This is a genomic window from Neobacillus niacini (assembly GCF_019749295.1).
Lineage (GTDB): Bacteria > Bacillota > Bacilli > Bacillales > Cytobacillaceae > Neobacillus > Neobacillus niacini_D.
In genome coordinates, this window is record NZ_JACWFG010000014.1 from 1 (window position 1) to 57,671 (window position 57,671).

The 57,671-nt window shown below is 38.1% G+C and carries 51 protein-coding genes and 4 tRNA genes (1 of these 55 running past the window's edge); 40 read left to right on the forward strand and 15 right to left on the reverse strand.

Annotated features, from left to right (window positions below):
* Positions 1-246: 246 nt before the first annotated feature.
* The 7 genes from gyrA to dnaA all read right to left on the reverse strand — a co-directional run bounded on the left by gyrA (position 247) and on the right by dnaA (position 9,388).
* On the reverse strand, positions 247-2,847 hold the full coding sequence (gene gyrA, locus H0184_RS19520) for a DNA gyrase subunit A (protein ID WP_260631686.1): 2,601 nt from the start codon (positions 2,845-2,847) through the stop codon (positions 247-249).
* A 139-nt stretch (positions 2,848-2,986) separates the two neighbouring features.
* Positions 2,987-4,912, reverse strand: a complete 1,926-nt coding sequence (gyrB, locus tag H0184_RS19525) for a DNA topoisomerase (ATP-hydrolyzing) subunit B (protein ID WP_221827787.1) — start codon at positions 4,910-4,912, stop codon at positions 2,987-2,989.
* 69 nt (positions 4,913-4,981) lie between these two features.
* Positions 4,982-5,230 carry an extracellular matrix regulator RemB gene (gene remB, locus H0184_RS19530; RefSeq protein WP_221827715.1) on the reverse strand — a complete coding sequence of 83 codons (249 nt, stop codon included), beginning with the start codon at positions 5,228-5,230 and terminating at the stop codon, positions 4,982-4,984.
* A 9-nt stretch (positions 5,231-5,239) separates the two neighbouring features.
* Positions 5,240-6,358, reverse strand: coding sequence for a DNA replication/repair protein RecF (recF, locus tag H0184_RS19535; protein WP_221827716.1), 1,119 nt, complete (start codon positions 6,356-6,358; stop codon positions 5,240-5,242).
* A 20-nt stretch (positions 6,359-6,378) separates the two neighbouring features.
* Positions 6,379-6,594: a S4 domain-containing protein YaaA gene (yaaA, locus tag H0184_RS19540; protein ID WP_221827717.1), complete on the reverse strand. Its 216-nt coding sequence runs from the start codon at positions 6,592-6,594 to the stop codon at positions 6,379-6,381.
* A gap of 102 nt (positions 6,595-6,696) precedes the next feature.
* Complete coding sequence (dnaN, locus tag H0184_RS19545; protein WP_221827718.1) at positions 6,697-7,833, reverse strand: DNA polymerase III subunit beta; 1,137 nt, start codon at positions 7,831-7,833, stop codon at positions 6,697-6,699.
* A gap of 208 nt (positions 7,834-8,041) precedes the next feature.
* The gene (gene dnaA / locus H0184_RS19550; RefSeq protein WP_221827719.1) at positions 8,042-9,388 is read right to left on the reverse strand and encodes a chromosomal replication initiator protein DnaA; all 1,347 of its coding nucleotides are present in this window, start codon (positions 9,386-9,388) and stop codon (positions 8,042-8,044) included.
* Positions 9,389-10,085: 697 nt separating this feature from the next.
* Between dnaA and rpmH the strand changes: the two genes are divergently transcribed.
* The 11 genes from rpmH to H0184_RS19605 all read left to right on the forward strand — a co-directional run bounded on the left by rpmH (position 10,086) and on the right by H0184_RS19605 (position 20,449).
* Positions 10,086-10,220 (forward strand): 50S ribosomal protein L34, encoded by a 135-nt coding sequence (rpmH, locus tag H0184_RS19555; RefSeq protein ID WP_063255153.1) that lies wholly within the window; start codon positions 10,086-10,088, stop codon positions 10,218-10,220.
* 134 nt (positions 10,221-10,354) lie between these two features.
* The gene (rnpA, locus tag H0184_RS19560; protein WP_221827720.1) at positions 10,355-10,699 is read left to right on the forward strand and encodes a ribonuclease P protein component; all 345 of its coding nucleotides are present in this window, start codon (positions 10,355-10,357) and stop codon (positions 10,697-10,699) included.
* A 152-nt stretch (positions 10,700-10,851) separates the two neighbouring features.
* Positions 10,852-11,628 (forward strand): YidC family membrane integrase SpoIIIJ, encoded by a 777-nt coding sequence (spoIIIJ, locus tag H0184_RS19565; protein WP_221827721.1) that lies wholly within the window; start codon positions 10,852-10,854, stop codon positions 11,626-11,628.
* Positions 11,625-12,245 carry an RNA-binding cell elongation regulator Jag/EloR gene (jag, locus tag H0184_RS19570; RefSeq protein WP_221827722.1) on the forward strand — a complete coding sequence of 207 codons (621 nt, stop codon included), beginning with the start codon at positions 11,625-11,627 and terminating at the stop codon, positions 12,243-12,245. The genes spoIIIJ and jag overlap by 4 nt, the downstream gene beginning before the upstream one ends.
* Positions 12,246-12,524: 279 nt before the next feature.
* Positions 12,525-13,910, forward strand: coding sequence for a tRNA uridine-5-carboxymethylaminomethyl(34) synthesis GTPase MnmE (mnmE, locus tag H0184_RS19575; protein ID WP_221827723.1), 1,386 nt, complete (start codon positions 12,525-12,527; stop codon positions 13,908-13,910).
* A gap of 31 nt (positions 13,911-13,941) precedes the next feature.
* Positions 13,942-15,831, forward strand: coding sequence for a tRNA uridine-5-carboxymethylaminomethyl(34) synthesis enzyme MnmG (gene mnmG / locus H0184_RS19580; protein ID WP_221827724.1), 1,890 nt, complete (start codon positions 13,942-13,944; stop codon positions 15,829-15,831).
* 24 nt (positions 15,832-15,855) lie between these two features.
* A complete protein-coding gene (rsmG, locus tag H0184_RS19585; RefSeq protein ID WP_221827725.1) occupies positions 15,856-16,572 on the forward strand; it encodes a 16S rRNA (guanine(527)-N(7))-methyltransferase RsmG in 717 nt (238 codons plus the stop codon).
* 279 nt (positions 16,573-16,851) lie between these two features.
* The gene (gene noc, locus H0184_RS19590; protein WP_396953608.1) at positions 16,852-17,592 is read left to right on the forward strand and encodes a nucleoid occlusion protein; all 741 of its coding nucleotides are present in this window, start codon (positions 16,852-16,854) and stop codon (positions 17,590-17,592) included.
* A gap of 268 nt (positions 17,593-17,860) precedes the next feature.
* On the forward strand, positions 17,861-18,622 hold the full coding sequence (locus H0184_RS19595; protein WP_221827727.1) for a ParA family protein: 762 nt from the start codon (positions 17,861-17,863) through the stop codon (positions 18,620-18,622).
* Positions 18,615-19,472, forward strand: a complete 858-nt coding sequence (locus H0184_RS19600) for a ParB/RepB/Spo0J family partition protein (protein WP_221827728.1) — start codon at positions 18,615-18,617, stop codon at positions 19,470-19,472. Before H0184_RS19595 ends, H0184_RS19600 begins: the two co-directional genes overlap by 8 nt.
* Before the next feature lie 251 nt (positions 19,473-19,723).
* Positions 19,724-20,449 carry a DUF554 domain-containing protein gene (locus H0184_RS19605; protein ID WP_221827729.1) on the forward strand — a complete coding sequence of 242 codons (726 nt, stop codon included), beginning with the start codon at positions 19,724-19,726 and terminating at the stop codon, positions 20,447-20,449.
* Positions 20,450-20,506: 57 nt separating this feature from the next.
* Here the strand turns inward: H0184_RS19605 and yyaC are convergent, their stop codons facing one another.
* A complete protein-coding gene (gene yyaC / locus H0184_RS19610) occupies positions 20,507-21,124 on the reverse strand; it encodes a spore protease YyaC (RefSeq protein WP_221827730.1) in 618 nt (205 codons plus the stop codon).
* 220 nt (positions 21,125-21,344) lie between these two features.
* Between yyaC and H0184_RS19615 the strand changes: the two genes are divergently transcribed.
* The 11 genes from H0184_RS19615 (at position 21,345) to dnaB (ending at position 32,550) form a co-directional block, all read left to right on the forward strand.
* Positions 21,345-22,229: a mechanosensitive ion channel family protein gene (locus H0184_RS19615; protein WP_221827731.1), complete on the forward strand. Its 885-nt coding sequence runs from the start codon at positions 21,345-21,347 to the stop codon at positions 22,227-22,229.
* Positions 22,230-22,244: 15 nt separating this feature from the next.
* Complete coding sequence (locus tag H0184_RS19620) at positions 22,245-22,442, forward strand: DUF951 domain-containing protein (protein WP_095247385.1); 198 nt, start codon at positions 22,245-22,247, stop codon at positions 22,440-22,442.
* 74 nt (positions 22,443-22,516) lie between these two features.
* A complete protein-coding gene (locus tag H0184_RS19625; protein ID WP_221827732.1) occupies positions 22,517-24,514 on the forward strand; it encodes a molybdopterin-dependent oxidoreductase in 1,998 nt (665 codons plus the stop codon).
* Positions 24,515-24,679: 165 nt separating this feature from the next.
* A complete protein-coding gene (gene ychF, locus H0184_RS19630; RefSeq protein WP_221827733.1) occupies positions 24,680-25,780 on the forward strand; it encodes a redox-regulated ATPase YchF in 1,101 nt (366 codons plus the stop codon).
* A gap of 486 nt (positions 25,781-26,266) precedes the next feature.
* A complete protein-coding gene (gene rpsF, locus H0184_RS19635; RefSeq protein ID WP_045519104.1) occupies positions 26,267-26,554 on the forward strand; it encodes a 30S ribosomal protein S6 in 288 nt (95 codons plus the stop codon).
* A gap of 66 nt (positions 26,555-26,620) precedes the next feature.
* Positions 26,621-27,160, forward strand: coding sequence for a single-stranded DNA-binding protein (ssb, locus tag H0184_RS19640; RefSeq protein ID WP_221827734.1), 540 nt, complete (start codon positions 26,621-26,623; stop codon positions 27,158-27,160).
* Positions 27,161-27,214: 54 nt separating this feature from the next.
* Positions 27,215-27,457 (forward strand): 30S ribosomal protein S18, encoded by a 243-nt coding sequence (gene rpsR, locus H0184_RS19645; RefSeq protein ID WP_221827735.1) that lies wholly within the window; start codon positions 27,215-27,217, stop codon positions 27,455-27,457.
* A 165-nt stretch (positions 27,458-27,622) separates the two neighbouring features.
* On the forward strand, positions 27,623-28,570 hold the full coding sequence (locus H0184_RS19650; protein ID WP_221827736.1) for a YybS family protein: 948 nt from the start codon (positions 27,623-27,625) through the stop codon (positions 28,568-28,570).
* A gap of 23 nt (positions 28,571-28,593) precedes the next feature.
* Positions 28,594-30,567: a DHH family phosphoesterase gene (locus H0184_RS19655; protein ID WP_221827737.1), complete on the forward strand. Its 1,974-nt coding sequence runs from the start codon at positions 28,594-28,596 to the stop codon at positions 30,565-30,567.
* The gene (rplI, locus tag H0184_RS19660) at positions 30,564-31,013 is read left to right on the forward strand and encodes a 50S ribosomal protein L9 (RefSeq protein ID WP_221827738.1); all 450 of its coding nucleotides are present in this window, start codon (positions 30,564-30,566) and stop codon (positions 31,011-31,013) included. Before H0184_RS19655 ends, rplI begins: the two co-directional genes overlap by 4 nt.
* Before the next feature lie 187 nt (positions 31,014-31,200).
* Positions 31,201-32,550, forward strand: a complete 1,350-nt coding sequence (dnaB, locus tag H0184_RS19665; RefSeq protein ID WP_221827739.1) for a replicative DNA helicase — start codon at positions 31,201-31,203, stop codon at positions 32,548-32,550.
* A gap of 277 nt (positions 32,551-32,827) precedes the next feature.
* On the opposite strand, the gene H0184_RS19670 is transcribed toward dnaB, so the two are convergent.
* The gene (locus tag H0184_RS19670; protein WP_221827740.1) at positions 32,828-33,730 is read right to left on the reverse strand and encodes a nuclease-related domain-containing protein; all 903 of its coding nucleotides are present in this window, start codon (positions 33,728-33,730) and stop codon (positions 32,828-32,830) included.
* Between the two features lie 195 nt (positions 33,731-33,925).
* On the opposite strand from H0184_RS19670, the gene H0184_RS19675 reads away from it, so the two are divergent.
* The 13 genes from H0184_RS19675 to rlmH all read left to right on the forward strand — a co-directional run bounded on the left by H0184_RS19675 (position 33,926) and on the right by rlmH (position 45,351).
* Positions 33,926-35,218: an adenylosuccinate synthase gene (locus H0184_RS19675; RefSeq protein WP_221827741.1), complete on the forward strand. Its 1,293-nt coding sequence runs from the start codon at positions 33,926-33,928 to the stop codon at positions 35,216-35,218.
* 130 nt (positions 35,219-35,348) lie between these two features.
* Positions 35,349-35,424: transfer RNA gene (locus H0184_RS19680), tRNA-Lys, on the forward strand.
* 33 nt (positions 35,425-35,457) lie between these two features.
* Positions 35,458-35,529, forward strand: a tRNA-Glu gene (locus tag H0184_RS19685).
* A gap of 71 nt (positions 35,530-35,600) precedes the next feature.
* Positions 35,601-35,677 (forward strand) — tRNA-Asp (locus H0184_RS19690).
* Positions 35,678-35,684: 7 nt separating this feature from the next.
* Positions 35,685-35,757, forward strand: a tRNA-Phe gene (locus H0184_RS19695).
* Between the two features lie 391 nt (positions 35,758-36,148).
* Positions 36,149-37,609: a M23 family metallopeptidase gene (locus tag H0184_RS19700; protein ID WP_221827742.1), complete on the forward strand. Its 1,461-nt coding sequence runs from the start codon at positions 36,149-36,151 to the stop codon at positions 37,607-37,609.
* A 164-nt stretch (positions 37,610-37,773) separates the two neighbouring features.
* Complete coding sequence (gene yycF / locus H0184_RS19705; protein ID WP_221827743.1) at positions 37,774-38,484, forward strand: response regulator YycF; 711 nt, start codon at positions 37,774-37,776, stop codon at positions 38,482-38,484.
* 8 nt (positions 38,485-38,492) lie between these two features.
* Positions 38,493-40,316, forward strand: coding sequence for a cell wall metabolism sensor histidine kinase WalK (walK, locus tag H0184_RS19710; RefSeq protein WP_221827744.1), 1,824 nt, complete (start codon positions 38,493-38,495; stop codon positions 40,314-40,316).
* Positions 40,313-41,635 (forward strand): YycH family regulatory protein, encoded by a 1,323-nt coding sequence (locus H0184_RS19715; protein WP_221827745.1) that lies wholly within the window; start codon positions 40,313-40,315, stop codon positions 41,633-41,635. Before walK ends, H0184_RS19715 begins: the two co-directional genes overlap by 4 nt.
* Positions 41,622-42,419, forward strand: coding sequence for a two-component system regulatory protein YycI (locus H0184_RS19720; RefSeq protein ID WP_221827746.1), 798 nt, complete (start codon positions 41,622-41,624; stop codon positions 42,417-42,419). The genes H0184_RS19715 and H0184_RS19720 overlap by 14 nt, the downstream gene beginning before the upstream one ends.
* Positions 42,420-42,425: 6 nt before the next feature.
* A complete protein-coding gene (locus tag H0184_RS19725) occupies positions 42,426-43,220 on the forward strand; it encodes an MBL fold metallo-hydrolase (protein WP_221827747.1) in 795 nt (264 codons plus the stop codon).
* A 125-nt stretch (positions 43,221-43,345) separates the two neighbouring features.
* The gene (locus H0184_RS19730) at positions 43,346-44,578 is read left to right on the forward strand and encodes a S1C family serine protease (protein WP_221827748.1); all 1,233 of its coding nucleotides are present in this window, start codon (positions 43,346-43,348) and stop codon (positions 44,576-44,578) included.
* Positions 44,579-44,871: 293 nt separating this feature from the next.
* A complete protein-coding gene (gene rlmH / locus H0184_RS19735; protein ID WP_221827749.1) occupies positions 44,872-45,351 on the forward strand; it encodes a 23S rRNA (pseudouridine(1915)-N(3))-methyltransferase RlmH in 480 nt (159 codons plus the stop codon).
* 300 nt (positions 45,352-45,651) lie between these two features.
* Here the strand turns inward: rlmH and H0184_RS19740 are convergent, their stop codons facing one another.
* The 4 genes from H0184_RS19740 to H0184_RS19750 form a co-directional block, all read right to left on the reverse strand.
* Positions 45,652-46,305 carry a nuclease-related domain-containing protein gene (locus tag H0184_RS19740; protein WP_260631689.1) on the reverse strand — a complete coding sequence of 218 codons (654 nt, stop codon included), beginning with the start codon at positions 46,303-46,305 and terminating at the stop codon, positions 45,652-45,654.
* Positions 46,306-46,320: 15 nt separating this feature from the next.
* Complete coding sequence (locus tag H0184_RS27770) at positions 46,321-46,560, reverse strand: hypothetical protein (protein WP_260631690.1); 240 nt, start codon at positions 46,558-46,560, stop codon at positions 46,321-46,323.
* Positions 46,561-46,807: 247 nt separating this feature from the next.
* Positions 46,808-47,671: an RNA polymerase sigma-70 factor gene (locus H0184_RS19745; protein WP_221827750.1), complete on the reverse strand. Its 864-nt coding sequence runs from the start codon at positions 47,669-47,671 to the stop codon at positions 46,808-46,810.
* Complete coding sequence (locus H0184_RS19750) at positions 47,637-48,956, reverse strand: phytoene desaturase family protein (protein ID WP_221827751.1); 1,320 nt, start codon at positions 48,954-48,956, stop codon at positions 47,637-47,639. Before H0184_RS19750 ends, H0184_RS19745 begins: the two co-directional genes overlap by 35 nt.
* A 285-nt stretch (positions 48,957-49,241) precedes the next feature.
* Here H0184_RS19750 and H0184_RS19755 point away from each other — a divergent pair, with 285 nt between their 5' ends.
* Positions 49,242-50,237 carry a phosphatidylglycerol lysyltransferase domain-containing protein gene (locus H0184_RS19755; RefSeq protein ID WP_221827752.1) on the forward strand — a complete coding sequence of 332 codons (996 nt, stop codon included), beginning with the start codon at positions 49,242-49,244 and terminating at the stop codon, positions 50,235-50,237.
* 183 nt (positions 50,238-50,420) lie between these two features.
* On the forward strand, positions 50,421-50,930 hold the full coding sequence (locus H0184_RS19760) for a DoxX family membrane protein (RefSeq protein WP_221827753.1): 510 nt from the start codon (positions 50,421-50,423) through the stop codon (positions 50,928-50,930).
* Between the two features lie 132 nt (positions 50,931-51,062).
* On the opposite strand, the gene H0184_RS19765 is transcribed toward H0184_RS19760, so the two are convergent.
* Entirely contained in the window at positions 51,063-52,514 is a 1,452-nt protein-coding gene (locus tag H0184_RS19765; protein WP_396953609.1) for a L,D-transpeptidase family protein, read from the reverse strand.
* Positions 52,515-52,786: 272 nt separating this feature from the next.
* On the opposite strand from H0184_RS19765, the gene H0184_RS19770 reads away from it, so the two are divergent.
* From H0184_RS19770 to H0184_RS19780, 3 genes are read left to right on the forward strand one after another with little or no spacing between them, the layout of a single operon-like run.
* Positions 52,787-53,251, forward strand: coding sequence for a PadR family transcriptional regulator (locus H0184_RS19770; RefSeq protein ID WP_221827754.1), 465 nt, complete (start codon positions 52,787-52,789; stop codon positions 53,249-53,251).
* Positions 53,252-53,261: 10 nt separating this feature from the next.
* Positions 53,262-55,001 (forward strand): ABC transporter ATP-binding protein, encoded by a 1,740-nt coding sequence (locus H0184_RS19775; RefSeq protein ID WP_221827755.1) that lies wholly within the window; start codon positions 53,262-53,264, stop codon positions 54,999-55,001.
* Positions 54,998-56,815: an ABC transporter ATP-binding protein gene (locus H0184_RS19780; RefSeq protein ID WP_221827756.1), complete on the forward strand. Its 1,818-nt coding sequence runs from the start codon at positions 54,998-55,000 to the stop codon at positions 56,813-56,815. Before H0184_RS19775 ends, H0184_RS19780 begins: the two co-directional genes overlap by 4 nt.
* A gap of 342 nt (positions 56,816-57,157) precedes the next feature.
* On the opposite strand, the gene H0184_RS19785 is transcribed toward H0184_RS19780, so the two are convergent.
* Positions 57,158-57,671, reverse strand: the final stretch of a protein-coding gene (locus H0184_RS19785; RefSeq protein ID WP_221827757.1) for a peptide ABC transporter substrate-binding protein. The gene runs 1,151 nt beyond the window's last position; only the last 514 of its 1,665 coding nucleotides appear in the window; its start codon lies beyond the right edge, outside the window; it ends in the stop codon at positions 57,158-57,160.

The window sequence follows — 57,671 nt, forward strand, 5'->3', positions numbered from 1 at the left end:
GTTGACGTTACTGTTTGTTTAGTTTTCAAAGATCAATTTTTCTATATCGCTCAGAAGCGACTTTATTAATATATCATCTGTTAATCTTAATGTCAACAATTAAATGTTTTAATCTTACTTAACAAGTTATTATCTTGCCGACTCAAATGAGTATACCAGCATTAATACTATCGTGCAAGAGAAAATATCAAATAATGATAATAAATTTTAAAAGGAGTACCAGCAGGCACTCCTTTTAATTAAAACTTACTCTTCTGTATTTGAATCAGAGCTATTGTCTTCAGAATCTAACTCGTTTCCTTCAATATCTTCTTCTGCTTCAATTGCTGCCTCTGCAACTTCTATTCCTTCTACGCCCTCTATGCTTACTGTGCCTTCAGTATCCTCAGAAGTTATTTCATCTTCTGAATCTTCTTCTTTTTCTACCTTAGCAACAGTTGCAACATAGTCATGTTCATCGCCTTTGATACTAATAAGCTTAACACCTTGAGTGTTACGTCCCATAGTCGAAATGCCAGCTACGTCGATACGAATAAGGACTCCGCCAGTAGTGATTAACATTAAGTCCTCTTCACCTGTTACAGCTCTAACCGAAACGAGAGGACCGTTCTTGTCGGTAATATGACATGTTTTAATCCCTTTACCGCCTCTTCCCTGGATACGGTATTCTTCTGCTGGTGTACGTTTTCCATAGCCATTCTTTGTTACAATAAGAATGCTGCTATTTTCCTCAAGTACTTCCATTCCTACTACTTCATCATCAGAATCTAAAGTAATACCCTTAACTCCAGTAGCTGTTCTGCCCATTGATCGTACATCTGTTTCAGGGAAACGGATTAACATTCCCTTTTTCGTACCAATAATCATATGCTTTGTTCCATCCGTTAACCGCACTGAAATCAATTCATCGCCTTCACGGAGATTCAGCGCAATTAGACCATTATTACGAATATGTGCAAAGGATGTTAATGGTGAACGCTTAGAAATACCCTCTTTTGTTGTAAAGAATAGGAACCAGTCATCAACAAATTCCTCAATTGGAATAATGGCATTGACCCATTCTCCCTTTTCAACTCCTAGAAGATTAATGATTGGCAATCCCTTCGCCGTACGGCTGTACTCAGGAATTTCATAACCCTTAGAACGGTAAACCTTACCTTTATTTGTAAAGAAGAGAATTGTATCATGGGTTGATGTCGTGACCAAATGCTCGACAAAATCATCCTCATTGGTACCCATCCCTTGTATACCTCGACCGCCTCTTTTTTGCGCGCGGTATGTTGAAACAGGAAGACGTTTAATATAGCCATTATGAGTTAACGTAATAACCACATTTTCCCGCGGGATAAGATCTTCATCTTCGATATTTTCAATTCCGCCAGTTACGATTTCTGTACGGCGTTTATCATTAAATCGCTCTTTAATCTCAGTTAATTCTTCACGAATGATTTCAAGAACCTTTTCTTCATCTGCTAAAATTGCCTTTAATTCAGCAATCAGCTTTACAAGGCTTTGATATTCTTCCTCAATTTTCTCTCTTTCTAAACCGGTTAGACGCTGCAAACGCATATCAAGAATCGCTTGTGCTTGTTTTTCAGAAAGGTTAAATTGCGTCATTAAACCCTCGCGTGCGATATCAGTTGTCTGCGAGCTTCGAATTAAGCTAATAACAGCATCTAAATTATCCAGCGCAATCCTTAAACCATCCAATATGTGTGCACGCGCTTCTGCTTTACGCAGCTCAAATTCTGTTCTTCTGCGAATAACAACGATTTGGTGGTCTAAATAATGGACTAAACATTGTTTTAGGTTTAATACCTTTGGATGTCCATTGACTAGGGCTAATGTATTAATCCCAAAGCTAGTTTGTAATGATGTTTGCTTATATAAGTTATTTAAAAGGACATTCGCATTTGCATCTTTGCGAACCTCAATAACGATTCGCATTCCATTACGGTCAGATTCATCCCGTAAGTCGGTAATGCCCTCTATTTTTTTATCACGATGTAATTCTGCAATTCTTTCAACCAATTTCGCTTTGTTTACTTGGTATGGTAATTCATTAACAATAATAACTTCTTTACCATTTGATTTTTGTTCAATTTCAACTTTACCGCGTATAGTTATTGATCCTCTGCCTGTTTCGTATGCCTTACGGATTCCGCTTCGGCCAATAATGATTCCTCCGGTTGGAAAGTCCGGACCAGGAATAGTTTCCATTAGCTCTTGAATGGTGATTTCTGGGTCACGGGTAATAGCTAATACGCCATCAATTACTTCTCCAAGCTGGTGTGGTGGAATATTAGTAGCCATACCAACAGCAATACCCATTGAACCATTGACTAAGAGATTAGGGAATCTTGCTGGCAGTACAGAAGGCTCCCGTTCTTCACCATCGTAGTTATCCTGGAAATCAATTGTGTCTTTGTTAATATCTCTTAATAACTCCATAGATATTTTAGACATTCTTGATTCTGTATAACGCATTGCTGCTGCTGAATCGCCATCGACTGATCCAAAGTTTCCATGACCGTCAACCAGCATATAACGATAGTTAAAATCCTGCGCCATCCGTACCATGGTTTCATAAACAGCAGAATCACCATGCGGGTGATATTTACCGATTACATCCCCAACAATACGAGCCGATTTTTTATAAGGTTTATCAGCATGTATTCCAAGATCATGCATAGCGTATAAAATACGGCGATGAACTGGTTTTAATCCATCCCGAACATCAGGAAGGGCACGAGAAACAATAACGCTCATTGCATAGTCAAGAAATGATGTTCTCATTTCATGACTGATATTAATATCTTTCACTTGAGAATTTGGTGTTTCGGCCATTTTAGTACCTCCTATTTTGGTGACAACCTGCCTCTAATCATCTTCTATTGAGATAGATAAACGAAAAAAGGAGGATAGTGGTCACCCTCTATCCCTTGTCGAAAAGCGCAAAGCGCCTCGGCGCTGCAGCTAGACAATTTTATATATCTAAATTCTTTACATATTGCGCATTTGCCTCAATAAAGTTACGACGCGGCTCTACTTTATCACCCATTAACATTTCAAATGTTTCATCCGCCTCAATCGCATCTTCTAGACTTACTTGCAGCATGGTTCTATTAGAAGGATCCATTGTCGTTTCCCATAATTGTTCTGGATTCATTTCTCCTAAACCTTTGTACCGTTGGATATTAGGTTTCGGCTGGCTTGGAAGCTCGGCGAATATTTTATCCAGCTCTTTGTCATCATAAGCATACCGTACCTTTTTTCCTTGCTGAACTTTATATAGCGGCGGCTGTGCAATATATACATAACCAGCTTCTAATATTTTTCGAATATATCGGTAAAAGAAAGTTAACAGAAGCGTTCGAATATGAGCACCATCGACATCAGCATCTGTCATAATAACGATTTTATGGTATCTTGCTTTTGCAATATCAAAATCTTCTCCTATCCCAGTACCGATAGCAGTGATCATAGAGCGAACTTCATTATTGGAGAGGATTCGATCTAATCGTGCCTTTTCAACGTTAAGTATTTTTCCTCTCAATGGCAAAATTGCTTGGAAATGCCGGTCACGGCCTTGTTTTGCAGAACCACCTGCCGAGTCACCCTCAACGATGTACAGTTCGCTGATAGAAGGATCCTTTGAAGAACAGTCTGCTAATTTCCCAGGCAAACTTGATACCTCTAAAGCACTCTTTCGACGCGTTAGTTCCCTGGCTTTCTTTGCAGCAAGTCTTGCTCTGGCAGCCATTAGCCCTTTTTCGACAATTTTTTTAGCAACTTGAGGATTTTCTAATAAAAACTTATCAAAATGACTTGAAAATAGTGAATCGGTTATGGTTCTTACTTCAGAGTTTCCAAGCTTCGTCTTTGTTTGCCCTTCAAATTGAGGGTCTGGATGTTTAATTGAGACGATGGCTGTTAACCCTTCACGAACATCTTCTCCAGATAAATTTGTATCGTTTTCCTTAATTAGACCGTTTTTTCGTGCATAGTCATTAATAATACGTGTTAACCCTGTTTTAAATCCGGATTCGTGTGTTCCGCCTTCATAGGTGTGGATGTTATTAGCAAAAGAGTAAATGCTATCTGTATATCCCTCATTGTATTGAAGAGCGACTTCAACGCTAATGCCATCTCGTTCTCCCTCAATAAAAATTGGTTCATCATGAATAACTTCCTTCGTGCGGTTTAAATGCTCTACATAGGATTTAATTCCACCCTCGTAGTAATATTCATTCTGTTTATTTTCCACACGATTATCTTTAATCGTTATTTTTATTCCACGATTTAAGAATGCGAGCTCACGAAGACGGGTTGCCAAGATATCATACTCGTATTCAAGTGTTTCAGTAAAAATTTCTCCATCTGGTTTGAAGTGAGTAATCGTACCAGTCTTATCTGTAGTTCCAATTACCTCTAATTCTTTAACGACAGCTCCACGTTCGAATTTAATTTCATAAATATTGCCGTCACGGTGGACTTGAACTTCGAGGTTAGTAGAAAGTGCATTAACAACGGATGCACCAACACCATGCAGTCCGCCAGAAACCTTATATCCCCCGCCGCCAAATTTACCGCCAGCATGGAGAACAGTCATAATAACTTCAACGGCCGGTCTGCCCATCTTTTCCTGAATACCGACTGGAATTCCTCGTCCATTATCTTTAACGGATATACTGTTATCTTCTTCAATGACAACATTGATTTCGTCACAATAACCCGCCAAAGCCTCATCTATACTGTTATCTACAATTTCCCAAACAAGATGATGAAGCCCTTTTCCACTTGTTGAACCAATGTACATACCAGGTCTCTTTCTAACTGCTTCTAGACCTTCTAGAACTTGTATCTGATCCGCACCATATTCTTGTTCTTCTTGGACTACTTTTTGTTCCATCGTCATATAGTTCACCCCGTACTTTCATTCAAAAAATACTCAATTAACCTAAAATGAATAAATATAATTTCAAAATTCCTGTATATCCTTTTGATTTGAACGTTTTTTTAATGTTCCGGAAGAAATAGGGGATAAATAAACCTTGTCGTATGTAATGACGACTGATTTAAAGGGGTTTTTTGAAAGGTTAACTAGCTTTTCCTTATGCTGTTCCAAGAACTCTTCGACTAAATTTGAAGAATTCACGCACCCTTTATCAAGAATGGCGATGATATCCTTCGCCCTGATATTTAAATCTTCCCCAACATGAATATACACACTTCCACCTCAATTAATTTTATTGATAACACCAGATTCTACTTCAAAAGTTGAAGCTTCTTTTAATGTTTGATGATGGATTCCATCGACGCTTGTTGTTGTAACAAATGTCTGGACTTTTCCTTGGATGGTATTTAGTAAGTGTGACTGACGATAATCATCTAATTCCGATAATACATCGTCAAGGAGTAAGATCGGATATTCACGAATCTCCGAATGAATTAATTCGATTTCGGCAAGCTTAACAGAAAGTGCAGTTGTTCTTTGCTGGCCCTGTGAGCCAAATGTCGAAACATCTCGTCCATTTACAAAAAACAACAAATCATCGCGGTGTGGTCCGAATAAAGTTGAACCGCGTTCTATTTCCCTATTTCTGACTTTACTAAATTTTTCCTCATAGCATGCTTTCATTTTCGACAAATTTTGGTCTTCTAATACATCAACAGATGGTTTATAGACGATTTCCAATGACTCCAGCCCTCTTGAAATCCCTTTATGGATAGGCTGAGCCCAATTTTCAAGCAAGTGGAGAAATTCAAATCTCTTCGATACAATTTTCACGGCCATATCAATAAATTGTTCCGTTAGAATTTCAAGCATGGTTTGGTCGTTTTGTTTTTTTATTTGCATCATTTTCAAAAAATGATTCCGCTGTTGAAGTATTTTTTGATATTGACTCATATCATGTAAATAAATGGGCGAAACCTGCCCAATTTCCATATCAATAAACCGCCGTCTAATTTGAGGGCTGCCTTTTACTAAATTTAAGTCTTCCGGTGCAAACATGACTACATTCATATTCCCAACATACTGACTTAATTTTTTCTGTTCAATATGATTGCACCTTGCTTTTTTACCCTTTTTAGAAATAAGTAATTGCAAAGGTAATGAACTGTATTGTTTTTGAACCCTTCCCTCTATTTTAGCATACTCCTGGTCCCAGCGAATAAGATCTTTATCATTTGAAGTCCGATGAGACTTTGCCATAGCTAAAACATAGATTGATTCCATTACATTTGTTTTCCCTTGGGCATTTTCCCCCAGAATAACATTCACTTTATTTTCAAATTCAACACTTAGGTTCTCATAATTTCGATAATCTGTTAGTAACAACTGTTCAATATGCATGAAAACGACACAACCTTTAGTTACTCGGTTATAAAAAATTCTCCGTGGCCAGGAATTTCTACCTTATCTCCCACTCGAAGCTTTCTTCCTCTTCTTTGATCTTGCTCGCCATTAATAAAAATATCGTTTTCACTCAAAAACCATTTTGCCATTCCGCCAGATTGGATAACGTCAGCTAATTTAAGGAACTGTCCTAACGTAATAAACTCTGTATTTAACTTAATTTCTTCAGGCAATGTTTATCACTCATTTCTAAAATGGTCTCAATACTTTATTTTACTAAAAAAAGATAAATAAAGAAAGCCACCAAAATTATGGTGACTTTTATGAGGTTATTACTAGTAAGTTCTGACTGGTAAAATCAATTGCAGTGTTGTTTCGTCATGCAGCGGTTTAATTACAAATGGCCGCATTGCACCAGTAAAGCTTACTCTTACATCCGTTCCCTCAAGTGCTTTCAGGGCATCCATCATATATTTAGCACTAAAAGAAATCTTTAACTCCTCACCGTCAATCGATTGTCCTTGAATTTCCTCGACAACTTTACCGATTTCAGGTGTATTAGAAGAAATTTCAATAACGCCGCCATCAATAGTTGACAGCTTGACCACATTATTTCTGCCTTCACGGGCTAACAAGGAAGCTCGATCAATGGCATGGAGGAATTCCTTTGTATTAACTACGATATCCGTTTTGCTTTCATTCGGGATAAGTCTTGAAGTATCAGGATAATTTCCTTCTAATAATCTTGAGAAGAATAGTAAATGCTTCGCCTTAAATAAAATTTGATTTTCGGTAATAACGATATCAATTAATTCATTCGAATCATCAATAATTTTACTCAATTCATTTAAGCTCTTACCTGGAATTACCACATTATAACTCTCATTATTTTCTGTTTCGATTTTTGCTTTTCTTAAAGCAAGTCGGTGGCTGTCTGTTGCAATACAGTTTAATTCACCATTTTCAATCTTCCAGTTTACACCTGTCAAGATGGGGCGTGTTTCTGAGCTGGACACTGCGAAAAAGGTTTGGCGAATCATTGTCTTTAATAGATCCGTTGCAATATGAAATTTATTATTCTCCTCAATTTGCGGCAAATGAGGATATTCCTCTGCATCTAGTCCATTCAAATTAAATTCAGATTTACCAGAACGAATAACGGTCTGTAATGAACCGAGAACTTCAATTTCAACACTATCAGTTGGCAATTTTTTAACAATCTCGCTAAAGAACTTTGCCTGAAGGACTATTGAACCGCTTTGTTTAATCTCAACGATTTCATTTCCGTCATCCTCGTGTGGAATGAAAGATTCAATTGAAATATCTGAATCACTTCCTGTTAAGGTAACTCCTTCGCTGCCAGCTGTAATTTTAATTCCTGTCAAAATTGGAATTGTCGTTCTTGATGTTACAGCCTTCATTACATCTTGGACACTTTGAACAAGGCGGTCCCGTTGGATGATAAATCTCATATCGTAATCCTCCCCAGCAATTTTTTCTAAATACGTGCATAAATGAAATTTTTTAAGCATATAATAATAAGTTTTTTAAATAAAAAAACAGTAGAAGTACTAGTAGGCCCTGTTGATATGTGGATAACCTAGTTTTTACAATGGAAACACAGTCTATCCACATGTGGACAGACTGTGTGTAAACTAGGACAAGTTATTCACAATTTAGTTAAACTTTCAACAGTTCATTTAATTCTTTCATTTGCTTTTGCAATTGTAAATCTGACTGCAAGAGCTTAGAAATCTTCTCGTGAGCATGGATAACGGTGGTATGATCCCGTCCTCCAAATTCCTCGCCAATCTTCGGTAAAGAATAATCGGTCAATTCACGCGATAAATACATGGCAATCTGTCTTGGAAATGCCACAGATTTTGTTCTCTTTTTAGCTTTAAAATCTTCTAGTTTTACACTGAAGTGTTCGCCGACAGTCCTTTGAATTTCATGGATTGTGATAACCTTCGGCTTTGAGCTTGGAATGATATCTTTTAATGCCTCAGATGCGAGATCGGCATTAATATCTTTATTGATTAAAGAAGAATAAGCAACTACACGAATTAATGCTCCCTCAAGCTCACGGATGTTAGTATCGATTTGGTTTGCGATATAAAGCATAACTTCATTTGGTATATCCAAACCTTCAGCCTTAGCCTTTTTCCTAAGAATTGCTATTCTCGTTTCTAAATCTGGCGGAGTAATATCCGTGATTAGTCCCCATTCAAAACGTGAACGCAGACGATCCTCAAGTGTAGGTATTTCCCTTGGCGGTCGGTCACTTGAGATGACAATTTGCTTGCTTTCTTCATGAAGAGTATTAAAAGTATGGAAAAATTCCTCTTGTGTTGATTCTTTTCCTGCTAAGAACTGAATATCATCAATTAGCAGCACGTCAACGTTACGATATTTATTACGGAATTCAACAGCTTTATTGTCACGAATAGAGTTAATAAATTCGTTCGTGAACTTCTCTGAAGACAGATAAACTACTTTTGCATTTGGTTTATGCTCCAGGACATAATGACCAATTGCATGCATTAAGTGTGTTTTTCCTAAACCAACACCCCCATAAATAAATAAGGGGTTATAGGCTTTTGCTGGTGCCTCGGCTACTGCAAGGGAAGCAGCATGAGCGAACCGGTTACCAGAACCGATAACAAACGTATCAAATAGGTACTTTGGATTTAAGATGTTTTGTGGAAAATCATGTTGATCTTCCTCTTTTTTGGCCTTTTTTGCCGGCAATAGCAAGTCTGGGTCTTCCTCTTTTTGATTTTGCGGAATAATGAACTTAACAGATAGCTCTTCACCAGTAATTTCATACAGAATACCGGCAATTAGCTGGGAATAGCGCTCCTCGAGCCAATCACGTGCAAATTCATTCGGAGCAGTGATTACAAGCAAATTGCCTTGAAGGGAATGGGCCTTTGTGGACTTCAGCCAGGTGTCAAAACTAGGCTTGCTAATCTTCTTCTCGATATTGGCTAGAGCAGCATTCCAAAGATCCGCAATATTCTCCAACGGTTGTCCCTCCTTATTTCTTTTTTATCTATCTACTATGAATGCATTTGCAGTTTTTTTTCGTCTAGACTCCATATATAGTGATATTTTTTCACAAAGAGGTATGAAGTATCCCCATTCATAATGAACAAAAGTTCCGTGAAAAAACAACGTTATACAAGCTGTACAACCTACTAATTTATAAATATACGAAACAATGGTTGTGGAGAAACATATTATAGGAAATAAAGTGGAGTTTCGACAATATCCACCGCTTGTGGACAAGTTTCTGCAGCATGCTAGAATAACTTGTCCACACCTTGTCCACAATTTGTGGATAACATATTTTAGAGACGAAGTTATTCAGAGTGAAAACACAAATATAATATCAAATAAAAGGTGCGTGTGCAATGCCTTTTAAAGGTTTATCCACAACTGTAACAATCTGTGGTTAAAACTTGTCCACAAGTAGTGTGTCCTGTGCAAAAACTGTCAATATCTTGTGAAACGACATAAAAAAAGTCGAAAAAAATATCCACAGGTAAATTTTTAAAAGGTAAGTGAAAGGATAAAATCTCTAGATGCTGAAAATGGATCTTGCCGTAAGAAAATCTTGAAGGTGGGGACAATAATAAAGGGATAGTTGACAATATTGGGGTCACTCCTTATAATAAGTTAGACTGTCTTTAACAGCTATTCCTCAGGGAGGTGTCTTATAATGAAAAGAACATATCAACCAAATAAACGTAAACATAGTAAAGTTCACGGTTTCCGCAGTCGTATGAGCTCAGCTAACGGACGTAAAGTTCTAGCACGCCGTCGTCAAAAAGGAAGAAAAGTATTATCAGCTTAGGCCACTGAAACATCAGTGGTCTTTTTTCTAATAAAGCTATTTTAGCGGCAATTGCTGCTAAAATAGCAATTGCTGCTTTATAATAGTATCTTTCTCAATGGAAAAAGTTTTTGTGCAGATGGAAGGTGTTTTCTATGAAGAAAGAATTTCGGGTAAAAAAGAATAAGGAATTTCAAGAGGCGTTTCAAAAGGGTCAATCATTTGCTAATCGACAATTTGTGGTATACAGCCTTACCAAAGAAGATCAAGACTATTTTCGAATTGGTCTGTCTGTGAGTAAGAAGATAGGAAATGCTGTAACTAGAAATCAAATAAAAAGATACATAAGACAAGCTGTTTTTGAATTAGGTGATTTAATTACTCCAGGGAATGATTACGTGATTATCGCCAGAAAACCTACAGCTGAAATGGACTTCTTTGAAGTAAAAAAGAGTTTAACTCACGTATTTAAAGTGGGAAAGGTTTTAAAGAAAAAATAGTAAGCCAAAATAATGTTGTATTCGTCATAAAATTATGAGACAAATTATTCTAAAAAGTGGTAAAATACCTATGAAATATTCCTAGCGGAAGTTATTTTATAAGGGTATTCATACTTAACTAGTATATATATTGTTCAAGGAGGAAAATTCGGTTGAAAAAACGAATATTACTTTTGATTGGGATTATTTCTATCTTTCTGTTCCTGTCAGGATGTACAGAAATTAACAAGCCAATTGATGCTGAAAGTACAGGCTTTTGGAACCAATACATTGTCTATCCGCTTTCCTGGATTATTGTAAAGGGTGCAGAAATACTAGGTGGAAGCTTTGGATTTTCTTTAATCGTTGTTACAATCTTAATTCGGTTAGCTATACTGCCACTGATGATAAAGCAGACAAGAAGTTCAAAAGCTATGCAGGCATTGCAGCCAGAGATGAAGGCGCTTCGTGAGAAGTATAGTTCAAAGGATCAAAAAACACAGCAAAAATTGCAGCAGGAAACAATGGCTCTTTTCCAAAAACATGGAGTAAATCCTATGGCGGGATGTTTTCCATTAATCGTTCAAATGCCTATCTTAATTGGCTTTTACCATGCGATTTCTAGAACAAGAGAAATTGCAGATCATAGTTTCCTATGGTTTGACTTGGGAGATAAGGATCCATTTTATATCTTACCTATTATTGCGGGTATCACCACATTTATTCAGCAAAAATTGATGATGGCCGGACAAGAGCATAATCCTCAAATGGCGATGATGCTTTGGATGATGCCAATTATGATTGTCGTTTTTGCTTTTAGTTTCCCAGCAGCCCTTTCCTTATATTGGGTAGTCGGAAATATCTTTATGATTGTTCAAACCTATTTCATTAAAGGACCGGATCTGAAAAAGGCTTCAGCAACCGGTAAAGCGGGAGGAGCAAAAAAGTGAAACAAGTAACTGCTACCGGACAAACAGTCGAAGAAGCAGTGGAATCAGCTTTAGCTCAGTTAAATACAACAAAAGACCGCACAGATGTAGCTATTATCGATGAAGGTAAAAAGGGTATTTTTGGGATTTTTGGTGCGCGCCCTGCAGTCGTTAAGGTTACGGTAATTATTGACCCAATTGAAGAGGCAAAAAAGTTTCTGCTTCAGGTTAGTGAACAAATGGGAGCTCCTATCGATATTGAAATTAAACGAGATGGAAAACAGGTTCTATTTGTTATGACTGGAGAAAAAATCGCACTTTTAATTGGAAAAAGAGGACAAACGTTAAATTCGCTGCAATATTTAACACAGCTAATTATTAATCGTTTTTCAAATCAATACTTAACTGTAATCTTGGATGCAGAGGATTATCGAAATCGAAGAAATGATACACTGATTCAGTTGGCGCATCGCCTTGCCATAAAGGCTTTGAAAACTGGCAGAGATGTAGCATTGGAACCAATGCCTTCATACGAGCGTAAAGTTATTCACACAGCTTTATCAGGTAATAAACGAGTGAAAACTTTTTCAGATGGTTCAGATCCACATCGACATATTGTAATTTCACCAGTTAAATAATTGTAGAGACATCCTTTTTCGAGGGTGTCTTTTTTTTATCTTGTCGAAATTTAGCGTACAAAAGTACTCGTTTATAACAATTATATGAAATATCTTGTTTTATTGTTATTCACATGTGGATAAGTTAAAATAATACGTGGACATTAATTTAGATTGTGGATAAGTCATACAAAGGTTTTCTAGTTTTTCAGATGAGAATTATGTGGTATTCTAATAATTTGGAGTAAAAAAACTTCGTTTCTATAATAGATTAATTTTATAAAGAGTGTGGTGAAAGTAATGGAATTTGATACGATAGCTGCCATATCAACACCAATGGGTGAGGGCGCAATAGCAATAGTACGATTGAGCGGCGATGATTCCATTAAAATCGCAGATCAAATTTTTCGGAGCATCGGCGGTAAAAGGTTAACAGAGGTTCCAACTCATACAATCCATTATGGTCATTTAATTGATCCTAAGACTGAGCAAGTGATTGAGGAAGTAATGGTATCGGTTATGAAGGGCCCAAAGACTTTTACGAAAGAGGATGTAGTTGAAATAAATTGTCACGGTGGAATAGTTTCTGTTAACCGAGTTTTGCAGCATGTATTAGCCTTTGGGGCGCGGCTTGCAGAACCTGGTGAGTTTACAAAACGGGCATTTCTAAATGGCCGCATTGATTTATCGCAGGCAGAAGCTGTAATGGATTTAATCAGAGCAAAAACGGATCGTGCGATGAATGTAGCTTTAGGACAAATGGAAGGCAGGTTATCAAAGTTAATTAGAAGCTTGCGCCAAGAAATTCTAGAGATACTAGCGCATGTCGAGGTTAACATTGATTATCCAGAATACGATGATGTTGAAGAAATGACACATAAAATGTTGCTGGAAAAGGCAATGTATGTTCGAGATGAATTAAAAAAATTACTGCAGACCTCGCAGCAAGGCAAAATACTGCGTGAGGGTTTATCGACTGTTATTGTCGGCCGGCCTAACGTAGGGAAATCTTCGTTATTAAATAGTTTAGTTCAGGAAAATAAAGCAATTGTTACTGATATTCCTGGGACAACCCGTGATGTGATAGAGGAATATGTCAATGTACGCGGAGTTCCACTTAGACTTTTAGATACTGCAGGAATCAGAGAGACGGAAGATATCGTTGAACGAATTGGAGTAGAGAAGTCTAGACAGGTATTAAAAGAAGCAGATTTAATCCTGTTAGTTCTTAATTATGCTGATACATTTACAAAAGAGGATGAGAATCTCTTTGAGGCTGTAAGAGGCATGGACGTAATCGTGATTGTTAATAAAACAGACCTTACGCAAAAAATTGATATGGAACGCGTAAAGGAATTGGCAGCAGAACATAAAATCGTGACTACTTCATTATTGGAAGATCGCGGTGTCGATGAGCTTGAGGAAGCCATTTCCTCATTATTTTTCGCTGGATCGATTGATGCCGGTGATATGACCTATTTATCGAACAGCCGTCATATTGCTTTGATTGGGCAAAGTTTGCATACAATAGAAGAAGCGATAGATGGAGTAGAAATGGGAACGCCTATTGATATTGTTCAAATAGATATAACGAGAACGTGGGAGCTGCTTGGGGAAGTTATCGGTGAAAGTGTTCACGAAAGCTTAATAGATCAGCTATTTTCACAGTTCTGTTTGGGAAAATAACGTTCGGTAACAACGAAAGAGGAGGAAAGAAATGTCATACGAAGCAGGTAATTTTGACGTTGTGGTCATTGGTGCTGGACATGCCGGCTGTGAGGCTGGCCTCGCGGCGGCACGTATGGGTGCTAAAACATTAATGATCACCATTAACCTTGATATGGTGGCCTTTATGCCATGTAATCCATCAATCGGCGGACCAGCAAAAGGAATTGTTGTCCGGGAAATAGATGCACTTGGCGGCGAAATGGGAAGAAATATCGATAAAACCTATATTCAAATGAGAATGTTGAATACAGGTAAAGGTCCTGCAGTGCGTGCACTGCGCGCGCAGGCAGATAAAGTTGATTATCAGTATGAAATGAAAAGAACGATTGAAGAAACACCAAACCTTACACTTCTTCAAGGAATGGTGGAGCAATTAATCGTTGAGGACGGCGTCTGTGTTGGGGTTATCACAAAAACAGGTGCTATTTATCGTGCTAAGACAGTGGTCATCACTACTGGTACGTACCTTCGCGGCGAAATAATTCTCGGGGAATTAAAGTATTCAAGCGGTCCTAACAACCAACAGCCATCCATTAAGTTATCTGAGCATTTAGAGGAGCTGGGGTTCGAGTTAGTCCGCTTTAAGACAGGAACTCCTCCGCGTGTTAATAGCCATACCATTGATTACAGCAAAACAGAAATTCAGCCTGGAGACGATGTACCGAGAGCATTCTCTTATGAAACAACCAAGTATATTACGGACCAGCTGCCATGCTGGCTAACGTATACTAATGAACAAACACATTTGTTAATTGACCAAAACCTTCATCGTTCTCCCATGTACTCAGGGATGATAAAAGGAACCGGTCCACGCTATTGTCCATCCATTGAAGATAAGGTGGTTCGTTTTAATGACAAACCGCGTCATCAAATTTTCCTTGAGCCAGAAGGAAGAAAAACGCAGGAAGTATATGTCCAAGGTTTATCGACAAGTTTACCTGAGGATGTTCAGCAGCAAATCCTTAAGACCATTCCAGGATTAGAAAATGTCCAAATGATGAGATCTGGTTACGCCATTGAGTATGATGCTATTGATCCGACTCAGCTTTGGCCGACACTAGAGACAAAGATTGTTAAAAACCTGTATACTGCAGGCCAAATTAATGGAACATCAGGATATGAAGAAGCAGCTGGGCAAGGAATTATGGCAGGTATTAACGCCGGACTGAACGCACTTGGAAAGGAACCATTAATCCTAAGCCGTTCCGATGCCTATATTGGTGTGCTTATAGATGACTTAATTACAAAAGGAACCAGTGAACCGTATCGTTTATTGACTTCAAGAGCAGAATATCGTCTTCTATTGCGCCATGATAATGCAGATTTACGCTTAACTGACATTGGGCGCTCCATTGGACTCATTCCAGATGACCGTTACCAAAGATTTTTGGCAAAGAAGGCTGCTGTTGAAGCGGAAAAGGAAAGACTAGCCTCCATTAGAATAAAGCCTTCAAAAGAAGTTCAAGAGCTTATAAAAAGCACTGGCGGCAGTGAGTTAAAGGATGGTATTCTTGCTATTGATTTACTAAAACGGCCAGAAATGACTTATGAACACATCGAAAGCTTAATACCAAGTGAAGAGGTTTTAGACCAAGATATTAAAGAACAGGTTGAAATTCAAATTAAATATCAAGGATATATTGAAAAGTCATTGCAGCAGGTCGAACGCTTAAAGAAAATGGAAAACAAGAAAATTCCTGAGAATATTGATTATGATGCCATTTCAGGACTTGCAAACGAAGCGAAGCAAAATTTAAAACAAATCAAACCGTTATCCCTTGCACAAGCTTCGAGAATCTCAGGCGTAAACCCAGCTGATATCTCAATCCTTCTTATCTATTTAGAACAAGGAAGAGTAGCTAGGACAGGTAATATCTAATTTTACAAAAGAGGAAGTTTGCTGATGAACATTGAACAATTCAAAGCTATGCTTCTTGAAAAGGGGATTACCCTTAACGAAGAGCAGCTAGATCAATTCGAGAAATACTTTCATACCTTGGTCGAATGGAATGAGAAGATGAACCTAACTGCCATCACCGAACAAAGTGATGTGTATTTAAAGCATTTCTATGATTCCATATCTGCTGCTTTTTATTTTGATTTCACGCAGCCCCTGCATCTCTGTGATGTCGGTGCAGGTGCGGGATTTCCAAGTATTCCATTAAAAATTGCCTTTCCTCATTTAGAGGTGACCATTGTTGACTCTCTAAATAAGAGAATTTCCTTTTTAAATCATTTAGCAAATGTATTAAAATTGGAAAAGGTCCATTTCATTCACGACCGTGCTGAAACCTTTGGGGTTAATCCGTCACACAGGGAGTCTTATGATCTTGTAACTGCTAGAGCGGTTGCTAGAATGTCAGTACTTAGTGAACTCTGTCTGCCGCTTGTTAAAGTGGGCGGCCACTTCATTGCCATGAAAGCAGCTCATGCAAATGATGAATTAACAGCAGGTCAAAAGGCAATCACAACTCTTGGCGGAAAACTTGAACAAAAATTTACCTTCACTTTACCAATTGAAGAAAGTGAAAGAAATATCCTTGTGATTAAAAAGGAAAAGCAAACGCCAAAAAAATACCCGCGAAAGCCAGGGACACCTGGTAAAATGCCAATTGAGTAATTGTATCAAGGACCGTTTATTTTTGTTTAAATAAACAACGGGTTTTGGCAGGAAGATAACAGTTAAATAGCGAAATAAGTAATAGGGAGTTTCGTAAAGGTGGTGTTGGGGATGAAGAATTCGTTTTCACGCTTTTTTGGCCTCGGCGAAAAGGGAGATCAAAAGGTTGAGCTAGAAAAAGAGCTTGAAAAGGAGCTAGATGAAGAGCTAGACGAAGAGCTAGACGAAGAGCTAGACGTTGCAAGAAATGAGGAAATTAAAAAGATTCCGATTGACAGTATTGTTCCAAACCGTTTTCAGCCTCGAACCGTATTTGATGATGAAAAAATAGAGGAATTATCACGAACAATCCATACTCACGGAATCATTCAGCCAATTGTCGTGCGGCAGTTTGACGGAAAATACGAAATTATTGCCGGGGAACGACGTTTTCGCGCAATGAAAAAGCTCGGCTGGGATGAAGCTCCAGCAATTATAAAAAATTATTCAGACACTGAGACTGCTTCAGTTGCTTTAATTGAAAACCTGCAACGGGAAGAGCTTTCACCGATTGAAGAGGCAATTGCCTATGGAAAGCTGCTTGAACTGCATAACTTAACTCAAGAAGCACTTGCACAGCGTCTCGGTAAAGGTCAGTCAACAGTAGCTAATAAGCTTAGGCTTTTAAAGCTGCCACAGCCTATTCAAGAATCACTGCTTAATAAAGAGATTACAGAACGGCACGCTAGAGCTCTTATTCCACTTAAGGATCCAGAGAAACAGGTTATGCTTTTACAAGATATTATCGAGAAAAATTTTAATGTAAAGCAAACAGAAGATAGAGTTGCCCGGATGTTGGAAGAAAAGAACCAAAAGCCAAAGCCAAAAAGAAAAGCTTTTAGTAAGGATATGAGAATTGCCGTAAATACTATACGGCAATCATTAACCATGGTGTCTGACAATGGTATTAATTTAGACGCCCATGAAGAAGAATTTGAAGAGTATTATCAATTCACAATAAAAATACCAAAGAAAAAATAAAATATTCATAAAATGGAACCAGACTGTCATTAGTTTGGTTTTTATTTTTATATTTATCAGAATTAGTATATAGGATGTAAAATAATGGTAGTATTTACTTCTAATCTTCACTATTATTTTATGAAAAAAAATAACAATAATTCAGTTTCATGATAAAATAAATAGCATGGAATTTTACTTTACTAGTTTTTGCTTGCTGAAATGACAAGTTATTACTAGTTTATATGATTAGAAGTTAAGAATCTATTTGAAACAGGTGGGTGACATCGTGGGCAAAACCATTGCAATCGCGAATCAAAAGGGCGGAGTTGGAAAGACAACGACCTCTGTCAATCTAGGCGCCTGCTTAGCATACATTGGAAAAAAGGTTTTATTAGTAGACATTGATCCACAAGGGAATGCAACAAGCGGAATTGGAATCGACAAAGCAGATGTAGAACAATGCATATATGATGTTTTAGTAGATGACGTAGAAGCGAAGGATGTTATTAAAGCAACATCTGTAGAGAATTTATATGCAATTCCAGCGACAATTCAGCTTGCAGGAGCAGAGATTGAATTGGTTCCTACTATTTCTAGAGAGGTCCGATTAAAGCGTGCTCTTGAGGAAGTCAAAGATCAATTTGATTATATTATCATTGATTGTCCTCCTTCATTAGGACTGTTGACGCTTAACTCCTTAACCGCCTCTGACTCTGTGTTAATCCCTGTTCAATGTGAATATTATGCTTTAGAAGGTTTAAGTCAATTATTAAATACTGTTAGACTAGTGCAAAAACACTTAAACCAAGATTTAAAAATTGAAGGTGTATTATTAACGATGCTTGATGCCCGTACCAATTTAGGCATTCAAGTTATAGAAGAAGTTAAGAAGTACTTTCAAGACAAAGTATATAAAACCATTATCCCAAGAAATGTACGTCTAAGTGAGGCTCCAAGTCATGGCGAACCAATTATTACGTATGATTCAAAATCTCGTGGAGCAGAAGTTTATTTAGATCTAGCAAAGGAAGTGGTCTCAAATGGCTAAAGGTCTCGGAAAAAAAGGCATAAATGCATTTTTTACAAATATTGAAGCTGATAAGGAAGAGACTGTCCAAGAAATTAGTATAAAAGAATTGCGCCCGAACCCTTACCAGCCAAGGAAAACATTTCAACAAGAGGCCATTGATGAGTTAAAAGCTTCTATTTTAGAACATGGAATCCTTCAGCCTCTTGTGGTAAGAAAAAGCATTAAAGGGTATGAAATTGTAGTCGGGGAAAGACGTTTTCGGGCAGCAAAGGAAGCCAAATTAGCTACTGTTCCAGCTGTTGTCAGAGAGTTAACAGAACAGCAAATGATGGAATTAGCAGTACTGGAAAACCTGCAGCGGGAAGACTTGAACCCCATCGAAGAGGGTCAGGCATACCAAACGCTGATGGAAAAGTTAAAATTCACTCAAGAAGAGGTAGCGAAGCGTTTAGGGAAAAGCCGGCCGCATGTTGCCAATCATATTCGACTGCTTTCTCTTCCTCCTAAAATTCAAGAGTTAATTTCAACTGATAAAATCTCAATGGGTCATGGACGAGCACTATTGGGTTTACGTCAAAAGGCTAAGCTGCCAGCTTTAGTAGATAAGATTATTCAAGAATCATTAAATGTCCGCCAGTTGGAAAAGCTCATTCAACAGTTAAATGAAAATGTTCCACGTGAAACAAAAAAGCCTGAAAAGAAAAAGGATGTATTTATCCAGGAGCGTGAACACTCCCTTCGTGAGCGATTCGGAACAACAGTAAATATAAAAACATCAAAAAACAAAGGTAAAATCGAAATCGAATTCTTCTCTCAAGAAGACCTAGAACGACTCTTAGAAATGCTGAGTAAGGAAGAATCATATTAAACCATCATTGGATGGTTTATTTTTTTGCTGTGTTAAAGGTGAATTTTGATTGAGAACCCTGTTGATTTGTGCGGAAGGCGCGAGACTCCTGCAGGAGGACGGGACTGAGGAGGCTTCCCGAACCGCCTGGAGCACAAATCAACAGCCCCTTTTAACATAGCTTTTTTTTAAAAAATAACTTTCCAACAACACAAAAAGATGATAGTTTAATACTATTATAAATTTCGAGTTTCGAAGAATAGGTGAATAGAATGTTTTTATTAGGAACGCTTGTAAATGGTGTATTAATCATAATCGGAGTACTGATTGGCAGGCTTTTGAACCGAATTCCTGATAGCATGAAAACAACGGTTATGTACGCAATAGGCTTATCAGTGATTGTCCTAGGACTGCAAATGGGATTAAAGAGTGAGAATTTTCTAATTGTGATAATAAGCTTGGTTTTGGGAGCTGTTTTTGGAGAACTCATGCAATTGGAGGAAAGGCTCAATCAACTTGGCCTTTGGCTGGAAAAGAAAATGGATTCTAACGGAAAAAGTGCAGGAAAAGGCAGTATTGCAGAGGGATTCGTGACAGCAACCTTGATCTTTGTTATTGGCGCCATGGCAATAATAGGAGCACTTGACAGCGGCATCCGGGGTGATCACGATGTTTTGTATACAAAAGGGCTAATAGATGGGTTCACTTCTATTATTTTAACGACGACCCTTGGAATTGGCGTTATTTTTTCAGCCATTCCCGTAATGCTTTATCAAGGAATTATTGCTTTATTTGCCACCCAGATTAATACCTTTATACCTCAGTTACTGATGGATCAATTCATTGTTGAAATGACAGCAACAGGCGGTGTTATGATTTTTGCTATTGGCCTAAATCTAACAGGATTAGTAAAAATTAAAGTAGCAAACCTCCTCCCTGCTATTGTTGTGACAGGATTTATCGTTACGATTCTCTATCTTTATAATTTATATTTATAGTACTTACAGTATTTGTGAAAATTAAAGGAGCAAGTGGATGTATTCCAGATTGCTCCTTTAATTGGTTTTTTTCTGCTCTTGCTGTGTTAATTCTTGCAGTCTTCCTTTTGAATGGAGAATACTTGCTTGATAAATTCCATTTGCAATGGTTTTTGCCATTTTCATTACTAGATTAAGGCGAGTATTTTGTAAAACAAAAAACTCCATAAACCCGCTGACATTAACAATACCGGTAATATGAATATCTCCGACAGCAGGGAGTTCTTTGTTTACTCCAGCGCCAGGTTTAACTGGGCCGTCACCTACCTGAATGATACCAACATTTTTCATTCTGCCTAAACAGGCATCAATCCCAATAATATAAGGGTTATGGTGTTTTATTGTAATTTCTTTTAAACGTTCAGTAAGATTCACAGCATGAATAGGTTCATCAAGTGTACCGTACACGTAGAAGGAAGAAATGTCCTTTTCCTCTAAAAACGATCCAACAAGGGGTCCTAAAGAATCTCCAGTTGAGCGATCAGTTCCGATACAAACAAATACAATGGGACGCTCCGCATTCCTGGGAAGGAATCTGATTAATTCCATTGAAAGATTGTCAACAGCTTGAAAATCATCATGGAGTATTCGCCCTGTATTTGCCTTCCTATCCAAGAAACTTGGTCTAAGATTCATAAGTACACTCCTCGGTTTGTGCATGCTTTTGTCTGGCTTGGAGCACCCAAGCAAGCCGTTTCTGTATTTCTTTTTAACAGTATACGGAAAATTATGAAAATCTATACATAGTCAATTGAAGATATTCCAGTTGAAAAAATGAATATTTCACACTACTATAAGATAAAAAGAAAACTTAACGTATAAGAGGATTGAATTGGTTTAGGGAAAGGGTGATGGGATGAGTTCTACTGAAAGAATTATTCAGAGATTTGTTGATAAATTCCAAAATGAAGATACGTGGCTCGCAATGGGGGAAGGGCTGCTAAAGATCATTGCCATTATGATCGTGGCTAAAATACTGATCAAATTAGGAAGTATAGCCATCGATAATGTTTTCAAAATAAGAACTCGCTCTCCTTTAAAGACTTCAGAGCGAAGAGAAGAAACACTAGCAAAGCTTCTAGATAATGTTCTTACATATGTAGTCTATTTTATTTCTTTTATGATGATTCTTTCTGTTTTAACGATTGACGTAAAAGCGCTGATTGCTGGAGCTGGGGTTGTTGGACTGGCTGTTGGTTTTGGTGCTCAGAGTCTTGTCAAAGATGTTATTACGGGATTCTTTATTATTTTTGAGGACCAATTCTCAGTTGGTGACCACGTGAGGATTGACCAATTTGAAGGAACTGTTCAAACGATTGGTCTGCGCACCACCAAGCTGAAAAGCTGGACAGGAGAAGTACATATTCTGCCGAATGGAAGTATTGTTCAGGTTACAAACTTCTCCTTAAATAACAGCTTAGCAATTATTGATATATCTGTTGCATATGAAGAAGATATTGAAAAGACACAAAACGTTATAAGGGATTTGCTTGAAAAAATGCCGGAACGTTACGAAGAACTTACGAAAGCACCTGAGCTTTTAGGCGTTCAAACCTTAGGACCTTCAGAGGTAGTTTTAAGAATTGTTGCAGAAACTCTGCCAATGAAGCATGCTGGAGTTACAAGGAACATCAAGAGAGATGTGAAAGAATGTTTAGATGCGCATGGTATTGAAATTCCATATCCACGTATGGTCATGTACTCAAAGAATTCTGGAAATATCAATGAACCTAGTGTTTAAAAGGAGAGGTATTCAATGGAAGAAAAAGAATTTGGGTTAAATGATGTCGTTGAGATGAAAAAGCAGCATCCCTGTGGAACAAATCGCTGGAAAATCATTCGCATGGGGATGGACATTCGGATTAAGTGCGAGGGCTGCGATCATAGCGTGATGATTCCAAGACGTGAATTTTCAAGGAAAATGAAGAAAATATTGGTGAAGCATGAACAGTAGTTCAAGCTTCTTTTTTTTGCTTAATTATATTATCCTATTAAAAAAGTAGATAGATGATTTTGGGGGTGGAGAATTTGGCTGAGGTGATCAAATCAGCATGTCCTTTGAACTGCTGGGATAGCTGCGGTCTTCTTGTAACGGTAGATAATAATAAAGTAGTAAAAGTGGAAGGTGATCCTTCCCACCCAATCACAAAGGGAAAAATCTGCGGCAGAGGAAGAATGCTTGAAACTAGGACCAATTCTCCGGAGCGAATTTTGTATCCTTTAAAAAAGGTAAACGGAGAATTTAAACAAATTTCATGGGAGCAAGCTCTTGATGAGATATCTCACAAAATGATGGAAATTAAAGAACAGCATGGTTCAACAGCTGTCCTTCACAGTCATGATTATTCGAATAATGGGATACTGAAAAATTTAGATCAACGCTTTTTTAATATGTATGGCGGTGTCACGGAACTTTATGGTTCACTTTGCTGGGGTGCAGGAATTGAGGCTCAAAAATGGGATTTTGGTGACGCTTATGGTCATGAACCAGAGGATGTGCTAGAAAGTAAAAACATTATTATCTGGGGAAGAAATGTCGCACGGACCAATATGCACTTTTACGAAAAACTATTGGAAGCGAAGAAAAACGGAGCAAAGATTTATGTTATTGATCCAATGTTTAACGCAACTGCAAAAATAGCAGACGAATATATATCAATAAAACCTGGAATGGATGGTTTATTAGCAGTTGGGATTATCAAAGAAATCCTCCGATTAGGGATGGAAGATCGTAACTTTATTCTTCACCATTCACAGGGATTTGAGGATTTAGAAAATCTTGTTGATGGTATTTCTTTAGAAGAAATTAGTGAAATGACGGAAGTACCAATTGAAATAATCCGCTCTTTTGCAAATATCTATGCAGATAAACCAACTTCAACGTTTATGGGGCTTGGACTCCAGCGATATAAGAACGGCGGGAATACCATCCGTCTAATTGACGCCCTTGTGGCTGTAAGTGGTAATATAGGAATTTCTGGCGGTGGAGCCAACTATGCCAATCTTCAAGTAGGTCAAAGCTTTGATGTTGCTAATTTAACGATGAGTGACCGAAGGAGCAGCCATAGACAGTTTTCAATTATGAGACAGGCTGAGGAAGTACTTGCTGCGGTTGATCCAATAATAGAGATGATTATCGTTACCTGCGGCAATCCTCTCACACAGGTTCCGGATTCAACACTTGTAGAAAAGGCCTTTTCATCTGTTTCAACACTTGTTGTAATTGATCAGTTTATGACGGATACAGCAGCTTTGGCAGATTATGTTCTGCCAACTGGCACTTCATTTGAGGAAGAGGATATTTATTATTCCTCCATGTATCATCACTACGTCAATTATGGTCCAAAATTCGTTTCAGCTCCAGGGGAAGCAAAATCTGATTTATGGATTTGGACACAGCTGGCACAGAGACTCGGATTTGGTGATGTTTTTAACTCTTCAAGAGAGCAGTTGCTGAATTTGTCACTTCAGTCTTTAGCTGAAAAAGGGAAAACATTAGTGGAACTTAAAGAGAGAGGAACTCTTGAGTTACCTGTTAAGTATGTTCCATGGCATGATTTTAAATTCAAAACAGCTTCTGGGAAATATGAGTTTACAACCATGGATAAGGGTGAAGAAGGTAAGTTGACATTGGCTGTTCCGGAAGAATCCAAATGGAACAACCCCGAACTTGCGGAGAATTACCCATATAGCCTATTAACCATCCATCCTTTACGGTCAAACCATTCTCAAAATTATCATCTTTACTCTAAAGCTCCTCAGCTTAAGATAGAGGTATCCGAAGACATTGCAGCCAGTAAAAACCTAAAGACTGGTGATTATGTGAGAGTATGGAATGATCGGGGAGAAGTAAAAGGACAGCTTTCCATTTTGCCAAAGGCACATCCTAATACGATAAATATTGATGAAGGAATTTGGAAAAAATTTGGCGGGTCTGTAAATGCTTTAACCTCAAGCAGAGAATCAGATAATGGTCTAGGAAGTACCTTGTATGATTGCTTGGTGAATATTGAAAAAATAAACTAACTGCTGCTTTTAGCGGCAGTTTTTCTTTTCTATCTTACGTGTCTAGAGCTTCCACTTTTCTTTGCTTGTCTTTTTACGGGCTAATGCCTATAATTGTGAGAGGCTTTTTAAAATTAACGGACATTATTTATTAAAATAGATTTGATTTTTAGAGGAGTGAAAGTTATGGCATTAACAGCAGGGATTGTAGGTCTGCCGAATGTTGGTAAGTCTACTTTATTTAATGCAATTACACAGGCTGGAGCTGAATCAGCGAACTATCCATTCTGTACAATTGATCCAAACGTAGGAATTGTCGAGGTGCCGGATCACCGTCTAACTAAATTGACTGAACTCGTGCAGCCGAAAAAGACCGTTCCAACAGCATTTGAATTTACCGATATCGCGGGAATTGTAAAAGGTGCGAGTAAAGGTGAAGGGCTGGGGAACAAATTCCTTTCTCACATCCGTCAGGTAGATGCAATTTGTCAGGTTGTTCGCTGCTTCGCAGATGATAACATTACCCATGTATCTGGTAAGGTTGATCCGATTTCAGATATTGAAGTAATTAACTTAGAGTTAATTCTTGCGGACATGGAATCTGTGGAAAAACGGATCAGCCGTGTGGAAAAACTAGCTAAGCAAAAGGATAAAGACGCTGCAGCTGAGTTTGAAGTACTCTCTATGCTTCGCGATGCCTTTGAAGCAGAAAAACCAGCGCGGACGGTTGAATTTACTGATGAACAAATGAAAATTGCAAAGATGCTTCATCTGTTAACGATTAAGCCAGTTCTTTATGTGGCAAATGTGGGTGAAGATGATATCGCGGATCCATCTGGAAATGAATATGTTCAAAAGGTTCGTGAGTTTGCTGCTGCAGATAATGCAGAAGTAATTGTGGTTTGTGCAAAGATTGAAGAGGAAATTTCTGAACTCGAAGGCGAAGAAAAGCAAATGTTCCTTGAAGAGCTTGGAATTGAAGAGTCTGGACTTGACCAATTAATCCGTGCTGCTTATAACTTGCTTGGTTTAGCGACATATTTTACAGCTGGTGTACAGGAAGTACGCGCTTGGACGTTTAGACATGGCATGAAAGCTCCACAATGTGCGGGAATCATTCACTCTGATTTCGAACGCGGATTTATTCGTGCAGAAACAGTTTCATACGATGATTTATTAGCTGCAGGAAGCCATAATGCTGCGAAAGAGGCTGGTAAGGTTCGTCTAGAAGGAAAAGATTATGTAGTAAAAGATGGAGATGTTATTCACTTCCGTTTCAATGTTTAAAACAATCAGCCTTGCGTTTGCAAGGCTTTTTATATGGGAAGACTTTTAACACAAAGGCAGTGTAAAAGCTAAATTAGTTATTGGCACCCTGTTGATTTGTGCGGAAGGCACGAAGACTCCTCGAAAATGCTATCGCATTTTCTTCGTGCGTGGGTAGATTCAGGGAAGTAAATCAATGTCCTGCAGGAGTACGGAGCAGGTGAGACCCCACAGGCGCTTGCGCCGAGGAGGCTCACCGCAACGCCTGCGGAAAGCGAAGTGCCTCGTGACAGGCAAAGACCGCCTGTCCCTGCGAAGCTTAACCAAGAAGCATTCCTTAGTGGAGCGCAAATCAACAGAAACCTCTTAACACAGCCCAAGTAAAAATATAGAAATAGTGAACAACCTTGCTTTTCACTAATAACTATGATAAAATCTTAACTTGTGAGTAATGAATAATTGCTCCTTGCCCAAATGGGCCGTTTAGACCAAAAGGAGGTGACTGTGATGAATAAGTACGAAATCATGTACATCATCCGCCCAAACATTGAAGACGAAGCGAAAAAGGCTCTTGTAGAGCGTTTCAACGGAATTCTTCTTGAAAACGGTGCGGAAACTGCTGAGACAAAAGATTGGGGTAAGCGTCGTTTAGCTTACGAAATCAACGATTTCCGTGATGGTTATTACGAAATCGTAAAAACTACATCTTCAGCTGACGCGGTACAAGAATTTTCTCGTCTTGCGAAAATCAGCGAAGATATCATTCGCCATTTAGTAATTAAAGAAGAAGCTTAATATAAATATATTTTGGTCTGAATGTTTCACATGAAACATTCACCAAAAGAAAAGGAGTTGATTCTGATGATGAATCGTGTCGTTCTTGTCGGCCGTTTAACAAAAGATCCTGATTTGCGTTATACACCAAATGGGGTTCCTGTTGCTACCTTTACATTAGCGGTTAACCGTCCGTTTTCTAGTCAGTCAGGTGAGCGTGAAGCAGACTTTATTAATTGTGTTGTTTGGCGAAAACCTGCTGAAAATGTGGCTAACTTCTTGAAGAAGGGCAGTCTTGCAGGTGTAGATGGCCGGATTCAAACCCGCAACTATGAGGGACAAGATGGTAAGCGTGTATACGTTACTGAAGTCCAGGCAGAAAGTGTTCAATTTCTTGAGCCTAAAAATGCTTCTGGCGGCGGTGGCGGAAGAAGCGACAATGATTACTTCGGTGCACCACCAAGGGAACCGCAAGGAAATCCTTATGGCGGCGGCAATCAGAATCAGAATCAACAACGCCAATATCAAGGCAATAACAACAATAACAAAGGTTTTACTAAAGTGGATGATGATCCGTTCGCAGGTAACGGTCAGATTGACATCTCCGATGATGACTTACCATTTTAAAAGTGAACTTTTAACAGTGATTTAAATAAACAGCAATAAAGGAGGGAAATTTTCATGGCAGGTGGAGGACGTAAAGGCGGACGCGCGAAGCGCCGTAAAGTGTGCTATTTTACAGCAAATGGTATCACTCGCATCGATTATAAAGAGGTTGATTTACTTAAAAAGTTCATCTCTGAACGTGGAAAGATTTTACCACGTCGTGTAACTGGTACAAGCGCTAAATATCAGCGTAAACTAACTGTTGCAATCAAACGTGCACGTCAAATGGCATTATTACCATTCGTTGCAGGTGAATAATAAAGCGTAAGCGCCTTGGCGCTTAAAGCTAGAATAAAAAGTATAAGGCAGCTGGGGTTAATCCCTTGCTGTCTTTTTATTTTATCTTGCAGATTTGTTGAATAGGAGAGCGTAACTGGCTAAAATTAAGGAATAGGGTTTTTTTGAAATAATTGGGGTGAAGTAGTGAAGAATGTTCGTAAATTAACTGAAGGAGCTATCCTTTTAGCAGCTTTTGCTGTTTTATTATTACTGACGATCTATGTCCCGTTTCTCGGCATGGTGGTGAATTTATTTTTAGCTGTACCGTTTATGCTATTTACAGCAAAAAATGATGGGAAAAGTATTTTTGTTTTTATCGTTGCCTCCCTTCTTCTATCATTCATTGTAGGAAGTGTTATGTCCCTTCCATTAGCACTTGCTTATGGTACAACAGGTGCTGTAATCGGTTACTTAATTCAAAGACAGAAGAATATGGGTGTTTTATTTATTGCGGGAACCCTTGTTTTTTTAATTAACTTAATTATCATTTATGTGACTAGTATTGTTCTTTTTGAAGTGGATATGATTACTGAAATGATTGAATTGATGAGGGAATCGCTCAACGTTTCAGCTGATTTACTAAAGAACTTCGGAAATGCACAAGATTCGGAAAAGCTGTTGGAGCAATTTAATAATGGATTAAATCTAATTAAGACGCTAATCCCAACGTTATTCGTTCTATCTTCGTTTTTTATCGTATTTATCATGCAGCTTGTATCCTTCCCAATCATTAAAAGATTTGGTATTAAGGTTGAAAAGTGGAAAAGCTTTAAAGAGATCTCATTGCCAAAAAGTTTATTATATTACTTTCTCTTAACGCTGCTATTAAGTATGTTTATGAACCCGGAAGAAGGTACCTTCTGGTATATGGCCATTATTAATATGACATACATCCTGCAATTCCTTATGGTCCTGCAAGGATATACATTTATGTTTTACTATTTTGACAAAAAGGGTATTTCAAAAGCTATATCTATTACAATAGGTATTGTCGCTTTTCTAATTCCAATTTTCCTTTATATTATAGGGATATTAGGTATAATTGACTTAGGCTTTGATTTACGAAAGGGCTTTATTAAAAAAGAGAGATGACTACTGTTTAGGAGCTGAAAAAATTGCCTGCATTTATTGAAAAGCGCTCGATTCGTTACCCTTTTTACGGGCTAATAGGCATTACAGTGGTGCTGCTCATTGTCCTGGCCTACTATAATTGGATCCTCAGCTTGGTTGGTTTATTTCTCATTATCCCGCCGTTGTACTATATGTTAGTCATCGATTCCAGCCAAAGAAAAGAGATGGAAGATTATATCTCTACCCTTTCTTACCGAGTAAAACGGGTAGGCGAAGAAGCATTGATGGAAATGCCAATCGGAATTATGCTCATCAATGATGATTATTTTATAGAGTGGACGAATCCATTTCTCTCCTCTTATTTTGATGAAGACACCCTTATTGGAAAGTCACTTTATGAAATTGCTGATACGTTGATACCGGTAATTAAGCAAGAGGTTGGCACAGAAATTATTACACTTCATGGGCGGAAATTTCGTGTAATTCTGAAAAGTGAGGAAAAGCTCCTGTACTTTTTTGATGTTACAGAACAAAAAGAAATTGAAAAGTTATATCATGATGAAAGAACCGTTATTGCCGTTATCTTTTTAGATAATTATGATGAGCTGACGCAGGGCATGGATGACCAAATGCGTGGAAGTATTAACAATATGGTTACTTCAACCTTAAATAAGTGGGCTCAAGACAACGGGATCTTTCTTAAAAGGATATCATCAGAACGATTTATTGCTGTTTTCAACGAAGCCATCCTGCAGCTCTTGGAGAAAGAAAAGTTTACTGTTCTAGATGAAATGAGAGAAATGACATCTAAACAAAATATCTCCTTTACCCTTAGTATTGGAGTGGGTGCTGGGACGCCTTCACTGCCTGAACTAGGTGTATTAGCACAATCAAGCCTGGATCTTGCTCTTGGAAGAGGCGGTGATCAAGTGGCTATTAAACACCCGAATGGCAAAGTGAAATTTTTCGGCGGTAAAACCAATCCGGTTGAAAAACGGACAAGAGTACGTGCACGCGTTATTTCGCATGCATTAAAGGATTTAATTACGGCTAGTGATAAAGTAATTATTATGGGTCATAAAAATCCAGATATGGACTCTATTGGTTCGTCTATCGGTATTTACAAGGTCGCACAAATGAATCAAAAAGATGCCTACATAGTTTTAAACTTTCAGGAAATGGATGGCGCTGTGCATAGACTCATGGGGGAAATTCGTCAGCAGGAGCAATTATTCTCACGATTTATTGGTCCAGAAGAGGCACTTGAAATTTCCACAGAAAAAACACTGCTGGTCATTGTTGATACTCATAAGCCTGCACTGGTCATTGAAGAACGTCTTCTAAATAAAATTGATAATGTAGTGGTAATTGACCACCATCGCCGCGGGGAAGAATTCATTGAAAATCCAGTTCTTGTTTATATGGAGCCATATGCTTCTTCTACAGCGGAACTTGTAACCGAATTTCTTGAATACCAGCCAAAACGCGGTAAAATAGAAATGATAGAAGCAACTGCACTGCTCGCGGGAATTGTGGTGGATACAAAAAGCTTTACCTTACGAACAGGGGCAAGAACCTTCGATGCTGCCTCCTATTTAAGGGGTCAAGGCGCAGACACCATTTTAGTTCAGAAGTTTTTAAAGGAAAGTGTTGATACCTATATTAAAAGGGCTAAGTTAATTGAATCGGTTCTTTTTTATCGTGATGGTATTGCGATAGCAAAAGGCGATGAAGGCGAACTGCATGATCAAGTATTACTTGCCCAAGCAGCGGATACACTCCTGACAATGGATGGTGTCGCAGCCTCCTTTGTTATTGCAAAACGCAGCGAGGGACTAATTGGGATTAGTGCGAGATCGCTTGGCAACGTAAATGTTCAAGTCATTATGGAAAAACTTCAAGGCGGCGGTCATTTAACCAATGCGGCCACTCAACTGACGGGGATATCCATAACAGAAGCAGAAAGACAATTAAAACTTGCAATTGAAGATTATTTCGAAGGTGGGAAAAAAGAATGAAAGTAATTTTTCTGAAAGATGTAAAAGGAAAAGGAAAAAAAGGTGAAGTAAAGAATGTTGCTGATGGCTATGCCCATAATTTCTTAATTAAGCAGGGCCTTGCAATTGAGGCAAATAATACAAATATCAGTACACTCGAGGGCCAGAAGAAAAAGGAAGACAAACGTGCGGCAGAAGAGCTTGCTGAAGCTAAAAAGCTAGGCGAACAGTTAGAAAAAATCACTGTAGAGCTATCTGCAAAAGCTGGTGAAGGCGGCCGCCTATTTGGTTCCATTACGACAAAGCAAATTGCAGAAGAGCTTCAAAAGAAACACGGAATTAAAATTGATAAACGTAAAATGGAATTATCTGATGCCATTCGCACCCTTGGCCACACAAAGGTTCCGGTTAAGCTTCATCATGAGGTTTTAGCAACTTTAACCGTTCATGTAAAAGAAGTAAAGTAATTTCCAGTTCAAATTTTAGATAAACATGTTAAAATAATAAAAGTTAAGGAAAAAGGAAAGTTCACTTTTTCCTAAGTTAGTGATGTGATCGGTTGAGGCTGGTCACTTTTCTTCATTTTGGACATAATTAGTTTTAGAAACTATTAAAATATAATTTATCCTCTTCAAAAATAGGAGGTTTTGATAGATGAGCGATTTATATGCAGATCGACTGCCGCCTCAAAATATTGAAGCTGAACAAGCCGTATTAGGTGCTATATTTTTAGAGCCTTCTTCATTAACGGTAGCTTCCGAAATTTTAATACCAGAAGATTTCTATCGTGCGGCCCACCAAAAGATATACAATGCGATGTTGAAACTGAACGACGAAGGAAAAGTAGTTGACCTTGTCACAGTAACAGAGGAATTAGCAGCAGCAAAGCTAATTGAAGATACTGGCGGAGTCAGCTATTTAAGTGATTTGGCAAGCTCTGTCCCAACAGCAGCCAATATTGAGTATTATGCTAGAATCGTAGAAGAAAAGTCTTTACTCCGAAGATTAATTCGTACAGCTACTGAAATTGCTTCTGATGGTTATTCCCGTGAAGACGAAGTGGAAGCATTATTAAGTGAAGCGGAGAAAAATATTCTCGCAGTTGCTCAGCGAAAAAATGCCGGTGCCTTCCATAATATTAAAGACGTCCTTGTTCGTACGTATGACAATATTGAAGAAATGCATAACCGTGTTGGAGAGATTACCGGTATTTCCACAGGATTTGCTGAGCTAGACAGAATGACCGCAGGTTTCCAGCGTAATGATTTAATTATCGTTGGAGCCCGTCCTTCCGTTGGTAAAACGGCTTTTGCCTTAAATATCGCCTCAAACGTCGCCATTAAGACCGGTGAAAATGTTGCGATTTTCAGTCTTGAGATGGGTGCCGAACAGCTGGTTATGCGTATGTTGTGTTCTGAGGGCAATATAGACGCGCAGCGTCTTCGTACAGGCTCTCTGACCGATGATGACTGGGGCAAGCTGACGATGGCAATGGGTGCACTTTCTAACTCAGGTATCTTTATTGACGATACTCCAGGGGTAAGAATCAGTGATATTCGCTCCAAATGCCGCCGTCTAAAGCAAGAGCATGGCTTAGGAATGATCTTGATCGATTACTTACAGCTTATCTTAGGAAGCGGCCGTTCCGGCGAGAACCGCCAGCAGGAAGTATCTGAGATTTCCCGTTCCCTTAAGCAATTAGCCCGTGAGCTGCAGGTTCCGGTTATTGCACTGTCTCAGCTGTCACGTGGTGTCGAGCAGCGTCAGGATAAGCGTCCAATGATGTCTGATATCCGTGAATCCGGTTCGATTGAGCAGGATGCCGATATTGTAGCCTTCTTATATCGTGATGATTACTACGATAAAGAGTCCGAGAATAAAAACATCATCGAAATCATCATCGCAAAGCAGCGTAACGGCCCAACAGGCACCGTTTCTCTAGCCTTTGTAAAAGAATACAATAAATTCGTAAACTTGGAGACCCGATACGATCCGAGTGCATAGAGAGCTCAGCCAAGCCTTTGGCTGGGCTTTTTTGGTTTTTCTAAAAAGGGTAATATTAAGGGATGATACCAGGAGAATCGTGCCCTTGAGCAGTAAAATAAAGTAACAGAGGGAACGATACCAGGAGAATCATGCCCTTGGGCAGTAAAATGAAGTAACAGAGAGAACGATACCAGGAGAATCATGCCCTTAGGCTGTGAAATGAAGTAACAGAGGGAACGATACCAGGAGAATCGTTCCCTTGAGCAGTAGAAAGAAGTAATAGAGGGAACGATACCTATTTTTCCACATAGTGAGAGGCCCTGGCTTTGTCTAGGAGAACAAAGTTTTTAGAAAGTACTCGTCGAATTACCTTTTTTGACTTTATAGAACCACACCAGTCATAAATAGTATCAACTGTAATTTTATTATCTGGAAAAAGTAAACGAAATTCATTTAAACTTCTTAAAATAGCGGCTTCTGCATCCTCTATACATCCACACTTCTTACATATCAGTGTTCCATCAGTTAAAAAGGCTTTACAGTTGTGACAAATAACTCCTTTCCTTAACTCTTCAAAGGTGTATGAAGGCAATCTCGGATAGGGTGATTCAATTTTGTGAAGGCTCTCTAATTGTTTGGCTAATTGGTAATGTTTTTTACTTAGTGGTACGGGCTTAGAATTTAGCCTTTTCAAAAAGCGATTTAGCTGTGTTGGAAAAATAATAGCAGAGTGGATTGTGGGGATATATAAATGGAACTCGGGGTTATTGAAGATTAGATAAGATTCAATCGTATATGGGTATCCCAATTCTAGCAGCAATTTGTTAAGTAAGGTTTCGCAGCGTTCTAGTTGGTGTAAAGGGTTCTTTTGCAAAACTCCTGCGGGATTATACCATTTATCATCTTTAACAGCGTAGTCTCCTTCAAAGTTTTTCACATCTAATATATAAACTTTCTCATAAGCAATAATTAACGTATCAATTTGGAAAATGGATTGATTATATTCAAGTAATAAATCATGTAGAACCAGCCACGAATCAGTAAGGTTTTTCAGCCATGTATCACTTCTTACCTCACCTTCATACCCTTTTTTAATTGTCCAATAATGTTTTTGTTCATCCTCAGTCAGCTTCATTCTAGCATTTAAAAAGTGAGTAAGTACTAATCCCAGTGGTTCAGGCCTCTCTTTAAAAACCATATAACACTTCCTCTCTATAATATCTATTTTATGGAAAGTCCCTAACCATTACAAGCTAGAATCATAAATCAATATTTTACGAACATATTTTAATAACTTAATATAAATCGTTCGTGTTTTGTTGACTTTTACCTATATATATTGTTAAACTTGTGTGTGGAAATAGAAAAGTGTATTTAATTTGGAGGTGCCTATATGACGTCAGTAGTGGTAGTTGGTACACAATGGGGAGACGAAGGAAAGGGTAAAATTACCGATTTTCTTTCTGAGAATGCAGAGGCAATCGCTCGTTATCAAGGTGGAAATAATGCAGGACACACAATTAAATTCAACGGAGAAACATATAAATTGCACTTAATTCCATCTGGAATTTTTTATAAAGAAAAAATCTGTGTAATTGGCAATGGTATGGTTGTGGATCCGAAGGCACTTGTGGCAGAGCTTGCTTATTTACATGAAAAGGGAATTACAACGGATAATCTTCGCATCAGCAACCGTGCACATGTAATCCTTCCTTATCACCTAAAGCTTGATGTAGTTGAGGAAGAAAGCAAGGGTGCTAATAAAATTGGAACCACTAAAAAAGGAATTGGCCCTGCTTATATGGATAAAGCGGCGCGCGTTGGCATCAGAATTGCTGACCTTCTTGAGCGTGATGTTTTTGAAGAAAAGCTGGAGCGTAATTTAGCTGAAAAGAATCGTTTATTTGAACGTATTTATGAGACTACAGGCTTCACAAAAGAAGAAATTCTAGACGAGTATTTTGAATATGGACAGCAAATTAAACAGTATGTCTGCGATACTTCTGTTGTATTAAATGATGCTTTGGATGAGGGGAAACGTGTTCTATTCGAAGGTGCTCAGGGTGTTATGCTCGATATTGACCAAGGTACTTACCCGTTCGTAACCTCTTCTAACCCAGTCGCTGGAGGCGTTACGATTGGATCTGGTGTTGGTCCATCAAAAATTACTCATGTTGTCGGTGTTTGTAAAGCCTATACTTCACGTGTAGGAGACGGACCGTTCCCAACTGAATTACATGATGAAATCGGGAACCAAATCCGGGAAGTTGGCCGTGAGTATGGAACAACCACTGGACGCCCGCGCCGAATTGGCTGGTTTGACAGCGTTGTGGTACGTCACGCACGCCGTGTCAGCGGATTAACAGATCTATCTTTGAACTCTATTGATGTATTGTCAGGTCTCGAAACGGTAAAAATCTGTACGGCATATCGATACAAGGATGAACTAATCACAGAGTACCCTGCAAGCCTTAAGGTTTTAGCGGAATGTGAACCTGTGTATGAGGAACTTCCTGGCTGGAGTGAAGATATTACAGGAGTTAAGTCACTAGATGAATTGCCTGTAAACGCGCGTCATTATGTTGAAAGAGTGACCCAGCTTACGGGAATACCGTTAACCACTTTCTCAGTAGGACCAGATCGTAACCAAACGAATGTAGTCCGCAGCCCTTGGAGACAAATTTAATCACATAAAGCCCTCACTTAACAGAGGGCTTTAATTTTTTTATTTAAAGTTTTTTCAAAAAAGTATTGCGCTATTTGTATATGCCGTGCTATTATAAAAAGCGTCGTCACAAACAAGACAAGTTTTGTACGAGCCATTAGCTCAGTTGGTAGAGCATCTGACTTTTAATCAGAGGGTCGAAGGTTCGAGTCCTTCATGGCTCACCATTTATCTTCAATAGAAGATAATAGTTAACATATGGCCCCTTGGTCAAGTGGTTAAGACACCTCCCTTTCACGGAGGTAACACGGGTTCGAATCCCGTAGGGGTCATTGGCATTTGATTGTTGGCAAGTGATTGGCAAGTCCGGTCTTCTTGCTGACGATCAATACTATAAAAATTTGGTCTGGTAGTTCAGTTGGTTAGAATGCCTGCCTGTCACGCAGGAGGTCGCGGGTTCGAGTCCCGTCCAGACCGCCATACATATGGCTCAGTAGCTCAGTCGGTAGAGCAAAGGACTGAAAATCCTTGTGTCGGCGGTTCGATTCCGTCCTGAGCCATTATAAAGAGGAAGCTTACAAATGTAAGCTTCTTTTTTATTTGTAACAAGTGAAATGTTATTGTAATAAAACATCCAAATATTTACTAAAACTGGTCGAGGTTTGTCTGATTTTGTTGAAGTTGGTAAAACGATAATACCTACTAGAAACGTTGGTATAATAAGTTTTCCCTATAGATATTGGATAAATAGCATATGAAACCCCTTCCACTAAGAACTCCTACCTATGTAGTAAAATGTCAGCTATTATACAATTTTGTTACATTATCAAGACTAATCGTTATTTAAATTGAATTTATGATAAAGTTATAAAGTAGGAAAAGAGGGAAATTTCTTTTGTGGTTATAAAGTACTAGATTAAGAGAGTTGTTTCCGTAATTTAGGAGGTTCCAATGTTATTTTTTAATAAAGGAATAAAATCAAGTAAATTAAAGAAAAAACAATCTTTAAAAACTGCTGTTATGACAGCGTTTGCGGCTTCTGCTCTCGTATTTAGCAGCATGTCAGCAAGTGCTGCAGGAACATTTAAGTTAACGACTGTATACCATGTTTACCATGATCAACAATATATAGGCACAGTTTCTGATAAAGTGGTTGTCGAAAAAATTGTCGAAGAAAAAGCGGCTGAGTTTAAAGAAGCCACCAAGGATTTAAACGTAGAATTTGGCTCAGATATTGAGTACATAAAAGAACAGGTTTTTCATTCCACAGCAAATGATACAAAAACAGTTCAAGACCTTGAGAGTGTAATCCAACTTCAGGCTGAAGCTTCCTCCATCATTATTGAAGGAAAGCCAGTTGTTTTCTTAGAAAACAAAGATCGTGCGGAGGAAGTTATGAATAAACTGAAACTTACCTATGTCACTCAAGCTCAATTAGATGAGTTAGAGACTAGAAAAACTGCACAGTCAGCACAGTTACCACCACTGAAGGAAAATGAGACTCGTATTTTAGACGTAAGAGCATCAAAAAATGTTTCATTTGATTTAGAAAAAGTTTCGCCAGATAAAATTATGTCAGTTGAAGAAGCTGTTACCTTTTTACAAAAGGGTACGTTAGAAGAAAAGAAATACGTAGTCCAGCAGGGCGATGTTCTAGGAACAATTGCTAATAATCATGGATTAAAATTAAATGAATTTTTAGCATTAAATCCTGGCCTTAAAGAAGACACTGTTGTGAAAGTTGGACAAGAGGTTAATGTTACTGCATTAAAGCCATATCTTGAAATTATTGTCGATAAAGAAGAAAATAAAAAAGAGCCGATTGCATTTGCAAATGAAACAGTAGATGATGCGAACATGCCAAAGGGCGAAACCAAAATTCAGCAAGAAGGTAAAAATGGAGAACGCTCTGTTAACTACCGAGTTTCTACACTTAATGGAACAACAATTAGCAGTGAAATAACTAGTGAGGTTGTACTTACTCAACCAGTTAATCATATTGTGGTTAAAGGAACAAAGGTTATTCCTTCTCGCGGTACTGGAAACCTTGCATGGCCAACAGTAGGAGGCTATATTTCAAGTAAGCAAGGTTATCGATGGGGTAAAAACCATAAAGGAATTGATATTGCTAGACCTAGCGATAGAACAATAAAAGCAGCTGATAATGGTAAGGTTGTATCTGCTGGCTATGATGGCGGCTATGGTAATAAAGTTGTTATAGATCACCAAAATGGCTTGCGCACGGTATATGCTCACCTTTCATCTATCTCTGTAAGTGTTGGACAGACAGTTTCACAAGGTTCAGCCATTGGTATTATGGGCACGACTGGGGATTCAACTGGAATTCACTTGCATTTTGAAGTTTACAAAAATGGAGCCCTTCAAAATCCGTTAAACTATGTACATCAATAATTCAACATTTTTTTAAAAGAGTCTCTACTAGTACTAGAGGCTCTTTTGGTGTTAAATACTACTAATAGATGAATTACAACAGAAACCATGGTAAAGTAAACTAGAGTAGAAATGCCATTTAATCATTATCAATAGATTTTTTTAAAAAAAGGAGCAATGGGTATATGGAAAAGAAAATTCTCGTAGTGGATGATGAAAAGCCGATTGCGGATATATTGCAATTTAACTTAAAAAAAGAGGGTTACGATGTTTACAGCGCTTATGATGGAAACGAAGCTCTCGTGATGGTAGAAGAGATACAGCCAGACTTAATTCTCTTAGATATTATGCTTCCATTAAAAGATGGAATGGAAGTATGTCGTGAAGTCCGTAAGAAATATGATATGCCAATTATTATGCTGACAGCTAAAGATTCAGAAATAGATAAGGTATTAGGCCTCGAGCTAGGTGCAGATGATTATGTAACCAAGCCGTTTAGCACGAGAGAATTGATTGCCAGGGTAAAAGCGAACCTCCGCCGCCATCAAGTTGTTACCTCTCAAAGTGATGAGGAAGTTGAAACAAATGAAATCGAAATTGGTTCACTTACGATCCATCCAAATGCATATGTCGTTTCAAAACGAGGAGAAACCATTGAACTGACACATCGTGAATTTGAGCTTCTCTACTATCTTGCCAAGCACATCGGACAGGTAATGACTAGAGAACACCTGCTGCAAACAGTGTGGGGATATGACTATTTTGGAGATGTTCGAACAGTAGATGTTACCGTCCGCCGTTTACGTGAAAAGATTGAAGATAATCCAAGCCATCCAACGTGGATTGTCACCCGCAGAGGAGTGGGCTACTATTTACGTAACCCAGATCAGGAGTAGTTTTCTACATGAAAAAAGTTAGTTTTTTTCGTTCCATACATGTAAAGTTCGTTATTATCTATGTACTGCTCATATTGGTTGCGATGCAGATTATTGGCGTCTATTTTGTCAGGCAGCTCGAAGAAACATTGCGGACAAATTTCCAAACTTCAATAAAAGAACGCGTCAATTTACTAGCCTACAATGTGGTTGAAGAGATGGAAAAGAAAAGAACCCCGGAAGATCCGACCCTCGAAGATGAAATTAGAAAAATTCTTCGAGATTTTGAATCTCCTGATATTTTTGAAGTTAGGGTGATAGACGCGAAGTCTCGTAAGATCTTAGGAACTTCTGACGCTGACCAAGGCGTGGTTGGCCAAAGGACAACAGAACTTCGGATTACACAGTCCATTAATCTTGGGGAAGATTCGAGCAGTATCAGAATAGCTCAAAAGGGCGGCCATCGTATATGGGTTCTTTCCACTCCAATAAAGTCAGGTAATATTGTTATTGGAGCCATTTATTTAGAAGCTAAGATTGAAAATGTATTTACGCAAATGAAAACTATAAATGGTATTTTTGCAACTGGTACAGGTATTGCCTTAGCGATTACCGCTATTTTAGGGATCCTTCTGGCTCAGACGATTACCAGACCCATCGCGGATATGAAGAAGCAGGCATTAGCCATGGCGAAAGGGAACTTTTCGCGCAAGGTTAGAGTATATGGCCAGGATGAAATAGGGACATTAGCTGTTACCTTCAACAATCTAACGAAAAAGCTGCAAGAAGCTCAAGCTATGACTGAGGGAGAAAGAAGAAAGCTTTCCTCTGTCCTATCTTATATGACAGATGGAGTGATTGCGACTGACCGAAAAGGCAGGGTGATCTTGATCAATGAACCAGCAGCAGAGATGCTGAATGTTTCACGTGAAACAGTTCTCTCGCAGCCAATACTCTCTTTATTAGGATTAAGTGATACAAACACCTTTGAAGATCTATTAGAGGAAAGTGATTCGTTAATTCTTGATTATAGTACGAAAAAGGAACCTTATATTCTTCGTGCTAACTTTTCAGTTATTCAAAAAGAGACTGGATTTGTGAATGGCTTGATTGCTGTTCTTCACGATATAACCGATCAGGAAAAAATTGATGCGGAAAGAAGAGAGTTTGTTGCGAATGTATCGCATGAGTTAAGAACACCGCTCACCACCATGCGAAGCTACTTAGAGGCATTGGCTGATGGTGCGTGGAAGGATGAAGAAATTGCTCCTAACTTTTTAGAGGTAACGCGGACAGAAACGGAAAGAATGATCCGTTTGGTTAATGACCTTCTGCAGCTTTCCAAATTAGATAGCACAGATTATCGCCTCTCTAAGGAATGGGTGAATTTTGTAGACTTCTTTCACCGTATCATTGACCGATTTGAAATGTCAAAAAGCAAAAATGTTAGTTTTAAAAGATCACTGCCAACTCATGCTATTTTTGTAGAAATAGACGAAGATAAAATGACCCAGGTACTTTACAATATAATTTCCAATGCACTTAAATATTCTCCTGAAGGCGGCCTGGTTACTTTTTCGATAAAAGAGGAAGAGGAAAAGGTTATAGTCAGTATTTCAGATGAAGGTATGGGAATTCCAAAGGAGAACATCGGAAAAATCTTTGATCGTTTTTATCGCGTAGATAAAGCAAGAACTAGAAAATTGGGCGGTACAGGGTTAGGATTGGCCATTGCAAAAGAAATGGTGAACGTTCATGGAGGCATGATTTGGGCTGTAAGTGAAGAAGGAAAGGGCACGGAGATATCCTTTTCACTACCATATGAGCAATCTGAAGAGGATGAATGGTCATGAAATACGAAAGCAGTAAATCAGTCATATTAACAATTCTCATTATGGTTAGTATTGTATTAACCTGGAATCTTTGGACGTACCAGCCTAAATTTGACCTGATGGAAAATGGTAATAATGTTCCAGAGGTTACTTTAAAAGAAAAACGTGAACTTCATGAGATCATCAGACCAGATTTAATGCTTTTTCATAGTAATGGGCAGCATTATGGAACAACGAATGCCGTTGAGCTTAATGAGATTATGAGTGAAATTAGGAAATGGTCCATCTATGATGTTAAGGATTACTCAGATCAAGTGGAGGATATAAAGGAACTAGTCCATGGAAGCGGCAATGCCGAACTTGTCTTTCCAACGGATATTCCAATAGATATTTATCGAAGTGTATTGAAATTTGAAGAGAAAAGAATTCCTGCGTTTAATTTTAACCGCATTATTATTGATGTTAATAATTCTGAAAAGGGAAATGGAACAGTATACTTTATTTCTGCTGATTTTCAACAGGTTTATATGAGTCATATTTCTCCTGCATTATTGAATGAATTCAACCGTGACTTTTTTAAAAGGGCAGATCAGTATCAACGTTATTTCGCCTATGAAGTAACAGAGCAGCGGACTGTTTTTATTCCTGATGGAGAGTTAGAAATGATGGAATATACCTATTTGCCGGTGGTTTTAAACTCTGATGCATTTAAAGAGGCATTGTTCAGCGACCCGAGTTTCGTACAAAGGGGCACCGTTTCAGGGGTAGAGGAATTTAGTGATGTTTCGAGTAAAATGACCGTTAATTACGATACCAATATGCTGAACTATGTTAACCCAACTAGAGAGTCTGATTATGTAGATAATGCTTATGATTTGTTAATGAGAAGTATTGATTTTATTAACGGTCATGGAGGATGGACAGACACCTATCGTTATGTTGAAAAGGATGTTAAGAGGAAATCTGTAAAGTTTCGTCTGTATAATATGGATGGATACCCTGTCTTTAATAGCAATGGAATGTCAGAGATTAGAGAAGTATGGGGCAGAAATGAGATCACCAGATATGTCAGGCCCAATATTGCGCTAGAGCTTCCGTTAACGACAGAAATGGTAAGTGTAACCCTCCCTTCAGGGTCAGAGGTATTGGGATATCTTAAAAGCAGAAAGAATTTTAAACCAGAATTACTCGAAAAACTTGTTTTAGGTTACGAGATGACAAGGGAAAATGATGAAAATAAATTGATCCTCCTAGAGCCTGCTTGGTTTTATCGGTATAACCAGACATGGGGACAAATCACGAAGGAAGACCTAGGGGGCGTGTTACATGGATTGGAGTAAGATAAAGACTATTTTTATCATAACGTTTTTGATACTAGATGTTTATCTTTTATTTCAGTTTATGAAGGTAAGAGATGCGAATAAATATGAAGTCATTACTGAGGCCAAATTTGAGGAAAAGCTGGAAGCAGATGAAATACGTTATAAAGAGATGCCAAAGGCGCCGATTGAAGATCAGTATCTTAGTGCAAAGCCAAAAATGTTTACCAAGGATGATCTTACAAAGCTGAAAGGGCAAACAGCTCTTCTAAAGGAACCCAGTACGACACTTCAAGTGAAAATCGATAAGCCGATTCAATTAGATACAGAGTTTGAAGCTGCTGAGCTGACTCCTTTTATTAAGGATAATGTTTTGTATGGAGATCAGTATCAATTTTGGAAGAAAGATGATAAAAAAAATACGCTTGTTTATGCGCAGCATTATGGGAATATGACCTTATATGAAAATCTAAGCGGAAGAATTACTTTTCATATTGATGATAAGAACCAAATTATATCCTATGAACAAACCTTTTTAGAGGATATTGTAAAAATGACAGATAAGGAAGAAATCCTCCCTCCTTTGAAGGCGTTGGAAACCCTCCATCAAAAGGGTGTTCTAAAGCCAAAAACCAAGATTACAAAGGTTGAACTTGGGTATTCAACATTAATTCAGCTTTCCGCTTCGCAGGCTTTAGCACCGACATGGCGTTTTGTGGTGGATGATAACGAAAGTTTATATGTGAACGCGCTAGAAGGACAGATTATAGAATTTAACAGCGATGAAATTAGGGACGAGGAGTGAAATAGTATGTCATTACGTTATAGCATTTTAGCGAGCGGGAGTACGGGGAATTCGCTTTATGTAGAGTCAGACGAGCACTCCTTTCTCGTAGATGCAGGATTTAGCGGGAAACAAATGGAAGCATTCTTTCAACATATAGATCGTGATATTAGTAAATTATCAGGAATTTTTGTAACCCATGAACACAGTGATCATATTAAAGGTATTGGGGTGCTGGCACGTAAATATAAGCTGCCTGTTTATGCAAATGAAAATACCTGGAGGGCAATGGAGCGGTTAGTTGGCGACATACCAACGGAACAAAAGATGATCTTTAGCACTGAGAGTGTAAAAAGCTTTGGTGCTACAGATATTGAATCATTTGGTGTTTCGCACGATGCGGCAGAGCCTATGTTTTATGTTTTTCATCACTCCGGTAAAAAATTGGTGCTGATTACGGATACGGGCTATGTCAGCGATCGGATGAAAGGAATTATCTCTAACGCAGATGCCTATATCTTTGAGTCCAATCATGATGTACAAATGCTAAGAATGGGAAGATATCCTTGGAATATCAAACGGAGAATACTGAGTGACCTTGGACATGTTTCAAATGAAGATGCAGCGATAGCGATGAGTGAAGTAATTGGAGACAATACAAAAAGAGTGTATCTGGCACATTTAAGCTTAGATAATAATATGAAGGACTTAGCTAGGATGTCGGTCGCACAAACCCTGCAAAGCCAAGGATTGATTGTCGGCGAGCAGTTTGACCTCTACGATACAGATCCTAAAGTTCCAACGATACTTACAGCTGTGTAAGGATAAGGACAAAGATATCTCATTGGTATCTTTGTCCTTTTTTTTATAAAATAGATTTGGAAAGAGTATTATTGTAAGTATAAGCCAAAATATAAATTAATTGCTTACGAAAGGGAGTGGTGAAAATGGGTTATTATGATGATCATTCACAGGAGCGCTACCAAAATAGAAAAGGAAAACGAGGCGGATTCTTTTTTGCCAGTATTGTCGGTGCAATACTTGGGGCAATGCTAGTTGTTATTTCAATTCCAGCATTATCTAACCAAGGATTTCTTCCTTACAATGTACAGCCAAATCATAACCAGTCTGCTGATGAAAACAATAATAATCAGGATAATTTTATTCAACAGCAGGTGTCATACGATGTAAATACCGATACTACTAAAGCCATTGATAAGGCTGCAGATGCAGTAGTTGGCATTAATAATATTCAAAACTCTAATTTTTGGTCCGATGAGTCCGGTGACGAACAAGACCCTGCAGGAACAGGGTCAGGTGTTATTTATAAAAAAGCCGGAGCTAAAGCATATGTTGTAACCAACCAGCATGTGGTTGAAGGTGCAACACAGTTAGAGGTCACTTTAAATGATGGTACAAAGATTCCTGCTAAATTAATGGGCGGCGATATATGGACGGATTTAGCTGTTCTAGAAATTAGTGCAGACAAGATTAAAAAGGTCGCTGAATTTGGCAATTCAGAGGCACTAAAAATGGGCGAGCCTGTTATGGCAATTGGTAACCCGCTAGGTGCCACCTTCTCTGGTTCCGTAACACAAGGAATTATTTCAGGGATTAATCGAACCATTCCAGTCGACATCAATCAAGACGGAATTATGGATTGGAATGCAGAGGTATTGCAAACAGATGCAGCCATTAACCCAGGTAATAGCGGCGGCGCACTCATTAACATTGCTGGACAACTAGTGGGCATTAACTCCATGAAAATTGCCCAAAACGCTGTTGAAGGAATTGGGTTATCCATTCCGATTAACTATGCAAAACCAATTATTAACGACCTTGAGCAGTTTGGTGTGGTAAAGCGTCCATATATGGGAGTGGACTTGAAGTCTGTGGCTGAAATTCCCGGTTATTATCAAGAGGAAGCATTGAAACTACCTAGAGATATTACCTACGGGGTAGCATTGCGTCAGGTTATACCTAACTCGCCAGCCGCACAGGCTGGATTACAAGAACTCGATGTTATTGTTGAAATGGATGGCGAAACCATCCACGACGTCATTGATCTTAGAAAGCATTTATATCAAGAGACAAAAATTGGCGATCAAATGGAGATCAAGTATTATCGAGAAGGTAAGTTGAAAACGACTAAAATCACATTAGCTGAGGATCAATCCTAATATATAAACAGAAAGGTTTTAACGCCTTTCTGTTTTTTTATGCTATGATAGGAAACTGAATGAAGTTGTTGAGGTAGTAAATAATAATGATAAAGTGGAACGTTTACATTTCGGGGGAATTATTGGGGATAACTTATCAACAGGCTGTGAATAGTGTCGAAATAACGATGTATATATTGTGGCGAACAAATGATTCCATACAAGATGTGGATAAAAATTGTGAATATGTGGATAACTTCTGTGGATAACTTGTTTGTAAACTGTTTGTAACATAAAAAAGAGGGTTGTGGATTGTGAATATCTTGATTGTTACGGTTGGAAAATTAAAAGAGAAATATTTAAAAATGGGAATTGAAGAATATTTAAAGCGATTGAATGCTTATGCAAAAGTGGAAGTCATTGAAGTGGCAGATGAAAAGGCGCCAGAGGAATTAAGTGAATCTGAGATGGTGCAAGTGAAGCAAAAAGAAGGAGAACGAATTTTAGCTAAGATTAGCCAGGATACCTATGTAATTGCGCTGGCCATTAATGGGAAAATGCAATCCTCTGAGGAGCTTGCGGATACGTTAGATAAATTAGCAACATACGGAAAGAGTAAAATAGCATTTATTATTGGCGGATCATTGGGGTTGAGTGATGAGGTACTAAAACGAGCGAACGAACATCTCTCTTTTTCAAAAATGACCTTCCCTCATCAATTGATGAAGCTGATTCTCGTAGAGCAAATTTATCGAGCTTATCGAATTAATCGTGGAGAACCGTACCATAAGTAGAAGCGGTTTTATTATTGGTTCAAGTTCGGACAAGGAATAGCTGAAAAGAGAGAGTGTGTCCGAAGCTGAGCTGACTTCGGACAAGGAAGAGCTGAAAAAGCAAGATAGTGTCTGAAGCAGTGGGGTCTTCGGACAAGGAAGAGCTGAAAAGGCAAGATAGTGACTGAAGTCGTGGGGTCTTCGGACAAGGGAGAGCTGAAAAGGCAAGATAGTGTCTGAAGCCGAGTCAAGTTCGGACAAGGAAGAGAAAAAAAGTGTGATTACCTCCGAAGAAATGTTGATCCTCCAGCAGAACAAAATTCATATATAATAGCAATCACTTGTTTTTCCAATCGGGGTTAAGTTTTTCTTTAATACCCTGCAAAATGTCCTTTTTGTTAAATCGACGTTGCACCACTCATAAATAGCTGTAGTCGTAATCCTCCGTTCAGGAAATAGTAGCTGTAATTCCTTCACATTCCGCAAAATGGCATCTTCGGTCTTTTCATGCCCCCTACACTTTTCGCAAATAAAATTATGGTTTTGTAAAGAAACCAAAAAGGAATTGCAATACTTACAATAAATTTTCTTAACCAGCTCCTCATATTGATTGTTAGGTACCTGTGAAAATGGACTTTTAGTTTGATGCAATGATAGCAATTTTTTGGCTAATTCTTCGTGCCCTTCATTCAACTTTGATGATGAAGTATTTATTCCTTTTAAAAACCGGTTAACCTGATTTGGAAGTATAATGGGATGGTCCATTTGCGCATTGTATAACGTAAATTCGGGGTTAATAAAGATTACGGAAGCTTCAACGAGGAAGTTAAGCTTGAGGTCCCGGAGCAGCTGGCGGAATTGTGATGTACATTTGTTTAATTGATCGATTGGATTTTTATATTCGCGACCGGTTTTAACGGAGTAAAATCGATCACTTTCCAGACAAAAGTCTCCTTCAAAGTTTTTCACATCCAAGAGACGAATCACATCCTATGATATAAGCGTTGAATCAATTTGAAAATAGGAATGGTTTATTTTTAGCAGCAAGTCATTGATGAAATATCTATCTTCTTGAAGAATTTCTGCCTTACGGTCAAATTCCACCTCACCTTCATAACCTTTTTCCAGGTTGAAATAATAAAACTTTTCTTCTTGTGATAACTTCATCCGCGTGTTTAATGATCGCATTTTCAACAATTCATCTGATTCTGTTCTTCCTCTAAGTAGCATAATCCACTTCCTTTCAACTTTCCTAAGTCTATTTTATAAAAAAATTGAACAGATGGGTGTGAATATTCCGTTAAATAATTACAGGTATTTTCAAATGCAATTTTATAAAAAAACTGCCGGTATAATAGGTGGGGTGAACCTTACCATAAGTAAGTGAGGTTTTGAATATCTCAAAAGTTCATCCCTAAAGAGCAGTATTATTGGTTCTCTAGGGACAGTTTTATTTCAGGTGATCCTCCATATTTCTTTATGAAATAGGTAATTTCTCTGGATTTATTGTTATATAAATTTCGGTTAATTTTTCATTACGAATATAAAAACTTAGGACACTATGAAACTTGCCATACATGTATATAACGATTGCTGGTTGATAGTTGATACTTTTTATTTCAAAGTATGAGTCTACAGGGGCTTTTTTTATAATTCCGTATATAAAGGCCATTACGTTAGCAGCAGATACAATTGGGCGTATTGCAGCATTAACTTTTCCTCCACCGTCGGAATATAGTGTGACATTGTTTGAAATTAGTTCTAATAATGTTTCTGTATTTTGCATTTGGAACGCTTCTATAAAGCGGTTAATGATTGCCTTGTTTTTCTCATAGTTTAAACTTTCATCTTCTACATCTGCGATTTTTTGCTTAGCCCTGCTAAAAATCTTTCTGCAGTTTTCTTCTCTTTTTTCAATCATAATAGCAATTTCTGAGTATGAGAAACAGAGCACCTCTCTTAGAAGGAGGACAACTCGCTCATCCGCTGTTAAATGTTCCATCATACGTAGATAGGCAATACTCAACCCCTCTTTTTGAATGACCATTTCACTTGGGTCTAAGGCATGCAATTTCTCTAGTAATAGCGGCTCGGGATTCCATGGTCCCACATATTGTTCTCGTTTATACCGTGCAGACTTAAAGAAATCAAGACACAGGTTGGTCAATATTTTGCAGAGATATGCTTTTTTATTCTTTATATTCTCATCACTTACTTGGTAAGCTTTTAGAAAAGTTTCTTGGACCATGTCTTCTGCTTCTGCTACTGAACCTAACATTCGATACCCTAATGAAAATAACAATGGTTTAAATAGCTGGTAGTCTTCTTTCGTGATTTGCATGATTCTTCCTCCTTTCATTCAAAGTAATTTCTTCAGCTGCTTGTTTTCCACTACTGATGGCAGCTTCCGCTAAAATGGAATCCGGCGAAGCCCAGTCCCCAGCTATATATAATCCTGGAATTTTTGTTTTAGAACTTTGTAACATGCCTTCATCCCCAATTTGAGGCAGGCGCTGATTAACCGTAATGTTAGGGATAAAACGTTTTGAAATGACATGCTGTTGCCAGCCTGGCTGCAGCTTATCTAAGAATCGTTCAAGCTCATATTTAATGGTACTTCCGTCTATGTGTTCATCTGGATGATGATATTTAAATACATGAAGAATGGCATTTCTTGAATCATCTGAAAGGCGTGCATAATTTGAGTGGACTGAATAATAGAGAGGTTTTGTGGTGTCCATAGCGAAAAGTTGTTTTTGGTTAGGCAGCTGTGTTAGAGCAACATCTAATGTTGCCCCTCGAACTGGTATCATGTGAGATAAAAATTCCCTCTGGGGAAACTCTATCTTTTTACTTAGCATTTCATTTAGTTCATGTGGGCCAGTTGTACAAATGACATACTTCCCCAGAATCTCCTCGCCATCTGAAAGAATTAATTTCATTTGGCCCTGTTGGGAGGGTTCCATTTGTTTTACAAAACGATGTGGTTGAACGTGAACACCTGAGGAGATGGCATTTTGATGAAGCTGATTGATCATTGTCATCCATCCACCATCTAGATAAAGTACGCCCCCCATTGCATTTTTTAAACAGGTTATCGCCACTTTTGCACTCATTTTTTCTGGAGCATGACAGTAGGTTGCCAGTCTGCCAAGAGTATAGAGCAGGGACCTTACTTTTTTAGATGGGGCAACTTGCCTGGCCCATTGTTGAAATGTCTGCTCTGCTAATCTTTCAGGTTCTGTACTCATTATTTTTAGCAAAACACCTACCCACTCCATACGTTCAGTTGTAGTAAAGAGACGAGTTGTAAAAAGTTCTAAAGGAGAAAATGGAGCAGTATATTCAGTATTATTTTCAACGATTATTCCACTTAATTTGGGTGATTTTCCGCGAAGACTAATACCTATTTCTTCGAGAATGGACTTGGCTTTTCCTTTCTTATAAAGAGCATGAGGACCAAGGTTAAAATATTGTTGATTCACCTTATTTGTTCTAGCCCTTCCACCAAGACTTTTTCCTTTTTCTAATAGTGTAATAGACAAATTGGTTTTTGATAAATAAGCGGCTGCAACATATCCTGCTAATCCGCCACCAACAATGACAATATCCCAGCTTTGAGTCATAAGATAACCTCCTAATTGTTACTTCATAATCCAAGACGAAATAGGTTGATAAATGTGACACGTTACGGTGAAACTTATCACCGTGGTTATTATCCTATCCGTCAAAAAGTTGAGTGCCTTACCAGTATACCTGTCCAATACATTCAAAATTTCCTTTCATATGATATAAAAGATTACAAATCGTTGAAAAGGACTTAATGAGGATATAAATCAGCCCTTTTTTTGTTGGAGATTCATAAAATATTTGAACGGATTAAAGACAAGGTACTCCTAGGGGGGAGGAAAATGAATCAACCTAATAAAAATCCAAAAAATATACTCATTGGCAAATGGCTGTTCAATGTAATCAGCCTTAACGACAAACCTCTTTTTGATCAGTTTATTAAGGAAAGCGAATATCCAGCCACGGTCTGGTCCTCTAACTTTGCTTACCTATGGGCATCTTCACAGTCTAGAAACAGGAAAACTGTTTGGAAAATCATTGATGGTATGTTAGTACCATTTTTTTATAATGTGAAACATCTATTTCTTTCTCTTGTTTGTCTGCCTTTTGGAAAAGGAGATGCAGAACATGTCATTAAAGTTCTATATAAATGCATATCATACTGCTCTAAGTTTAATAAATTTACGGGAAATCAGAGATATAGCAGAATCCGGACTATTAACGAAGCCCAACTGCAATTTTTACAATCCTCCGAGAATTTTGATCAATGTTTCCACCCTAAGAAGCTAATAGGGGTTGAGAGGCATTATAGTGTTCAAAAACTCATCAACTTGTCTGGAAAGGAATTCGCATACGTCCGCAGAAAGATCAATAAATTTCATCGTAATTATCCTCAAGCTATTATTCGAAAATATAAAGCAGATACCGACTACCATAAAGTAATGGAATTTAATAATCATTGGGAAAGCGAGCAAGATAAATCCATATTTGATGGTACGTACTTTAAGGAAATCCTACAGCACCCAGATGAGTTGGACCACACGGTTTTAGTTGTTGAAATTGATGGCCAAATTGTTGGTATGACATCAGGAGGTTGTTTGCCAACAGGTCAATCCTGGGCGTGTTTAAGGAAAGGTGACCATAAGGTTGAGGGACTAGCGGAGCTGCTTTTATGTGAATTGGCAAAAGAAAGCTATAAGGTCAATTTCTCTATTGAATACATGAATGACGGCAGTGATTTAGGAGATAAAGGGTTAAGGTTCTTCAAAGAACGGTTTAGACCAGAATTAAGTTTAAACCGCTATCGGGTTTACCTTAAAAATTCTAATGATCACTAAACTATGAAAATTGTATTTTGCTCGTTAAATTGCTAAATATAGTGTGCACCTTAAACGGATTTAAGGTGTTTTTCTTGTTTGATATTCCACAGTAAAACAACTCCTAATATTGACCTAAATCAAGGTAAAAGATGTTTTGGCTCGTTAAGATTAGCGTATAAAAGTTAAAGGGAGCAGAATATCATGATAAAATTAGGATTACTACATATAAGAGAGACAAAAATGGCAATCGTATGGACTATATTACGAATATGGTTAGGGCTTCAATGGATAGAAGCGGGTTATGATAAAATTAACTCTGGATTTGAAGTAAGTGGATTTTTAGAAGGCACAATTGCAAATGCAAGAGGAGAGCATTCGAACGTTCAAGGATGGTATGCTGGTTTTATCGAAGGATTTGTGCTGCCAAATACAGAGTTTTTTAACATCCTTATCCCTTGGGGAGAATTTCTTGTTGGTTTAGGATTATTATTAGGGTTAGCAACAATACCAGCATTAATTGGCGGTGCCTTCATGAATCTTAACTTTATTTTGGCGGGGATTGGATTATCAGGACCAGATTCAAAGTTTTTTGCTATAGCAATGATTCTATTATTTATTGGAAAAGGCAGGTATTATTACGGCCTAGATAGATTTGTTATCCCATACATAAAAAAGCATATTTCTACAAAAAAGAAGTATCTTGCAAATTAATGGTAAGGATATCACAGGGCTATAGGCCTTTCAGGAATAAAGCTCAATTAAAAGAGAAAACAAGGAAGGGAGAAAACCATATATGGCATTCTCCCTCTCTTGTTTGTTATGGTCTGATTATCGTATACCTCTTTAATAGACAACAACGGGTTCGTATACACTTAGATTGTCATAAACGGCTTTCATCATACTAGGGGAAACATTGACACACCCGCCGGAACCTCCTGTAAGATAGGCATTGCTGCTCCAATTTGTCCGCCAGCCAGCATCGTGGAAGCCTTGCCCGCTGTTTGTAAATGGTGCCCAATAATCTACTTCGACAGCATAATCGGCTTTACCAACTGCGCTTCCTTTGAGTGTGTATGGTGTACGTTTGAACAATACATACCATACACCTGGAGAAGTATCCTCTTTCGTACTATGTTTACCTGTAACCACATTGGTTGTCAGAACTAAATTTCCATCCCTATATAGCCAGATACGCTGCTCTTTAATAGAAACCTCAGCATAGGTGTTACCGATTCCATTGTTCGTCGTAGTTTCATAGCCATAGCCTTCATTGCTCCAGCCATTTCCATGTATATTCGCAGCAGAAACCAATTTCTCTCCTTTTTCAAAAGCTTCTTGAATTAGTAAGGTTTCCTTTTCTACATCAAGCGCCCAGCCGTACCCCTGTCCTTTAACCGATATCACGGAACCTGAATGGGTCTTAAAGGAAAAATCTTTACCTAATGTAGATTGAATATCATTAATTTCATTAATCTTCGTTTTGAAATGGCTTGGGTCTATCGTAACCTTCATATCGGCAGACACAGAAGCATCTTTGATAAAATCGCTGCCTTTTAAAGAATAAACCTTATCCTGTACCTTATAATCGACACTATGCTGCAGGAGCTCCTCCAGCCTTTTCTCTGCATTAGTGACAATCTCACTGTCTTTTTTAACAGGTTTCATGAAGACTGGGTTCAGGTGAATCTCACCTAAATACTTTTGCTTTTCATATTCCTTTAATAGACTAGTAACATCATATTGTGTCCCATCGATGCCATCTATAATCTCTACTTTACCTTGTTTAAGAATTACCTGTGCATCTTTCGGTGCTTGCAAATTCTGATTCAGTGAGTTGATTTTCTGCTCTAGTTCACTTTTCAGCACACTGCTTAAATAATTGTCTTGTTGATCTGGCAGTAATGTATAGTTTTTTTCCTTAAAAGAAGGGAAAAATGTCCACTGACTTTTTAGTAGTTTTTTAATTGCCGGCAGATCCTCTTTTTCTGTATAGCTCAACTGAATATCTTCTCCATCTAAAATTTGCTGCTCTCCAATATAGATTTCATTTTTCAAAACAGATGTTTGCAGCGCTTTTAGTGCTTCGTCAGCAGTTAAACCACTAACTTCTATGCCATTAATAGTCTTATTACCATTAAAATGGTTTGCTTGATAATAGCTTATGGCTCCTAATAGGAGTGCAATCATAATAATGATAGCTATGGTGATGAATTTCCAATTTTTATACCACTTTACTGATTTATGATGTGAGTAATTCATTTCCCCCATTGGCTGCTCTGCAATATTTCCCACAATGTTCCCCTCCACATACCTTTGACACCAGATTTAGCTTTTATCAAAGTTTCCAATTATCCTATCTTACTATATAACTTTCATTACCATTCTACTAGATAGAAATGCATAAACTTTGTCGTTATATGTAATTTTTATAATTAAATATAAATGCATTTTAACAAAATTTTGGAAAATATGCTCATTATCTGATTATAAAATATTTTCGGTCTACTTACGATTGTATATAAACGATATATCGATTATAATTACCGATATAAGTAAGGAGGAATAAAATGAAAAGACGAAGAGGCTTTGTTCAAATAGCTATACTGCATTTGTTGAAGGAAGAGTCCATGCACGGGTATCAAATCATGAAGGAGTTGGAAGAACGCTCCCTCGGTGCTTATTCAGCAAGTGCTGGAACAGTCTATCCCGCACTTCAAGAATTAGTGGACCAACATTTAATAAAACTGGAGGCGGACTCAGATAAGAAGGTATATTCCATCAATGAAGAAGGCAAGCGCCGCTTAGAAGAAATAGCTTTACATAAGGAAGGCGATTTTTGGGTGGAATGGAAAGAGAGAATGATATGGAAAAAGTCTGATGAATCGGTGCAATTAAAGGAAGCAATGGACAGGTGGGAGGCAGAATTTCGAAAAGCAGTAAAGCAAATAAGAGGGAATAAAGAAAGTGTAGTTGAACTGATCGCCTTTATCGATGAAATGACACAACGTTTAAAAAACAAAAGTACGAAGTAAGGAGAAATGCATGAAAGCCATGAAAAAGTTACTGCACTATATGGCGCCATATAAGTTCTTTGCTATTATCGGACCGCTTTTAATGTGTGTAGAAGTGCTAATGGATCTGCTGCAGCCAACGATCATGCAGAAGATGATTGATACAGGCATTGTCAATCAAGATAATGCCTATGTCATAAAACTTGGTCTGCTGATGCTGCTAAGTGCGATTATTGGGCTTATTGGGGGGGCAGGGAGCTCAATATATGCTGCAAAATCTGCTGTTCATTTTGCAACAGATATTCGCCGTGATGTGTTTAAAAAAATGGAACAGTTTTCAAATCAAAATACAGATTCATTTGGTACAGGTAAATTAATTACCATCGCGACCAGTGATGTTGAGACACTTAAACAGGCTGTCATTATGACATTACGTATGTTTATTCGGGGACCGTTGTTGTTTATCGGGTCTGTTGTCATTGTTTGGGTCACTGCCCGAGAACTATTTCCAGTGCTGCTTGTTGTTATACCAATTCTAGTTGCCTGTATCTATTTCTTCTCAGTAAAGTCGGGAAAACTTTTTTTGAAAGTACAAAAGGCGATGGATCAGGTGAATACGAAGCTGCAAGAAATGCTAGCAGGAATTCGGGTGATAAAGGCTTTTGATCGCCAGGATTATGAAAAGAACCATTTTAAAACTGTAAATGATTTATTAATGAAGAGAAATATGACAGCTGAACAGCTAATTTTAACTCTAATGCCTATTATGATGTTTATCGTAAATATAGGAATGATTGCCGGGCTATGGATGGGGGTCATAAAGGTAAATGAAGGCACCCTTCAAGTCGGGGTTATTTTAGCTTTTATAAATTATTTAAACATTATGATGAATGGATTAATGAGCAGCAGTCATGTATTAATGCAGATTGCGCGTTCTTTTTCTTCTGCTGAACGAATTAATCAGGTTCTTGACACAGAAATTGATATTACTGAACCAAATAAGCCGGCTGCTATGGATTGCTTTAATGGGGAAGTAGAATTTAGAGATGTGAACTTCAGCTATAGTAAAAATGGGAATTATGTACTTCAAAATATTTCCTTCAAGGCTGCTCCTGGGCAAACCATTGGGATTATCGGTTCAACAGGCAGCGGGAAATCTACCCTTGTTAAATTGATTCCACGCCTGTATGATCCAGATTCGGGAGAGATATTGGTTGACGGGGTAAACATAAAGGATTTATACCTTGAGAAACTCCGTACAGCAATTGGATTTGTTCCACAAAAGGCCACGTTGTTTTCAGGATCCATTGAGAGCAATCTACGTTTTGGAAAAGAAGAAGCAACAGAACAAGACTTAGAACAAGCTGCGCATTCAGCTGCTGCCAGTGAATTTATAGACAGACTTGATGAAGGATTTGCTTACAACCTGATGCAAGGAGCCGCAAATTTATCTGGAGGTCAAAGACAGCGGTTAGCCATGGCGCGTGCTTTCATCCGTGAAGCAAATATTTTGATATTAGATGATTCAACCTCTGCCATTGATGCCTTGTCGGAGGCAGCAGTACAACAGGAACTTAGAAAGGAATATCCCGATGCGACTGTGTTTATTATTTCATCAAAAATATCCTCCATTCGCGGGGCAGATCAAATCCTTGTGATGAAGGATGGGAAACTTGAAGCCATTGGGACACATGAAGAATTAATTAAAAATAGTAAGGTTTATAGCGATATAAATATTTCACAGAGTGGAAGGGAGGTTCAATACGGATGAGTAAACCTGTCTCAGAGCCTAATACCAATTTTTTGAATAAAGTCCGCGGTCCAAGAGGGTTAAGCGGACCGGTGGTAAAGGCTAAGGATTGGAAGGGAACGATAAAACGGATCTGGCTGTATATGGAGAAACAAAAAGCAGCGCTGATCGCTTCTATTGTATTTGTTATGGTTTCTACTTTGTTGAGTCTTCTTGGTCCTTATATGATTGGGATTATTATTGATGAATATATCATTCCTAAGGATATAGCTGGAACAATCAAGTTTTTGGTTCTCCTAACAGCTGTCTATTGCGCGACTGTATTGTTTACTTGGCTGCAATCGTTTATGATGGTTCGGGTTTCGATACAAACGATACGGAATTTGCGGCAGGATTTATTTGATAAATTTCAAACCTTATCTTTACGATTCTTTGATAAACGAACACATGGCGATCTTATGAGCAGGGTCACGAATGATATTGATAGTTTGAATAGTGCTCTAAGCCAAAGTATCATACAAATCTTCTCTTCCATTCTAATGCTTTTAGGTGTAACGGCTGCGATGTTTTCACTTAATTGGGTATTGGCCATTGTGTCACTTTTAGTTATTCCGCTTATTGTTTTTACCACAAAAAAACTGATTACCTACAGCAGCAGTCACTTTATTAAAAGGCAGCGGGATTTAGGTGAATTAAACGGGTTTATTGAGGAATCAATCTCAGGAAACGAAGTGGTAACGCTTTTTGGGAAAGAGGGAAAAATGAATCAGCAATTCTCTGAAATCAATGAACGTCTGCGTCAATCAGCTATGGATGCGGATACGGTATCTGGATACCTTGGCCCTGTTAATAACTTTATAAACAATTTAGGACTTTGTTTAATTATTGCAATTGGAGCAGTAATGACGGTTCAGGAATTAGCCTCTGTTGGTATTATTGCGGCCTTTGTGACTTACTCCCGGCAATTCTTTAGGCCAATCGCACAGCTTTCTAACCTCTTGAATATGTTTCAATCGGTTATTGCGGGTGCGGAGCGTGTATTTGAAATCATGGATGAAACACCTGACATGATAGATAAGGAGAATGCGGTTGTTGTAGATTCGTTTAAAGGTAATGTTGAATTCTCCCATGTCCACTTCGGTTATGAGAGGGAAACACCAATATTGAAAAATATCCATTTTGAAGTAAAACCAGGTGAGAAGATTGCTCTAGTAGGTCCAACGGGATCAGGAAAAACAACGATTATCAATCTACTCATGAGGTTCTATGATGTAACAGAGGGTGTGATCAAACTAGATGGACTGGATATTCGTGATTATCAGATAAGCGGGCTGCGGAAAAAAGTAGGAGTAGTGCTTCAGGATACTTTCTTATTTTCAGGCAGTATTATGGAGAATATTCGATATGGACGTTTAGAGGCAACAGATGAAGAGGTCATAACTGCCGCAAAAATGGCGTCAGCACACCAATATATTAAGCATTTGCCTAAAGGCTATCAAACTAGTATAACGTCAGGCGGATATAATTTAAGCCAGGGACAGCGCCAGTTATTAGCGATTGCCAGAGCTATATTAGCCAATTCAGATATATTGATCCTTGATGAAGCGACATCCAGTATTGATACCACTACCGAAATTGAAATTCAAAAGGGAATCAATGCACTAACTCAAGGAAGAACAAGCTTTATTATTGCACATCGCTTGAAAACAATTGAAAATGCCGACCGAATCTTAGTCATCCATCAAGGGGAAATAATTGAAACAGGAACACATCAAGAGCTTTTAAAAAATAAAGGATTTTATTTCAACATGTATGAAAGTCAGTTTAAAAAATAAAGCTCTGTTAAAACTGAATGTTGTTTTCACTGTGTTTGGAAAATAAGCGGAGAATTTCCGTTTAAATTGGGAAATACCTATATTTCCTTATAAATAGGCGGAGTTTTTCCGCTTATTGTATCCAAACCCTTGGTATTTGTCTTTTTCATAGCAGTTAAGCGGAATATCTCCGCTTATAGCTGCTTCATAAGTTCCTCTTTAAACAATAGCCGGAAATTCTCCGCCTAAGAATTCTCACCCCTACACGAAAATCAACGATGAATAATAACAGAGCCAAAAGTAAAGAGAGGGAGAAATACCATTTGGCATTTCTCCCTCTCTTATTTTTATAATAGAAAGATTTTACTCTTCCCCTACATCTGCCCATTTGTATTCGTAAGTTGCACCGAATGGATTGATGAATACACCTTCAATTTTTGGAGAAACCAATTGTGCTCTAGATGCTTGGTATACAGGAGCAATTACCGCATCTTCAAATAGCAATTTTTCTGCTTTTAAGAAGTTTTCATAACGTGCTTCATTATCTGTAGCAAATTTTGTAGCTGTTTCACTCACTAATCGGTCATATTCTGCACTGGAATATCCAGTCATATTGTTCCCGCCATCTGTAATCCATAAGTTCATGTAAGTGTATGGATCAAGGAAGTCAGGACCCCATCTAGTAAGCTGAAGCTGATAGTCCATAGCTGTATCTAAATCAAGACGCTGCTTTTTTGGAACTTGTTTAATGTTAATCTTTAATCCTTCTAAATTTGTTGAGAGTTGGTTTGCAACATATTCAACTAAGTTTTTAGTTGTTTTGTCATCATCTGCAAGAAACTCAAGTTCAACAGAGTCAGTACCTAACTCTTCTAAT

Bases quoted from the DNA above. Each gene is read 5' to 3' on its own strand.
- gyrA (WP_260631686.1), bottom strand. From the start codon at position 2,847: ATGGCCGAAACACCAAATTCTCAAGTGAAAGATATTAATATCAGTCAT.
- gyrB (WP_221827787.1), bottom strand. From the start codon at position 4,912: ATGGAACAAAAAGTAGTCCAAGAAGAACAAGAATATGGTGCGGATCAG.
- recF (WP_221827716.1), bottom strand. From the start codon at position 6,358: ATGCATATTGAACAGTTGTTACTAACAGATTATCGAAATTATGAGAAC.
- dnaN (WP_221827718.1), bottom strand. From the start codon at position 7,833: ATGAGATTTATCATCCAACGGGACCGCCTTGTTCAAAGTGTCCAAGAT.
- rpmH (WP_063255153.1), top strand. From the start codon at position 10,086: ATGAAAAGAACATATCAACCAAATAAACGTAAACATAGTAAAGTTCAC.
- rnpA (WP_221827720.1), top strand. From the start codon at position 10,355: ATGAAGAAAGAATTTCGGGTAAAAAAGAATAAGGAATTTCAAGAGGCG.
- mnmE (WP_221827723.1), top strand. From the start codon at position 12,525: ATGGAATTTGATACGATAGCTGCCATATCAACACCAATGGGTGAGGGC.
- mnmG (WP_221827724.1), top strand. From the start codon at position 13,942: ATGTCATACGAAGCAGGTAATTTTGACGTTGTGGTCATTGGTGCTGGA.
- rsmG (WP_221827725.1), top strand. From the start codon at position 15,856: ATGAACATTGAACAATTCAAAGCTATGCTTCTTGAAAAGGGGATTACC.
- H0184_RS19600 (WP_221827728.1), top strand. From the start codon at position 18,615: ATGGCTAAAGGTCTCGGAAAAAAAGGCATAAATGCATTTTTTACAAAT.
- H0184_RS19605 (WP_221827729.1), top strand. From the start codon at position 19,724: ATGTTTTTATTAGGAACGCTTGTAAATGGTGTATTAATCATAATCGGA.
- yyaC (WP_221827730.1), bottom strand. From the start codon at position 21,124: ATGAATCTTAGACCAAGTTTCTTGGATAGGAAGGCAAATACAGGGCGA.
- H0184_RS19615 (WP_221827731.1), top strand. From the start codon at position 21,345: ATGAGTTCTACTGAAAGAATTATTCAGAGATTTGTTGATAAATTCCAA.
- H0184_RS19620 (WP_095247385.1), top strand. From the start codon at position 22,245: ATGGAAGAAAAAGAATTTGGGTTAAATGATGTCGTTGAGATGAAAAAG.
- ychF (WP_221827733.1), top strand. From the start codon at position 24,680: ATGGCATTAACAGCAGGGATTGTAGGTCTGCCGAATGTTGGTAAGTCT.
- rpsF (WP_045519104.1), top strand. From the start codon at position 26,267: ATGAATAAGTACGAAATCATGTACATCATCCGCCCAAACATTGAAGAC.
- ssb (WP_221827734.1), top strand. From the start codon at position 26,621: ATGATGAATCGTGTCGTTCTTGTCGGCCGTTTAACAAAAGATCCTGAT.
- rpsR (WP_221827735.1), top strand. From the start codon at position 27,215: ATGGCAGGTGGAGGACGTAAAGGCGGACGCGCGAAGCGCCGTAAAGTG.
- rplI (WP_221827738.1), top strand. From the start codon at position 30,564: ATGAAAGTAATTTTTCTGAAAGATGTAAAAGGAAAAGGAAAAAAAGGT.
- dnaB (WP_221827739.1), top strand. From the start codon at position 31,201: ATGAGCGATTTATATGCAGATCGACTGCCGCCTCAAAATATTGAAGCT.
- H0184_RS19670 (WP_221827740.1), bottom strand. From the start codon at position 33,730: ATGGTTTTTAAAGAGAGGCCTGAACCACTGGGATTAGTACTTACTCAC.
- H0184_RS19675 (WP_221827741.1), top strand. From the start codon at position 33,926: ATGACGTCAGTAGTGGTAGTTGGTACACAATGGGGAGACGAAGGAAAG.
- H0184_RS19700 (WP_221827742.1), top strand. From the start codon at position 36,149: ATGTTATTTTTTAATAAAGGAATAAAATCAAGTAAATTAAAGAAAAAA.
- yycF (WP_221827743.1), top strand. From the start codon at position 37,774: ATGGAAAAGAAAATTCTCGTAGTGGATGATGAAAAGCCGATTGCGGAT.
- walK (WP_221827744.1), top strand. From the start codon at position 38,493: ATGAAAAAAGTTAGTTTTTTTCGTTCCATACATGTAAAGTTCGTTATT.
- H0184_RS19715 (WP_221827745.1), top strand. From the start codon at position 40,313: ATGAAATACGAAAGCAGTAAATCAGTCATATTAACAATTCTCATTATG.
- H0184_RS19720 (WP_221827746.1), top strand. From the start codon at position 41,622: ATGGATTGGAGTAAGATAAAGACTATTTTTATCATAACGTTTTTGATA.
- H0184_RS19725 (WP_221827747.1), top strand. From the start codon at position 42,426: ATGTCATTACGTTATAGCATTTTAGCGAGCGGGAGTACGGGGAATTCG.
- H0184_RS19730 (WP_221827748.1), top strand. From the start codon at position 43,346: ATGGGTTATTATGATGATCATTCACAGGAGCGCTACCAAAATAGAAAA.
- H0184_RS27770 (WP_260631690.1), bottom strand. From the start codon at position 46,560: ATGCTACTTAGAGGAAGAACAGAATCAGATGAATTGTTGAAAATGCGA.
- H0184_RS19745 (WP_221827750.1), bottom strand. From the start codon at position 47,671: ATGCAAATCACGAAAGAAGACTACCAGCTATTTAAACCATTGTTATTT.
- H0184_RS19750 (WP_221827751.1), bottom strand. From the start codon at position 48,956: ATGACTCAAAGCTGGGATATTGTCATTGTTGGTGGCGGATTAGCAGGA.
- H0184_RS19755 (WP_221827752.1), top strand. From the start codon at position 49,242: ATGAATCAACCTAATAAAAATCCAAAAAATATACTCATTGGCAAATGG.
- H0184_RS19760 (WP_221827753.1), top strand. From the start codon at position 50,421: ATGATAAAATTAGGATTACTACATATAAGAGAGACAAAAATGGCAATC.
- H0184_RS19770 (WP_221827754.1), top strand. From the start codon at position 52,787: ATGAAAAGACGAAGAGGCTTTGTTCAAATAGCTATACTGCATTTGTTG.
- H0184_RS19775 (WP_221827755.1), top strand. From the start codon at position 53,262: ATGAAAGCCATGAAAAAGTTACTGCACTATATGGCGCCATATAAGTTC.
- H0184_RS19780 (WP_221827756.1), top strand. From the start codon at position 54,998: ATGAGTAAACCTGTCTCAGAGCCTAATACCAATTTTTTGAATAAAGTC.